Origin of the sequence: Prescottella subtropica (assembly GCF_005434945.1) — a bacterium.
GTDB lineage: Bacteria > Actinomycetota > Actinomycetes > Mycobacteriales > Mycobacteriaceae > Prescottella > Prescottella subtropica.
Map to the genome: position 1 here is coordinate 1 of NZ_SKCH01000018.1, position 57,000 is coordinate 57,000.

The 57,000-nt window shown below is 66.9% G+C and carries 59 protein-coding genes and 1 pseudogene (1 of these 60 only partly in view); 10 read left to right on the forward strand and 50 right to left on the reverse strand.

Going from position 1 to position 57,000, the window contains the following annotated elements; genetic code table 11:
* Positions 1–144: 144 nt before the first annotated feature.
* The 3 genes and pseudogenes from E0497_RS20865 to E0497_RS21010 all read right to left on the reverse strand — a co-directional run.
* Positions 145–273: pseudogene (locus tag E0497_RS20865) on the reverse strand (ISAs1-like element ISMul1 family transposase); the annotation flags it as partial.
* Positions 274–396: 123 nt separating this feature from the next.
* Entirely contained in the window at positions 397–1,950 is a 1,554-nt protein-coding gene (locus E0497_RS14975; RefSeq protein WP_137725596.1) for an IS1634 family transposase, read from the reverse strand.
* A 338-nt stretch (positions 1,951–2,288) separates the two neighbouring features.
* The gene (locus E0497_RS21010) at positions 2,289–2,420 is read right to left on the reverse strand and encodes a hypothetical protein (RefSeq protein WP_277751689.1); all 132 of its coding nucleotides are present in this window, start codon (positions 2,418–2,420) and stop codon (positions 2,289–2,291) included.
* Positions 2,421–3,699: 1,279 nt separating this feature from the next.
* Here E0497_RS21010 and E0497_RS14985 point away from each other — a divergent pair.
* Complete coding sequence (locus E0497_RS14985) at positions 3,700–4,221, forward strand: hypothetical protein (protein ID WP_137725598.1); 522 nt, start codon at positions 3,700–3,702, stop codon at positions 4,219–4,221.
* A 176-nt stretch (positions 4,222–4,397) separates the two neighbouring features.
* Positions 4,398–4,655: a hypothetical protein gene (locus E0497_RS14990; protein ID WP_137725599.1), complete on the forward strand. Its 258-nt coding sequence runs from the start codon at positions 4,398–4,400 to the stop codon at positions 4,653–4,655.
* Positions 4,656–4,787: 132 nt separating this feature from the next.
* Here the strand turns inward: E0497_RS14990 and E0497_RS14995 are convergent, their stop codons facing one another.
* From E0497_RS14995 to E0497_RS20875, 6 genes are all read right to left on the reverse strand, one after another.
* Positions 4,788–5,174: a type II toxin-antitoxin system HicB family antitoxin gene (locus E0497_RS14995; protein WP_137725660.1), complete on the reverse strand. Its 387-nt coding sequence runs from the start codon at positions 5,172–5,174 to the stop codon at positions 4,788–4,790.
* Positions 5,174–5,392, reverse strand: a complete 219-nt coding sequence (locus E0497_RS15000; protein ID WP_137725600.1) for a toxin HicA — start codon at positions 5,390–5,392, stop codon at positions 5,174–5,176. The genes E0497_RS14995 and E0497_RS15000 overlap by 1 nt, the downstream gene beginning before the upstream one ends.
* A gap of 365 nt (positions 5,393–5,757) precedes the next feature.
* On the reverse strand, positions 5,758–6,120 hold the full coding sequence (locus E0497_RS20870; RefSeq protein WP_241665903.1) for a hypothetical protein: 363 nt from the start codon (positions 6,118–6,120) through the stop codon (positions 5,758–5,760).
* A 1,090-nt stretch (positions 6,121–7,210) separates the two neighbouring features.
* Entirely contained in the window at positions 7,211–7,768 is a 558-nt protein-coding gene (locus E0497_RS20545) for a hypothetical protein (protein WP_137725601.1), read from the reverse strand.
* 15 nt (positions 7,769–7,783) lie between these two features.
* Complete coding sequence (locus tag E0497_RS15015) at positions 7,784–8,353, reverse strand: hypothetical protein (protein ID WP_137725602.1); 570 nt, start codon at positions 8,351–8,353, stop codon at positions 7,784–7,786.
* A gap of 345 nt (positions 8,354–8,698) precedes the next feature.
* Positions 8,699–8,968, reverse strand: coding sequence for a hypothetical protein (locus tag E0497_RS20875; RefSeq protein WP_241665904.1), 270 nt, complete (start codon positions 8,966–8,968; stop codon positions 8,699–8,701).
* Between E0497_RS20875 and E0497_RS15025 the strand changes: the two genes are divergently transcribed.
* Complete coding sequence (locus E0497_RS15025; RefSeq protein WP_137725603.1) at positions 8,961–9,176, forward strand: hypothetical protein; 216 nt, start codon at positions 8,961–8,963, stop codon at positions 9,174–9,176. The genes E0497_RS20875 and E0497_RS15025 overlap by 8 nt on opposite strands.
* 49 nt (positions 9,177–9,225) lie before the next feature.
* On the opposite strand, the gene msrA is transcribed toward E0497_RS15025, so the two are convergent.
* On the reverse strand, positions 9,226–9,738 hold the full coding sequence (gene msrA, locus E0497_RS15030; RefSeq protein ID WP_137725604.1) for a peptide-methionine (S)-S-oxide reductase MsrA: 513 nt from the start codon (positions 9,736–9,738) through the stop codon (positions 9,226–9,228).
* A 270-nt stretch (positions 9,739–10,008) separates the two neighbouring features.
* Between msrA and E0497_RS15035 the strand changes: the two genes are divergently transcribed.
* Positions 10,009–10,230 carry a hypothetical protein gene (locus tag E0497_RS15035; RefSeq protein ID WP_137725605.1) on the forward strand — a complete coding sequence of 74 codons (222 nt, stop codon included), beginning with the start codon at positions 10,009–10,011 and terminating at the stop codon, positions 10,228–10,230.
* Between the two features lie 410 nt (positions 10,231–10,640).
* On the opposite strand, the gene E0497_RS15040 is transcribed toward E0497_RS15035, so the two are convergent.
* The 29 genes from E0497_RS15040 to E0497_RS15170 form a co-directional block, all read right to left on the reverse strand.
* The gene (locus tag E0497_RS15040) at positions 10,641–11,141 is read right to left on the reverse strand and encodes a hypothetical protein (RefSeq protein WP_137725606.1); all 501 of its coding nucleotides are present in this window, start codon (positions 11,139–11,141) and stop codon (positions 10,641–10,643) included.
* A 115-nt stretch (positions 11,142–11,256) separates the two neighbouring features.
* A complete protein-coding gene (locus E0497_RS20445) occupies positions 11,257–11,403 on the reverse strand; it encodes a hypothetical protein (protein ID WP_161987423.1) in 147 nt (48 codons plus the stop codon).
* Between the two features lie 236 nt (positions 11,404–11,639).
* Positions 11,640–12,377: an HAD family hydrolase gene (locus tag E0497_RS15045; RefSeq protein ID WP_241665905.1), complete on the reverse strand. Its 738-nt coding sequence runs from the start codon at positions 12,375–12,377 to the stop codon at positions 11,640–11,642.
* A gap of 136 nt (positions 12,378–12,513) precedes the next feature.
* On the reverse strand, positions 12,514–12,678 hold the full coding sequence (locus tag E0497_RS20620) for a hypothetical protein (RefSeq protein WP_170312983.1): 165 nt from the start codon (positions 12,676–12,678) through the stop codon (positions 12,514–12,516).
* 437 nt (positions 12,679–13,115) lie between these two features.
* Positions 13,116–13,481 carry a hypothetical protein gene (locus tag E0497_RS15050; protein ID WP_137725607.1) on the reverse strand — a complete coding sequence of 122 codons (366 nt, stop codon included), beginning with the start codon at positions 13,479–13,481 and terminating at the stop codon, positions 13,116–13,118.
* A 674-nt stretch (positions 13,482–14,155) separates the two neighbouring features.
* Complete coding sequence (locus E0497_RS15055; protein ID WP_241665906.1) at positions 14,156–14,500, reverse strand: hypothetical protein; 345 nt, start codon at positions 14,498–14,500, stop codon at positions 14,156–14,158.
* Between the two features lie 70 nt (positions 14,501–14,570).
* Entirely contained in the window at positions 14,571–14,987 is a 417-nt protein-coding gene (locus E0497_RS15060) for a DUF6573 family protein (RefSeq protein ID WP_137725608.1), read from the reverse strand.
* A gap of 26 nt (positions 14,988–15,013) precedes the next feature.
* Complete coding sequence (locus E0497_RS15065) at positions 15,014–15,802, reverse strand: YaaA family protein (RefSeq protein WP_241665907.1); 789 nt, start codon at positions 15,800–15,802, stop codon at positions 15,014–15,016.
* 648 nt (positions 15,803–16,450) lie between these two features.
* Positions 16,451–17,059, reverse strand: a complete 609-nt coding sequence (locus E0497_RS15070; RefSeq protein WP_137725609.1) for a hypothetical protein — start codon at positions 17,057–17,059, stop codon at positions 16,451–16,453.
* Positions 17,060–17,181: 122 nt separating this feature from the next.
* Complete coding sequence (locus E0497_RS15075; protein WP_137725610.1) at positions 17,182–18,237, reverse strand: ADP-ribosylglycohydrolase family protein; 1,056 nt, start codon at positions 18,235–18,237, stop codon at positions 17,182–17,184.
* Entirely contained in the window at positions 18,234–18,419 is a 186-nt protein-coding gene (locus tag E0497_RS15080) for a helix-turn-helix domain-containing protein (RefSeq protein WP_137725611.1), read from the reverse strand. The genes E0497_RS15075 and E0497_RS15080 overlap by 4 nt, the downstream gene beginning before the upstream one ends.
* 58 nt (positions 18,420–18,477) lie before the next feature.
* Complete coding sequence (locus tag E0497_RS15085) at positions 18,478–20,619, reverse strand: ADP-ribosyltransferase (protein WP_338325474.1); 2,142 nt, start codon at positions 20,617–20,619, stop codon at positions 18,478–18,480.
* Between the two features lie 521 nt (positions 20,620–21,140).
* Positions 21,141–21,320, reverse strand: a complete 180-nt coding sequence (locus E0497_RS15090; protein ID WP_137725613.1) for a hypothetical protein — start codon at positions 21,318–21,320, stop codon at positions 21,141–21,143.
* A gap of 149 nt (positions 21,321–21,469) precedes the next feature.
* Entirely contained in the window at positions 21,470–21,973 is a 504-nt protein-coding gene (locus tag E0497_RS15095) for a hypothetical protein (RefSeq protein ID WP_161987424.1), read from the reverse strand.
* 64 nt (positions 21,974–22,037) lie between these two features.
* A complete protein-coding gene (locus E0497_RS15100) occupies positions 22,038–23,399 on the reverse strand; it encodes a glycosyltransferase 87 family protein (protein ID WP_241665908.1) in 1,362 nt (453 codons plus the stop codon).
* A 297-nt stretch (positions 23,400–23,696) separates the two neighbouring features.
* Positions 23,697–24,995 carry a DUF4185 domain-containing protein gene (locus tag E0497_RS15105; protein ID WP_161987425.1) on the reverse strand — a complete coding sequence of 433 codons (1,299 nt, stop codon included), beginning with the start codon at positions 24,993–24,995 and terminating at the stop codon, positions 23,697–23,699.
* A 109-nt stretch (positions 24,996–25,104) separates the two neighbouring features.
* Complete coding sequence (locus E0497_RS15110; RefSeq protein WP_137725616.1) at positions 25,105–25,428, reverse strand: hypothetical protein; 324 nt, start codon at positions 25,426–25,428, stop codon at positions 25,105–25,107.
* Positions 25,428–25,688, reverse strand: coding sequence for a hypothetical protein (locus E0497_RS15115; RefSeq protein WP_137725617.1), 261 nt, complete (start codon positions 25,686–25,688; stop codon positions 25,428–25,430). The genes E0497_RS15110 and E0497_RS15115 overlap by 1 nt, the downstream gene beginning before the upstream one ends.
* Complete coding sequence (locus E0497_RS15120; protein ID WP_137725618.1) at positions 25,685–27,673, reverse strand: cutinase family protein; 1,989 nt, start codon at positions 27,671–27,673, stop codon at positions 25,685–25,687. The genes E0497_RS15115 and E0497_RS15120 overlap by 4 nt, the downstream gene beginning before the upstream one ends.
* Positions 27,674–27,874: 201 nt before the next feature.
* Positions 27,875–28,669 (reverse strand): hypothetical protein, encoded by a 795-nt coding sequence (locus E0497_RS15125; RefSeq protein ID WP_137725619.1) that lies wholly within the window; start codon positions 28,667–28,669, stop codon positions 27,875–27,877.
* Positions 28,670–30,454 carry a hypothetical protein gene (locus E0497_RS15130; RefSeq protein ID WP_137725620.1) on the reverse strand — a complete coding sequence of 595 codons (1,785 nt, stop codon included), beginning with the start codon at positions 30,452–30,454 and terminating at the stop codon, positions 28,670–28,672. It lies immediately after the preceding gene.
* Positions 30,454–31,866 (reverse strand): DUF2637 domain-containing protein, encoded by a 1,413-nt coding sequence (locus E0497_RS20685; RefSeq protein ID WP_206663641.1) that lies wholly within the window; start codon positions 31,864–31,866, stop codon positions 30,454–30,456. Before E0497_RS20685 ends, E0497_RS15130 begins: the two co-directional genes overlap by 1 nt.
* A 180-nt stretch (positions 31,867–32,046) precedes the next feature.
* Positions 32,047–32,502, reverse strand: a complete 456-nt coding sequence (locus E0497_RS20655; protein ID WP_194150320.1) for a hypothetical protein — start codon at positions 32,500–32,502, stop codon at positions 32,047–32,049.
* Entirely contained in the window at positions 32,502–33,290 is a 789-nt protein-coding gene (locus E0497_RS15145; protein WP_137725621.1) for a ParA family protein, read from the reverse strand. Before E0497_RS15145 ends, E0497_RS20655 begins: the two co-directional genes overlap by 1 nt.
* A 592-nt stretch (positions 33,291–33,882) precedes the next feature.
* The gene (locus E0497_RS15150; protein ID WP_241665910.1) at positions 33,883–34,488 is read right to left on the reverse strand and encodes a hypothetical protein; all 606 of its coding nucleotides are present in this window, start codon (positions 34,486–34,488) and stop codon (positions 33,883–33,885) included.
* A gap of 382 nt (positions 34,489–34,870) precedes the next feature.
* Entirely contained in the window at positions 34,871–35,497 is a 627-nt protein-coding gene (locus tag E0497_RS15155; protein ID WP_137725622.1) for a hypothetical protein, read from the reverse strand.
* 163 nt (positions 35,498–35,660) lie between these two features.
* Positions 35,661–36,974, reverse strand: coding sequence for a hypothetical protein (locus E0497_RS15160; protein WP_137725623.1), 1,314 nt, complete (start codon positions 36,972–36,974; stop codon positions 35,661–35,663).
* 356 nt (positions 36,975–37,330) lie between these two features.
* Positions 37,331–37,753, reverse strand: a complete 423-nt coding sequence (locus tag E0497_RS20660) for a hypothetical protein (protein WP_194150321.1) — start codon at positions 37,751–37,753, stop codon at positions 37,331–37,333.
* Positions 37,754–37,829: 76 nt separating this feature from the next.
* Entirely contained in the window at positions 37,830–38,333 is a 504-nt protein-coding gene (locus E0497_RS15170; RefSeq protein ID WP_137725624.1) for a hypothetical protein, read from the reverse strand.
* A 595-nt stretch (positions 38,334–38,928) separates the two neighbouring features.
* Between E0497_RS15170 and E0497_RS15175 the strand changes: the two genes are divergently transcribed.
* Both E0497_RS15175 and E0497_RS15180 read left to right on the forward strand, forming a co-directional pair.
* On the forward strand, positions 38,929–39,360 hold the full coding sequence (locus tag E0497_RS15175) for a helix-turn-helix transcriptional regulator (protein ID WP_137725625.1): 432 nt from the start codon (positions 38,929–38,931) through the stop codon (positions 39,358–39,360).
* 191 nt (positions 39,361–39,551) lie between these two features.
* Positions 39,552–39,917: a helix-turn-helix domain-containing protein gene (locus E0497_RS15180; protein ID WP_137725626.1), complete on the forward strand. Its 366-nt coding sequence runs from the start codon at positions 39,552–39,554 to the stop codon at positions 39,915–39,917.
* Here the strand turns inward: E0497_RS15180 and E0497_RS15185 are convergent.
* Genes E0497_RS15185 through E0497_RS15195 form a run of 3 tightly spaced genes read right to left on the reverse strand, consistent with a single transcriptional unit; the run spans position 39,914 to position 42,083 of the window.
* Complete coding sequence (locus E0497_RS15185) at positions 39,914–40,519, reverse strand: phosphatase PAP2 family protein (protein WP_241665911.1); 606 nt, start codon at positions 40,517–40,519, stop codon at positions 39,914–39,916. The genes E0497_RS15180 and E0497_RS15185 overlap by 4 nt on opposite strands.
* Positions 40,516–41,595, reverse strand: coding sequence for a hypothetical protein (locus E0497_RS15190; protein ID WP_137725627.1), 1,080 nt, complete (start codon positions 41,593–41,595; stop codon positions 40,516–40,518). Before E0497_RS15190 ends, E0497_RS15185 begins: the two co-directional genes overlap by 4 nt.
* Entirely contained in the window at positions 41,592–42,083 is a 492-nt protein-coding gene (locus tag E0497_RS15195) for a M48 family metalloprotease (protein ID WP_241665912.1), read from the reverse strand. The genes E0497_RS15190 and E0497_RS15195 overlap by 4 nt, the downstream gene beginning before the upstream one ends.
* Positions 42,084–42,217: 134 nt before the next feature.
* On the opposite strand from E0497_RS15195, the gene pgfA reads away from it, so the two are divergent.
* Positions 42,218–43,255, forward strand: coding sequence for a cell envelope lipid trafficking protein PgfA (gene pgfA / locus E0497_RS15200; protein WP_137725628.1), 1,038 nt, complete (start codon positions 42,218–42,220; stop codon positions 43,253–43,255).
* 114 nt (positions 43,256–43,369) lie between these two features.
* Here pgfA and E0497_RS15205 read toward each other — a convergent pair whose 3' ends face one another.
* From E0497_RS15205 to E0497_RS15240, 8 genes are all read right to left on the reverse strand, one after another.
* On the reverse strand, positions 43,370–43,942 hold the full coding sequence (locus E0497_RS15205) for a hypothetical protein (RefSeq protein WP_137725629.1): 573 nt from the start codon (positions 43,940–43,942) through the stop codon (positions 43,370–43,372).
* Between the two features lie 37 nt (positions 43,943–43,979).
* Entirely contained in the window at positions 43,980–44,576 is a 597-nt protein-coding gene (locus E0497_RS15210) for a hypothetical protein (RefSeq protein WP_137725630.1), read from the reverse strand.
* A gap of 227 nt (positions 44,577–44,803) precedes the next feature.
* Positions 44,804–46,387 carry a peptidoglycan DD-metalloendopeptidase family protein gene (locus tag E0497_RS15215; RefSeq protein WP_137725631.1) on the reverse strand — a complete coding sequence of 528 codons (1,584 nt, stop codon included), beginning with the start codon at positions 46,385–46,387 and terminating at the stop codon, positions 44,804–44,806.
* Complete coding sequence (locus E0497_RS15220; protein WP_137725632.1) at positions 46,384–47,220, reverse strand: hypothetical protein; 837 nt, start codon at positions 47,218–47,220, stop codon at positions 46,384–46,386. Before E0497_RS15220 ends, E0497_RS15215 begins: the two co-directional genes overlap by 4 nt.
* Positions 47,217–49,364, reverse strand: coding sequence for a DUF1700 domain-containing protein (locus E0497_RS15225; protein WP_137725633.1), 2,148 nt, complete (start codon positions 49,362–49,364; stop codon positions 47,217–47,219). Before E0497_RS15225 ends, E0497_RS15220 begins: the two co-directional genes overlap by 4 nt.
* Positions 49,361–52,405 carry an ATP-binding protein gene (locus E0497_RS15230; RefSeq protein WP_137725634.1) on the reverse strand — a complete coding sequence of 1,015 codons (3,045 nt, stop codon included), beginning with the start codon at positions 52,403–52,405 and terminating at the stop codon, positions 49,361–49,363. Before E0497_RS15230 ends, E0497_RS15225 begins: the two co-directional genes overlap by 4 nt.
* Positions 52,402–52,800, reverse strand: coding sequence for a hypothetical protein (locus tag E0497_RS15235; RefSeq protein WP_137725635.1), 399 nt, complete (start codon positions 52,798–52,800; stop codon positions 52,402–52,404). The genes E0497_RS15230 and E0497_RS15235 overlap by 4 nt, the downstream gene beginning before the upstream one ends.
* A gap of 45 nt (positions 52,801–52,845) precedes the next feature.
* Positions 52,846–53,151 carry a hypothetical protein gene (locus E0497_RS15240; protein ID WP_137725636.1) on the reverse strand — a complete coding sequence of 102 codons (306 nt, stop codon included), beginning with the start codon at positions 53,149–53,151 and terminating at the stop codon, positions 52,846–52,848.
* A gap of 1,154 nt (positions 53,152–54,305) precedes the next feature.
* Between E0497_RS15240 and E0497_RS15245 the strand changes: the two genes are divergently transcribed.
* The 3 genes in view from E0497_RS15245 to E0497_RS15250 are tightly spaced (at most 43 nt apart) and all read left to right on the forward strand, a layout consistent with a single transcriptional unit that may run on beyond the window.
* Positions 54,306–56,474, forward strand: coding sequence for an FtsK/SpoIIIE domain-containing protein (locus E0497_RS15245; RefSeq protein ID WP_137725637.1), 2,169 nt, complete (start codon positions 54,306–54,308; stop codon positions 56,472–56,474).
* The gene (locus E0497_RS20450; protein ID WP_161987426.1) at positions 56,471–56,638 is read left to right on the forward strand and encodes a hypothetical protein; all 168 of its coding nucleotides are present in this window, start codon (positions 56,471–56,473) and stop codon (positions 56,636–56,638) included. The genes E0497_RS15245 and E0497_RS20450 overlap by 4 nt, the downstream gene beginning before the upstream one ends.
* A 43-nt stretch (positions 56,639–56,681) precedes the next feature.
* Positions 56,682–57,000, forward strand: partial view of a hypothetical protein gene (locus tag E0497_RS15250; protein WP_137725638.1) — the 5' portion only. Its footprint extends 23 nt past the window's final position; the window shows 319 of its 342 coding nt (coding positions 1–319); the start codon lies at positions 56,682–56,684; its stop codon lies off the right edge, out of view.

A 57,000-nucleotide genomic window follows, 5' to 3' on the forward strand; every position in this document is an offset into this window, starting at 1 on the left:
TGCGTGCGACGGCGATGACGTCGCGTCGGAACTCCTCGGGGAACGGCTTCGGCATGGGGACATCCTTCCATCGTGAGGACGGATCCTCACAGATTGGGTGTCAACCAAACCGGGGGCAGTCCCGTGTGGATCACGGCTGTGGTGTCGTAGCGCGCTGGCGATGTTGGTGTGGCCGGCTAAGCGGAGGATGCCGACGGCGGTGTTGCGGAGGGTGGCCATCACCTGGGGTGCGTTGCCGGTGCGGACGGTCGAGCGGTCTTCGTCGAACCTGACTTGCACAGTTTTAGTGCCCCGGTCAGCGGGCCGGTAGGTCCAGCGATGTGAGGATCGCGACGGCGTCTGGGGTGAGTGGGTCGGCGGCGGTGTGGCCTGACTTGCACAGTTTTAGTGCCCCGGTCAGCGGGCCGGTAGGTCCAGCGATGTGAGGATCGCGACGGCGTCTGGGGTGAGTGGGTCGGCGGCGGTGTGGGGTTGGCCGGCGATGGTCAGGCTGATTTCCTGCAGCGGCCGCAATGTCCTGACCAGGGAACGGATCGAGATCCCGGTCTCGGTCTGCAGGTAGTGGGCGACCGCGAGTGCGGTGAACACGACGGTGAGGTGCGCTTCGATCGCGTCGCGGGTGTGATGGAACATCGGCCTGGCCCGTAGGTCGGTTTTCGACATGCGGAACGACTGCTCGACGTGCCAGAGGTCGTGATATTTGCCGATCACCTCGCCCGGCCCCATGATCGTGGCGGGGATGTTCGTGACGTAGCCCTTCAACCCGACCAGCGACCGGGCGCGTTCGATGCCCGCGGCGTCGAGGCTGCGATCCTTGCCGGCGGTCTTGACGAATCTCGTGGATTTCGGGGCCTTCGCCCCGTCGACGACCTCGCGAGCCCGGGTTTCCTGGGCGTTCAATGTCTGGTTGTCGCGGATCGCTCGTTTGCTGCGGTACTGCCAGACCGCCCGCCACGATTTCGGGTGCCCGACCGGATCCCAGACGGGTTCGACCCGTTTCTTGACGTTGTTGACGGTGCTCTTCGCATGCCGCGGGGTGACCGTGTCGATGACCTGACCATCGACGAAAACGTCACCGTTCCAATGGAAATGGTTCGCCAGATCGGCCGGCGCCTTCGCGACCCGGGAGCCGACGATGAACTTGAGCCCGGCGTCGTCGAGGGACTTCAAGTTGGTCGCGGAGAGCATCCCGGCGTCGGCAGCGATCACCATCTCGACCCCGGCGATGTCGTGCCGGTCCTGGAACTGCCTGATGATCGGGACGATGGTGTGGGTTTCGGCCTGATTCCCCTCGAAACAGCCGATCTCCAACGGGAACCCGGTCCGGTCGACCAACAACCCGACCACGATCTGCGGATCGACCCGCCGTTCCTTCGAATACCCGACCTTGCGGAGCTCATCTTCCTTCTCTGCCTCGAAATACAGGGTCGTCACGTCGTAGAGCACCAAGCTCAGACCACCGGTCGCCGCGGCATACTCGAAGCACTTCGTGGCGATCCGGTCCCGGTAATCACGTGTGGCGCAACGCTTCAACGCGGTGGCGTAGGTGTTGCGATGCGCGGGGGTCAGACCGATCTCGCCGACGACCCGGGCCGTGTCGCTCATCGACGTCGGCTCCACGAGTCGGCCGAGGACCAACTGTAAGAACGCGTCGTCGTCGATCTCGTCGAACCCCAACCGGCACCAGCCGGTCTCGATCGCTTCGATCAGCCAACGGGACCGCTTCGCCGCGATCACCGACCCCCGCTCACCACCACCGAGACCGAGGTCGAGTTCCTGCTGGCCGGCCTGCAACTTCTCCCGCGCCGCCTGCAACAAGGCAGCCAACTCACCGTCGGTGTGCGCGGAGCCGAGGTGCTCGAGGATCTTGTGGCGGCCACCGTCCTTCGCCGCGATTTGCACGGCCGTCGCCCCCGACGCGGTCCGAACCTTACGGATATAGGCAGCCACAACCGACGATCCTACCGACCCGTTAGTGCCCCAAATCGCCGACTCGCGATCCCGCTACCAGCACAAACACCAGCCGGCAGCGGAAATGCCCGTCAACCTGTGCAAGTCAGGACCGATGTCACCGTCGTCGACGGTGCCCTGGTCTTCGGTAACGACGCCGGCCGCACCGACCTGATCATCCCCGCCGGACGATGGGCCGAATGCACCCGGCGGCCCGCCACCGACCTGCCCGCCTACGCCAACCCCGACCCGGTCCCGGTTCGGGGCCATCAGCTGGGAGAGCCCGAACCCGCCCCGATCGCCGCGCCGCACTGGTTCCGGTGGGGACAGCGCCGTGCTCAGCGTCCGGTGAACGCCTCGCCGGGCAGGTAGACGGGGTTGCGGCCGTGGCGGATCGCGCAGGGATACCGCCACGCGCCCATCGCCACGCCGCAGCCGGCGGACAGCATCGCCTCCGAGGAGGTGAGCACGCCCCGGTCACGCCACCACAGGTAGGTGCCGGCGGTGAACTCGCCATCCCGGATGGGCCTACCGCCTGCGTAGCAGCTCCCTGCCGGACGATGGATTGACTCAGGAAGGCGTGGCCAGGTGAACCACCGTCTCACTTGGCCAGGCCAATCACGCCTGAAGGGGTGGGATGAATGCGCCGCCCCCACTTACTGGCAAAGTATTTTACCTGTAAACCTTGAACTCCAGTACAATAATTGAAGTTTGCACTATTTACCAAAACTGCCCCATCCGCGACCTCCGGTGATCTACTGTGTCGATCACGGCCGCGTAACCGATCCTGACGAACCGGTTTCAGACCGTGACAGGACCGAGGCTCGATGGCATCACGAGGGGAGACGCCCACCAGAGCTCGCCGAAGCAATCGACCACCCAGTGCACTGACGTGTCCATTATTGGTTTCCCCGGGCGTGCACGGGCAGTCATTTTGACGCGCTCACCTCACGAGCCCGGCATACACAGATGCAGAACGAAACCATTCTGGGCGCATCCCACGAGCCCGGATAACTTTCACCTGCACAAACCATGAAAGGAGCAGAGTTGTCCATCGACTTTGCGACAGCATTCTCGGCGTTCGCGAAGCTTCTGATCACTCAGGGATTCAGCAGCTTGGGCGACCTCATGACCATGTCCGCGACCGACGCGGCCTGACACCGGAAGGAATCTCATGACCTCACTCGCACAGCTGATGCCGATGGCAGGCCAGATGTTCTACACCCTGCTCGTTTCGATGCCCATGAAGGCATCCCTCGGCATCACCGTCTGACCGGAAGGTAGCACCACAATGAGCAAGGACCTCACCCTGCTATTCGCAGGTTCGGGCATGAACGTCCTCGAGGGGCTCACCCAGTTCCTCCTCGCCCTCGTCAAGCCCATCTAGAAACGGAGACACGGATGCTTGAGAACGTTCTCGTGACCTTCATCAGCTCACTCGCAATGGCCGGAAACCTGCCGCTGCTGGGCAGCATGATGGGCGCCGAGCAAATGAGCTGACGGCCCATACGCCGTCGCACTGAAACTTTGAATGGGCACCTTCACGCGCGTCGCGCGTGAAGGTGCCCATTCATGTTTTCCGGCCTGGAAACAATCTCTCGGGAATGTTTTGTTTTACGCACGCAACATGAACGTTCATGCCAGTATCGGGGCGTCACGTTCGATCACGGACATGACTGCTTGCAAGCATTCGACGATCCTTCGACTGAACAGAGAAAAACTGTGAGAACTCTCGCGAAGGTAGCGACGGTGGGGGCCTCGGCCGCCGCCGTCGCCATGCTCGGCATGGGAACGGCCACCGCAGCGACCCCGGTCGTCGGCGCGGCGGGCTCCGCCGCACCGGCGACGGTCAGCGTCCCGCCCGACTACCAGATGTGCGGCACCGCGTTCGTCGGCGCCGGCACCGGATCGTCCAACAACGCACTCCCGTCCGGAGCTCGGGCGGTCGGCGGAGTCGACGTCAAGGGCGAGTTGTACTCCCTCGGCGCCTCGACCCCGAGCAAGACCCTGACCACGACCACCGCTGCCGACGGCACCTACTGCCTCACCGGTGACTCGTCGCTCGTCTCCACCATCACCGGCGGCGGCAAGGTCGTCCTGAGCGTCACGCCCACGTCCTTCGCCTGGGACAACGACGCCAACCCGAGCACCCCCGACGCCACCGTGACGTCGAAGCTGCCCTACAGCGGCACCGTCAAGCTCGGACAGTTCTTCTCACGACAGGTCGCCGGCACGAACTCCGCCACCGGCCTGAACGTCGCCTTCAACTAACGAGGCGCGCCTAGAAGGTGCTGTCCCGCCGGGAGCATGCCGGCGGGACAACACCTTCTTCATTCTAGAACTGCCTGCTCGGCACAGACTTTTGGGCGTAGCGACCCATCTACACGACCCGGGCAACCACAATGCGTCGCTGCTTTCGGTGGACAGGACGGCTGGACCATCATCCGATGACGGCAGCCGAACCCAGTGTCCGCGATCACACAGCCCGGCACCTGGCGTTCCCCCTCCGGAACCTCGAGCGCCGTCTCCGGAAGCATGCCTTCCGGCCCGGCCATGTCGTCGTGCTCAGCGACCAGCTGCCCGACCGCGGCCGCCACACCAGCGGACGAGGCGAATCCGAGACCTTCCACGGCGCTATCTTCGCCGACCTCGTCGCCTACGCCGACGTCCTCGCCCGCCGCACTCCCACCACCGAGCACCGGTAGAACCCGGACTGCCCTGGCCGGGACGTGTCATCAGGCCAGGTCACAGATGTGAGAGCGGCCCCGCACCACGATCGGTGCGGGGCCGCTGCTGTCGGTCTACACCCCGGTTCGCCGGCACGGGCGCCGCGGTGGTCAGGCCGGGGCGTGGTCGAGCTGAGAGACCCGCTGCGGGCTCACTCCGAGCACGACAGCGGTGTCCCGGACCGACAACTTCGTGCGGTGCCGCAGATGCGCGACAGCAGCACGTGACGCACGCGCCGCGTCCTCCTGCGCGCGCGCGGCAGCCTCGACCTGCGCGCGGGCCCGGCGGGCCTCCTCGAGGACCCCGGGATCACCGAGGTCGACGTCGAGGGTCACGTCGACGTCCGCGGCCGGAATGCCCTCGAGGAGCGCGACCGCGTCCGCGACCATCGCCGAAATCTGGTCGAGACGGCGGGCCTGGGTGAACGCCCCGTCCACTTCCGGAACCTCGACAACCCACCAGCTGCCGTCGCGGGTGGCGTGTGCGGTCACCTTCATCATGTCGTCCCCTTCTTCCCTGCCGGCGGTGCCGGTATCTCGAGCTGTTTGCGGATCTTCTTCACCAGCAGGTCCGGTATCTCCGTATGCCGGGCCACCACCGTCCGGCGCTCCCCGAGCACGATCTTGGTGTGGTTACCGCCTTCGGTCTCGCCGTACTCGAGCCCGTGAGCCCGCGCGTAGTCCCGTAACTCCTTGAGCAGGTCAACCCTCTTCACATCATAAGTCTAGCCCCCCTGGATAATTCAAGTCAAGGGGGGCTAGATGGATGGTCGGCTACCGCCCGAACGGCCGACGCCACCCGCCACCTTCCTCCGGATCTCTCGTCCGAAGGGGGCGTGCTATTTCCCATGACCAGAGCAGGTTTATGCGGTGCGGGCGACCTCGACCGTGAACCGGCTGTCGACGGTCGGGGCGACCCGGGAGTCGATGTGCAGGCCAGACTTCGCGACGTCGGCATCTTCCCGACCCGCAGGTCCCGGGCCGCGACGGACGCACTGTGTCGACGGCCGTGGCCATAGACCTTCCAGGTGACCCACTCCCCGGACTGCGTGACCGCCAGAGTGCAGACCTTCGCCGACGCCTACTCCCGCGAGGACGGTGTCCGGTCGGCGACCGACTGCGCACCGAACGCCTCGGCGAGCGTGCGCCGGTCCGGCTCCGCGGTCAGCTCCGCCAGAAGATCACCATGCCGGCGGCCATCGAGCTCCCCGAGGACGCCGGCAGTGACGATCGAGCGGGCGGCCTGCGCGTCGACCGGGGTCCAGTCGAGTTCACGGTCCCAGCAGAAGTCCTGACCCAGAGGCTTGTGGAACACGAAACGACCCAGGTTCGGCACGTACGCGTAGATCCGTGCCACCTCGGTGTCCTCGTAGGCCAACCACTGGTCCTGGCCCAGGTATCCGACGATGTAGAGGCTCATGGTGCGTCCCTTCTCTCCGTTCATCTTCGGTGGGGTGCGAATCTTCGGCGTGACCGGACATTGTCAAGCCCCGGGTTTGACCGGTCTCACGGGTTGTCGGTGCCGTGGTCCACAGTGACCGCACACGATCCCTTCGAACCGGCGGAGGTGGAACATGGTCTACGACACGATCCTCGGCGTCGCTTACGGCACGATGACTCTCCTCGACGGCCCGCTGCGGCGTGGCGGCGACACCGGCTGCCTGTACATGGTCGAGTTCGACTCCGGGTGGGTCAAGATCGGCCACACCACCGACTGGCCTGCCCGGCACCACCGGCTCGTCACCGATTTCGGCACACAGTACGGCTGGACGATCACCCGGCACTGGCAATCGGCGCAGGTGTCCGCGATCAAACAGCCCGGCACCCGGCGCCCCCCCCCCGCTCCGGGACCTCGAGCACCGACTCGAACAGCATGCCCATCGGTCCGCGCACGTCGTCGTGCTCAGCGACCTACTCCCCGACCGTGGCCGGGGCACCAGCGGCCGCGGGGAATCCGAGACCTTCCACGGCCCGGCGTTCGGGGACCTCGTCGCCTACGCCGACGACCTCGCCTGCTGCACCCTGGACACAGTCCCAGCGCCCCGGTAGACCTCCCTGCCGGGACGTGCCATCAGCGCAGGTCGCAAACGAGGAGAGTGGCCCCACGCCGGAATCTGCCGAATCGGTGCGGCGCCGCGCTCCTCGTTTCGCCCGAGCTTGTCTGCTCCGCTTCCTCGCCGGCGACGCGGTGCCTCACGGGCGCTCGCGGCACCATCACCGGCCCCCGCTGGCCGCGGTCGAAGCCGACGATGAATATTGCTCGTTTGCGTGTCCGAAACCGGAACGTGCGCAGGTCAGTGTCGCGATCGGCGGGTTGCGGGCTCGGTGATCGCGGGTAGCGTCGATGGTGGCCGTCAGTTGGGATCGACCATCTGAGGTGGTCGGGCGGCAAGTTCGGGGCAACGCCAAACGCTTCGGCGCGGTGGGGTCGTGAGCGATCTGGGCGGTATCCGGCGAGGGGGAACACTCACCCGGATACCGCCCTTCGACTGAGAGCCGAGGGGACGTGCTATTTCCCCTGACCACCACGTGTTTTATGCGGTGCGGGCGACCTCGACTGCGAACCGGCCGTCCGCGGTCGGGGTGACCCGGGAGTCGATGTGCAGGCCGGACTTCGCGACGGCGGCGATCTTCCCGACCCGCAGATCCCGGGCCGCGACCGCGGCGCTGTGCCGGCGGCCGTGGCCGTAGACCTTCCAAGTCACCCACTCCCCGGGTCGTGTGGCCGCCAATGTCCGGACCTTCGCCGCGGCCTGCTCCCGCGGGGACGGGGCGCGGTCGGTGACCGGTTGTGCGCCGAAGACATCCTCGATCGAACGCTGCCGGGTCTCGGCCTCGTACTTGGCGAGGAAGTCTTTGTGTCGGCGGCCGTCGACCTTGCCGAGGACACCGTCAGCGACGATGCCACGGGCCGTCGCCGCGTCGACGGGAGTCCAGGCCATCTCCCGGTCCCAGTAGAAGTCCTGCCCGAGCGGCCGGTGGAACACGAAGCGGCCGAAGTTGGGGATGTACGCGTAGACGCCGGACTGCTCGGTGTCGACGTAGGCCAACCACAGGTCCTGTCCGTCTTCGCTGACGATGTAGAGGCTCATGATGCGTCCCTTCTCTCAGTCCATCTTCGGTGGCGTGTAGATCTTCGGCGTGACCGGGCACCCACCGAGTTCGGTCAACTCGACCAGACCAGCCGGCGCGGGCAACTGCGCCCATCGATCGGTCATCTTCTCCACCAACGCGGCGCGCTCGGCGACCGGCACGTCGAGGTTGCAGACCGTCTCGTAGTCGACGTGGGTGGTGTCCTTGATCTTCTGCGATTCCTCGGTGTGGAACTGGAACTGGAACTCCGCGATCCGGCCGCCCGGGTGACGGGCGAGCATGTGCACGCCCTTGTACTGGTTCCCGTCGATGTAAGACTGCTCGACCTCGACGACCGTCCACCCGCGCTCGGTGAGCAGGCCGGTCATCGTGCGGGCAGTGTCGACGAGCCGGTCCGAGTCGGTGACCGCGGTGGACCGGACGACGTCGGTGATCTTCCCGGCGGTGGCGTCGATACTTCGATTCAGGTTCTCCTCGTAGCGGTCGTTGAGCTTGCGAGCGAGGGAGTCCGGACTCTTCATCCGAAACGCGAGACCGTGCATACGGACATCGTCGGGCAGGGCCGCGAGAACATCGGTGGTCATCTGCGCCTCCTGATGTTTCGCGGTGGCCATCAGATCGACAACGGTGCCGGCGACGAGGCGCGGGTAGTTCTCGTACAGCTATTCCGGGGTGTTGGCCGGGTCCCGGGCCCACTCGACATCGGGCCGATCCGGTGCGGAGTCGGGGCGCAGGTCGTCGATGGTCCGGGCGCGGTGGCGCCGTTGGTCGACGCAGCGGCGGCCGCCCTCGTCACCGGATCTACACACCCTCGATCAGTTCGGCCCGGGCGCGGGCGTACTTGACGGTCAGGCAGTCTCGGGTGGTGTCGTCGAGTCGTGCGAGGCGCTTCGAGTCGCTGTTGTCGGCGAGGTCGGCGAGGTCGACGGTCAGCGCGAGCGGGACCTGGCGTAGTAGTCGGCCGGGGTCTCGCCGTCGCGGCGGGTGAGAGCGTCGACGGCGGCAGTCACCTCCGGCAGGAACGACTGTTCGAGGTCTGCGAGCGTGGTCTCGGTGTCCTCGACGACGTCGTGCAGCCAGGCTACGGCGACCGCAAGGTCGTCACCGGCGACTCGGGCGGGGTGGGGGTGGGCGGAGAAACAGGGTTGGATCCACTGGCGCCGGATGGGCGGAGGAAACGGCGGGGCAGGATTGTTCAACGCCGCGCATGAACTGATCACCCCGTCCACCCGACATGCGGTCGAAGAACAGCATCGCCTGCAGACGATACGACTCACCCACAGCGCCGACGGGTCACCGTTCACCCTCGCCCCCGACCGCGGTGTCATCTACCTGCACCGCAGCAAGACCAACCCCGCGCACGACACCAATCCACGCCGCGAGCAAGCTAGGCGCAGCTGGCACTGATCGGGATCAGCGACGTCCAGCCCCGCGCATCTCGGTACCTGAGTCGCGGCTACACGCCGCCTCGGCCGTTCGGCAGCTTCCAGCTCGGTCTCGGAAAGTGGCAGGTGTAGCCGTCCGGGTAGTGCTGCAGATAGTTCTGGTGCTTGGCCTCCGCTTCCCAGAATGTGCCCGCCGGGGTCACCTCAGTCACCACCTTGCCGGGCCATCGACGTGAGTCGTCGACATCGACAATGGTGCCCAAAGCGACACGCTTCTGATCGTCGTCGAGATAGAAGATCGCCGAACGGTATGCGGTCCCGATGTCGTTGCCCTGACGGTTCTCCGTCGTCGGATCGTGGATCTGGAAGAAGAACTCGAGCAGGGCTCGGTAGTCCGTTCGAGCTGGGTCGTAGACGATCTCCACCGCCTCGGCGTGACCTGGATGATTGCGATACGTGGGACGGTCGTTACGCCCTCCGGTGTAGCCGACTCGCGTCGACACCACACCCGGCTGCCGACGGATCAAATCCTCCATGCCCCAGAAACATCCGCCAGCCAGAATCGCCTTCCGTGTGTCGGCCATTCCATCTCCTCCCCATGAAAGCCAGACAGATCCGACGCACCACGACTCCTGATCCTGGCTTGCTCGAGAGACTTCGCTGACGGCCTGGCTGATAGATACCCGCTCGCACAAACCTATCCGAGCCCTGCCCACGCGCCACGCAGACCATCGCCGACATACTGGCCGGAGCCCCTCCAAGCAGTCCTGCTTCAGGGTCCCTCACCACGCCACAACGAGCAATGATCTGAACCTGTGGATCCCGGGATGACGCGTCTTCCCGGGAGATAATCTGTGGAACCTGCGGTGGACAGGTGGGAGATCGGCCGCGAGTATCCGACATGGGACCAGACCGTGGCCCTGGCGCAGCTGCTCGGCGTTCGTGTCCGCGACCTGACCCACCTGGACGCCGACCCGAAACGCGAGACGCGGCCGCGGATGCGGCTGCCGGGGATGGCGATCCTGTCGTTCGATCCGGAGGCGGTCGCAGCGACCACCGGCACGTCGTCGGCATAGACGACCAACGGCCCCACACCACCGCGGGGCCGTTCTCTGTCCGTTGAGCCCATGAATCTATGCGTTTACCTGGATTGATGACACGTCCCCCGGTGTCGTATGTTGGCTGGCTCGTGGCGCGGGGGTCGACGTGGAATCGGCTGTCGAGGGTGCTTCCTGCCCCGATCTGCGGTCACCGTGCGCGGCTCAGCTGATGATGCCGGGGCGTTCCTCGGTGTCGTGGTTGCCGTTCTCGTGGTGCCGGCTGCTCCGGTCGGGTGCGCTTGTGGATGCGGTGGCCGGAGTGGTCATGAGTTGAAGGACGGCGCGCACCCGGCGATCTGCTGCGGGTGGAGTCACCTGAACGCGGTGACGCGCGTCGGCCCCGAGACTGCGGTGAAGTCTCGGGACCGACGCATGGGGAGGCGTGTTCAGCGGCGGGTCTGCATGGAGGAGTAGAGGGCGACCACGACAGCGAACATGACGAGGGCGCCGAAGCCCATCGACAGCCAGGCTGCGAGACGCTGGACGGCGTCGTAGAGGACGACGACGAGGCCGAGGGCTGTGGAGATCACGGTGCCGATCTGCCAGACCCGGCCCCGGCCCTTCGTGTCGTCGACGGAGTCGACGAACCACTTCTGGCAGATGCTGATGACGAACACCGCGAGAGCGACGGTGCCGAGGGTTGCCCAGATGCTCGGGAGATGGCGGACCATGTTGCCCAGCACGACGACGAAGCCGATGTACCCGACGAGGGCGGCCCCGGCCGCGATGAGCATCGGTGTCAGTTCCTCGGTGCGGGCGTCCAACCCGAGCACCGTCACCCCGGCAGAGAAGGCCACGAGGACGACAAATACTGCCAGGAGCAGGACCATTCCTGCCCAGTGCCAGTGGGTCCAGTCGGTCAGGTGGCCGATCGCGGTATCGGTCATGGGTTCTCCCTTGAGTGGGTCGTTGGCTTGCGTGTAGGCCGGTGTGGTGCGTCGAGGGGTGGGTGGGGTGTCCGCCAGGCGAGGCGGAGGGGCCCGTGTGGGCCCCTCCGGCGGCCTAGATGTAGTCGATCTGGTCGGCGGGGATCGTGGTGCCGGTGGCCTTCTTGATCAGGTCGCTCTTGGCGGCGATGAACTCGTCGCGGTCGCCCGCCTTGATTGCGGCGCGGTAGCGCTTGCGGGCCTGCTCGATCTCCTGGGACATGTTGTCCTCCTTTCGTTGGGAACACCTCAACTTTACAATATGACTTTGCATAGTTGCAACCCGCTGCATCCTGGCGCACACCGCCACACCCTCCACACGTCCTGACCAGCGGAAATGACACGTCCCGGATGAAGAACACCCTCGGGAGCCCCGCCTGGGATGGCCGCCGCGACACAACGAAGGCCCCTCCCGGATCTCCCGGGAGGGGCCTTACAGGTACCCGAGGGCGTCGACGATCAGGCCACGGTGCGTCCCTGCATACGCTTCTCGATCGCGCGCTGCCTCATCCGCTCGGCGTGCCGCGTGCGCCACTCACGCTGCCGGGCCTCGAACGGGGCCTGCGACGCGTCCCAGGCCGACCGCGCAGCTTCTGCACACAACGCGAGGGAGTCGGCGGGTTCGGGGCCGACGTCGATAGCGGGGACCAGATCCCCGGACTCGTACTGCTCGAGGAGGTCACTGGAAAGCCACGCCGGGCAGCCCTGCTCGCGCAGCGCGTCGACGGCGGCCCGCTCGTCGTCGATCCAGGCCACCAACGGGTTGTCCTGCTGGTACTTGTCCTGCCACCGCCACCACTGGCGCCGTTTGACGTCGAGGGCAGGACGGATCGAGCCGTCGATCCACAGGCTGCGGGACTCGATATGACCGGGCGGGAGCGAGTTCTTGCGAATCCACCGGTCAGTCCCCGGCATGAACTGGTCGAGGCGGGTGGTCGTGTACGCGATGGTGAAGCCGGCGTCGTGGAGTGCGCGGACGAGTTTCCCGACGGGCCGGATCAGGTCGGCGTGCTTGAAGTTCGCGTGGAACGACTTCCAGTCCCGGTCCTTGTAGGCCGGGGCGGCCAGCAGATGGGTGAACTTGTCCATGCTCGCGACGACGCCGTCGATGTCGACCAGGACGGTCGGGCCGGGCTTCGGCGGGTCGAACCAGGGCTTGGGGCGGTCCTTGAAGGACACTTCGCGGTCTTTCGACATGGGTGACTCTCCGATCGGTGATGATTCGTCGTGTGCGGCCGCGGTGGTGCGGCCGTCGGCGGACACCCTGACATTGGGGTTCTTCCCGGCTCGGGATCGTCGTGGTGTCCTATCGCGGCCACCACGGCCCGCGGGGTCAATCAGCGGGGACGAAGTCGGTCAGTTTCGCCGACCAGGGGTAGGCGCCGGGTGCGTCGCCGACGGCTTCGACGAGGGCGGTGCCGTCTTCGTCGTCGATGCTGACGACGGTGAAGACGGAGACGCCGCCGGGCCGGATGCGGACATGGTCGCCGGGTTGCATGGGTTTCCTCTCGGGCAGTACGGGTCACCGACAAGCGGGACGTGTCATTTTCCCTGTTCACGGCCAGATTTTCGAGTTCGGATGCTCGCGCGGCGGTGGCGCGGTTGCACCCGTGTGGCCGGCGTCGGCCACCGTCTCGCCCCGCCTACCGCGCCCCGCCCCCTCTCGCCGGCAGGGGCGCGCACTGTGTCCGACGGTCCGAGACGTGGAGACGGGCGGGCAGGGGACCTGCATCCGAGGGGCCGACTCAGCCGGTACGACCGGGCGCGACCTGTCACCGAAGTCAGTGCCTTTACCTGCATAGATGACACGTCCCCTGGTGGCCGAGTGGGCGTCGGACACCGTGCGACGGTCGGGGTGTCTGCGGCGCTCGACACGGCCGCCGCGACCAAAAGAGGGAGGAGCCCATCTGGGCTCCTCCCTCCAGGGATCGTCGGTCAGTGGCCGTGCTGCTGGTGGAGCGCGGCCAGGACGGTGGAAACGTCCATCGCGACGATGAGGGTCGCTGCCTGGGGTCCTGCGGGATGGGCGGCGACCGCGGTGGCCGGTGCGGGCGCGGCCGCGCCGACGAGGTCGACGTCGAGGGCGCGGACAGCGACGACGCGGTAGGCGTTGCGGTCGGCCAGTCGCGGGGTGACCTCGTCGGGGTGTTCGGCGTTCCACTCTTCGGCGCGGTCGACAGCGCGGCGGATACCCCGGCGCGCTGCGGAGTCGAAGCCTTCGGCGTCGACGTTGACGGTGAACGTCTGGTTCTTGAACTCGAAGCCGGTGCCGGGCTGAATGTCGACAGCGTATGCGCTCATGTGTCCTCCTGGACGTCGTTGACGGTTCGGGCTCGAATACGGCTGGCGGCCACTGTGATTCGCCGCCGAGTGGTTGCTCTTCCAGCCTGCCCGACATCACAAACATTACAATATGACTTTGCATAGTTGCAAGCTGATGCACCGACATCGACGACGAGACACCCTCGGGACGTGTCATTTCCGCTGGTCACAGCGGCAAAAGAGAACGCCCCTGCCGCACGGTGGGGGGTTGGCGGCAGGGGCGTGAATCGGTAGCCGGGGGGAGGGCTACAAGTCCAGGAGACCACGCGAACAGGCGTTTCACCAACCCGGTCTCGCGCCAGGATCAACGAGCGAGAACCTGCACACCATCGGCGGCGCGCCGGGCCGACGAGGCTGGCCGCATCGGAAGCTGCTCGGGTGTCGACGATCTCACGCCCTCCGCCGCGGCCGCGCCGGCACAGGAACATCGCTCCCGCTTCGCGCTGGAACGGCCGCGGTCGCGCAGCTGGGCGGCGTCGAGTGCGGCCGCGCCCCGGAGCGACGCTGGTCGGCGGGCGGTCGCGGGACAGGGTTCGGTGGCCGCGCGGACCCCCTCACCGGAGATGCGCCGGTGCGATACACGGGAGGGGGACGTGTCGTTCTTGCTGTTCAACGCAGGTTTCTGCGCCTTCGTTCCGGAGCGGGCGGTGCGGTCAGCGGGCGTCGGAGGTGCCGGCGGCCAGGGTGAGCAGGTCGTCGATGCGGGCGGTTTTGCGTCCGCGGCGGCGGTCGCGGACGAGGTGGCGGTAGATCCGGGCGCAGGCGCGAACTTCGGTGAGGATGCGGTGGATGCGCCATTCGGCGAGGTAGGTGGCGTCGAGGGCGTCTTGTTTCGCGGTGGTGACCTGGTGGTTGAGCAGGTCGATGATGCTGACGAGGTCGGCCTTGTCGCGCTCGAGCCAGTCCTCGCGGGTGAGGTGGCCGTTCCATTTCTCGACGCGGGGCCGGGTGTCCCAGTCGGGCGGGTAGTAGCTGGTCAGCGGGTCGGTGGCGGTCATCGCACTCCTGGAGTAGGTCCTCGTGGGGCCGCACCGGCACGGGTGCGGCCCCACGAGGGATGGGCGGTGGTCAGCGGTCGGCGATCGCGGTGATGGTGAGAACGGCCTCGCCGTGGTCTCCGGGTCCGACTTCGATGCCGAGGGTGACGTAGGTGTCGTCGAGGTCGTAGGTCTCGTCGAGGTCCGGGGCGGGAACGAACGTGAACTCCTGCATGCCTTCTCGGCCGAGGCGCTTGGCGCGGCGCAGTGCGTGGGCGGCGTGGAGGAGCACGGTCCACGTGCGGCTGGGTTCGTAGTCGGCGGCGGTGGCGGGGGTGTGCCATGCGACGGCAGCGGCCCATGCGTGGGCGGCGATCGCGGTGGGCAGCAAGATGCCGTGTTCGCGGGCGATGTCGGTGACGTCGTGGAGGACGCCGTCGGTGAGGGCGTCGGCGCGGGTGTAGGAGGCGATCACGGGGCCGTAGAGGCTGGTCAGGTCGTCGTTCATGGGGTTCTCCTTGACGGTGGGGCGGGTCAGTTCAGGTGGCCGGCGGCGATGGCGGCGAGTCGCTGCTGCTGTTCGCCGATGCCGCGGGTTCCGGCGAGCGGGGTGCGGGCGTGCGGCCAGATCCGGTGTGCGAGGTCGACGTAGTCGCGGCCGCCGAACAGCACGACGTCGGGGTGCTCGAGGAGGTTCTGCTCGGCGGCCTGGGCGCGGAGGGTGTCGGTGGTGATCGCGCCGGGCTGGCCGAGGCGCAGGTTGTAGGGCGTGACGGGTCGGTCCAGGGGCAGCAGTCCGTGGAGTGCGGACAGGATTCGGGTGGATGAGGGGTCGGTGAGTGCGGCGGCTGCGCGCAGGCCGAGGCGGTGGTAGGTGCCGGTGTAGAGCTGGCCGGCGGGGACGGGTTCGGGGGTGGAGAGCTTGGTGGCGCCGCAGGGGACGATGACCAGGGGCCGGGTGCGCTGGGGCTGGGCGGCGTCGTGTGCGAGGTGTTCGGCGACCGTCCACCGCAGCCAGTGCCATCCGGGCTGCTCGGCCAGCGTGAAGCAGCCGCGGGCGTGTGCGGCGACGTAGAAGGTGCTGGTGCACGGCTTGAGGTCGGTGTTGGGCAGCGTCATGTCGATGCCGTCGTAGGGGCGGTGCAGCCGGGTGTGCAGCGGTCCGATCGAGAGCGGGATTCCGAGGTAGTTGCCGCCGGTCTTCGGCCCGATACCGGGGAGCGATTCGACGAGGCCGATGGTCTCGATCAGCGCGCGGCCGGGGGGCGGGGCGGTCAGGGTGGGGTCGCCGTATCGGTAGGCCGGCTGGTGGATGGGCGCCATTCGGTGCGGGGCTTCTTTCGTCGGTGGTGCGTCAACACCCACAACATTACAATTTCATTTTGCATTGTTGCAACCGGGTGGACCGCGAGCACTGATCCCCCGCAACAGATCTCGCGCCGTCCGCCCAGACACCCTCACCGGAGTGATACCCCTTGCGCCGACCCTCTTCCCAGGCCGAACCAGCACGAGGGGACGTGTCATTTATGCAGGTCATGTGATGTTTATGTGAATACCGCTCCTACCGGGAGCTGCCCCGCAGCCGACGGCGGACGCGACCAAGACGACGGCGCCGAGTCTCGACTCTGTGACGCCGGCCGGTCACCCTCACTACCGGCCGGGGAAACACCCGATGAGGCGCCCCACAGCCGCCGGCTGAGGCCGGTGCAGCCGGCGGCGGCTCGGGTCGGTACACAAACCTGCGCGAACTGGTGCCCGTCGGCGGCCCGCAGCCAGGCGCGAAGGGTGGGCCCGGGGGTGGAGTGGCCCCACTCCCCTATGGGTACTGATACCCGCTAGTGGCTGTAGGGGCGGTGTGGGACATGTCGTTTCCGCTGGTAGTCGACCATTTCCCGACTTCGGCGAGAGCGTTCATGCGGCCGGTGCGACGTTGCTGATCCAGCGCAAGGCGCAACGGCGGACGCCCGCTGGTCAGGGGGCGACGACGTGCTGCCGATGCTCGCGGCGGATCTGCTGCCACCGCCAGAGTCCTGTGCCGGCGGAAATGGGCAGGAGTGCGAACAGGCAGGTGGTGATGGCGTACGCGGCGGGCTGCGAGATCCGGTCGACGTCGGCGACGGTCGCCGGTGCGATCAGCGCGCCGATGAGGGAGACGGCGCCGATCCCGACTGCGAAGACCAGGGCGACGCCGACACCGAACGTCCACATGGCGATCGCGCCGGGCTGCCAGAAGTAGCGGGTCGTGGGCGCACCCTCGTCCTGGAGCTGCTGCTGGTGCTCGCGGAACTGGGTGCGGCGGGCGCGGACCTGCGCGATGACGGATCGTGCGGTCAGGGTCACGCCTCCGGTGAGTACAACTGCGTACGTGAGGTCGAGAGCCCGGCCGGACAGGTTCAGGCTGTCGCCGATCGCGCCGATCAGTGGTAGCGCACCGAACCACACTGCTGTGGTCGCGACGGCGATCACGCGGTGCGTGTCGGCGGGGCCGCGGCATTCGGCGTTGCGGCGGGCCCAGATGATCCCGAGGACACCGCCGACTACCCAGGCGGCGGCGAACGCGGTCGTGATGGCGGGGTGCATCGGTTCCTCTTCCGTGTTGCGGTGTGGCCGTCCGGCGGTCTCCCCCTTGCCTGTGCAGGAAAGGGGGACGTGTCATTTTCGCAGTTCACACCCTATTTCTCCTACGGGGTGGCCTGCGGTTTCTACGTGGCGGCGGGGAGTTGGTCGGCGGCCGCGGTGATCGCGGCGGCGTAGCGGGGCTCGAACCGCGGCGTCAGGCCCGACAGGCTCCAGTAGTTGGCGGTGGTGTGCGCGGCGCCGATGATCGCGCCGGCGATGCAGGCGATGGAGTCGGAGTCACCGTTGCTGGTGGCCGCCCACGCCAGCGCTTCGGGTCCGGTCAGCGAGGCGGTGGCTGCGCCGACGGGAGCGGTGGCGAGGTCTGCGGCGAGCAGGCCGAGGGCGATGGCGCTGGCGGATTCCCAGCCCTCACCGATGCCGGCGCAGGGGTCGCCGTAGTGGGCCGGGTCGGTCCCGGCGAGCCGGTCCCGGGTCTCGGCGGCCGCGAGGAGGAGGTCCACCACCTCATCATTTAGGCCGTCTACCAGCACAGATGACACATCCCCTCGGTAGGGGGCGAGGACGTCGGCGAGGTAGGGGTCGGTCAGCCAGTCGCTGGTGCCGTCGTAGATCCGGCCGGCCTCTGCGAGGGCGTGCTCGAGGAGCCGGCCACCACGGTCGGGGGCGTGGCGGATCGCGTCGGCCAGGAGCAGCGCCGGGACGATCGCACGGGGGTGCTTGTGGGTGACGACGGCCTGGAGGGCGGTCAGGCCCAGCCAGTAGGGCTCGGGGGCGAACGCGGCGGGGACCAGGCGCATCACGGCGCCGCAGCCGGCGGATTCGCGGGCGCCGTCGGGGTCGTACCAGCGGGCGCCGGCGCGCAGGCGGTGTAGCGAGCCCATGCAGGCGCGGCCGGGTGCGCGGTTGTTGTCGGGGTCGACCTGCCACAGGACGAAGTGCCGGACGATGGCGTCGATGTCGGCGAGGTCGGTCGGCTCGGCGAGGGCGTCGTGCAGCGCGAGGGTCATCTGGGTGTCGTCGCTGATGATCCACTCCCCCGCCGGGGCGGGCACGGGGTAGGCTGGCATGGTGGCGTAGCTGCGGAACTCGACCTGGTAGCCCCAGGCGTCGCCGGCTGCCAGGCCGGTGAGGGCGTTGCCGTAGCGGGCGCGGGTGGTGGCGGTGGCGGGTGCGGTCACGTCTGATCCTTCTGCTGCTGTTCTTGTTGGATCTCGTAGGCGGCGGTGCGGACGCGGGCGATCTCGATGAGGTCGAGGTCGGCGATGCGGCCGTAGAAGTCGGCGATGTCGTCGGGGTCCATGCCATCGGCGAGGCGGCGGCGGATGTCGTCGAGTTGGTCGTCGGTCAGGTGGCTGTTCATGGTGTTCTCTCTCGATAGGGGGACGTGTCGTTTTACCAGCTCAATGCGTGTTTTCAGGTTATGCGACGGCCTTGAGTGGGGTGGGGCTTCCATCGGCTTCGGCGACGAGGTCTTCGGCGACGAGCCACACCGTCGGGACGCCGTTGATGCCCTTGTGGTCGACCTTGACGCAGCGCAGGTCGGTGCCGGTCGGAACGATGACCTCGTCTTCGCCCTTGAAGTGCGAGATCGACTTGACCGGGATGCCGCTGCGGGTGCGGATGACCATCATGTACGGCGGGTGCCCGGTGAAGTTCTTCGCGGTCTGGGCGCTGGTCGTCGTCGAGGTGATCTTGCCGATCTGCACCTTGGAGCCGACCGTGAACGCCTGGTCGATGTACTCGGCCGGAGTGCCCTTCCATCCGCTGGGGACCCGGGTGCCGCGCATGACGGTCATCGGCGCGGTGTTCGGGTTGTGCTCGTTGAACTTGTCGAACGCCGACTCGATGCCGGCGACGACGGTCTTCGTCGACGCCGCGGGGTTCGGGTCGCGGCCGGTCACCGCGGCGTTGATGGTCCGGTAGCTGCCGCCGGTGTAGGTGGTCAGGGCGCCGCGTTCGTGCTGGGTGAGGGTCTTGGACACGAACGCGGCGTTGTGCGCGGTCAGCGCCGACAGATCCGAGGTCTGGACGGTGTTCCCGTTGGTGGAGAACCCCCACGCTGACAGGTTGCCCGCGTTCTGGTGGATGACCGCGTAGTCGTCGGCGGTCTCCTTGCCGTACGCGCGGATACCGCTGCGCCACAGGCTCTGGTGCTTCTCGGCCCCGAGGCTGTCCGGCGGGATCTTGTGCTCGAAGTGCGGGATCACGCCGCCGCCGCGGGTCGGGGTGCCGAGCGCGCGCCGGTGCGCGCGTTCGTAGGCGTCGTCGGCCTGCGCCTTCGTCTTACCGGCAGCGAGGGCGGCGGCGCGGGCCTTCTCCCCCGCCTGGACGGCCGCCAGCTCCCGCATCCGCTTCTGGTGACGCTTGGTGCCGTCGAAGATGTCCGCGCGGGCGGTGCCGGCGCCGACGGCGTCGGTCATCTTCTCGTGCGCGCCGGCGAGGCCGTCGTTGATGATCTTGCTCTGCGACTCGGCGGTCGATGCCTTGCCCAGCGCGGCCTTGCCGGCGACATCGAGGAGCAGGTCACCCTTGACCGAGTGGGCCTGGCGCTGCATCTCGGTGGCACCGGCGGGCAGTGGGTCCGGCTCGACGAGGATCGGGATGCGGTTGGCCTTGGCGAGGGCGTCAGACTTGCTGGTTGCGGTCGCCACCGGATGGTAGGCGTCGCCCTTGCGTTGCAGGACGACGAAGTCGGAGTAGCCGCGGCGCACGATCGCGGTGCCGCCGTCGAGGAACCGGCCCTCGACCTGCTCGACACCCGAACCGGTTTCCATCGGCACCGTGCCGGAGGTGTAGATGCTGGTGTCGCGGGCGATCCCGGCCGGTGCGAGGACGGGCCCCTCGGCGAGGGCTGCGGTGGCTTCGGCGGCGTGCTTGCGGTTCATCGACCGGCTGATCGCGGCGACGTCGTCGTCGGACAGCGACGCGTAGTAGGCGTCGCGGTCCTCGTCGTTCATGTCGTCGCGGAGCCCGAACTTCGCGGCCGCGAGGTCGTCACGGACCTCGGCTTGCCGGCGCTTCGCGTCGGCATAGGCGGCCTTGGCGTCGTCGACGGCCTGCTGGTGCTCGGCGACCGCGGCGGCGCTGCCGATGCCCGCCTCGAGGTCCTTCTTCGCCTTCCGCATCCGGGTCTGGTGCCGGTTGACGGCCTTGCGGGCCTCGTCGGCGTCGGCGTCCGTCTGCGCGACCGCCCCTTCAGCTGCCTCGACAGCCGCCTGCGCGGGGGTGATCTTCGGGGCGGACAGCTTCTCCTTCTCCGCTTTCGCCTGCGCGATCAGCAGTTTCGCGCTCGGCGGGTTCGCGTGAGTGCTCGGCATCGGAGTCTTGCCCAGGACCTCGGGGTCGATCCCGAGTCCTTCCATGAACTCCTGGAGCACGCTCGGCGGCGCCTTCTGGATCGCGGCCGCGGTCTCGATCAGCCCCTGTTCCTTGAGGTGGTCGACGACCTTCTTGCGGGCTTCACGTCCGAGGCGGCGATTCCCGTTGGCCTTCGCGGCGGCGGCGTAGCTACCGCAGCCGGGGCAACGACGGCCGGTTCCATGCACTTTCGAGCGACACACACGGGCATTGTACTGGGGAAACGACACGTCCCCTACCCCACGGCAGACGGGTGAGTACCGGGGTCGGCGCGCGGCGTCGAGCGGGGGAACGCGAGGAGATCTTCCGTGCGGGACGTGTCGTTCACGCAGCTCTCCCCTCGTTGTCTGTGCACGGTCTCGTCGACACCAAACTTTACAATATGCTTTTGTTTTGTGGAAACGGGGTGCTGTTGCAGCACAGCACATCCAGAAACAGCAAAGAGGCCGGAAGCCCCCTCGGCATCCGACCTCTTCGTTGCGCACCTGCCCGATGTTCGGGTCAGGGCGCCGCTTCTCGCCCGCAGTGCGAGCACATCACCGGCCGGTGATACCCCGTGATCCGACCGTCCTCGATACACACCGTGGCCTGCCACCACGCACTCCCGCAGTCACACAACAGGTGTGGAGAAACCTGTGGACGATGGGGGAACTCGACGACGTTGCCTGCCGGGCTGTCCCCCTCACCGACGTCCGTGCCCAGCGCCCACATCACGACAGCCACCTCACCGCGCGCCCGCGCACGCGGTACGTGCCGCAGCGACGTCGCCTCGGGTGACCGCGAGGTCGTAGACGCCGGCAACCATCCGGTACTTGCGGGCGCAGTCGACACTGCAGCCCTCCGCGACGCCCTCGAGGTGGCGCAGGGTGAGAACTTGAAGCTGAGAAGACAGCTCGCACAACACCAGTAAGCGCTGCGCGATGGCCGAGTCGAAGAGACGCTCCTCGCCTCACATCGATGCACGCCCTCGTCGCGGAGACTGCTACCTCACGATCGACAGCGGCCGTCCCGGCTGGATGCCGGCACGGCCGCTGTCGGTAGCAGTGTGCGTAACTATCGGGGGATCGCGATGGCGCCCGCGATCGGTCCCGGCACGCCAGCGATCCCGACCGGGCCGATCTGACCGACCAGCGCCGGCAGGTAGTCCCAGACCGTGCCCTGACCGTACGAGCTCGGGCGCGGGTTGACCGACGGGATCGGGAAGGTTGCGCCGGAGAAGTTCTGTGGCAGCCAGAACTCGTTCGGCAGCGCCGCCCCACCGATGGCGTACTTGACCGTCCCGGGCTGGCCGGCCTGCGCGTTTGGGACACGCACGAAGTGCAGGTACTGGCCGTCGGAGTAGCCGACGCTGCTCGGCGGACGGGAGTTGACGCCGTGATGTTCGACGCCCACGACTTCGTAGACCGGGACGTGCGCGTCGAACAGCGCCTGATATCCCGCAGCCCCGATATCGGAGATCGGGTCCGCGGACGCGGTCGCGGCACCGCTCATTCCGATACCTGCGGTCAGCGCGACCGCGCTGACCCCGAGAGCAATCTTCCGGATCGTCTTCCCCATGACTTCGAGCTCCGTCCCCCGCCCGCAACATGCGTAGCGGCTGCTGGTTGTTGCTTCGTCTCGATTATTGATCGTCACCATGTCCGGTTCCGTTATCCGACGGCGTACGCGTGTCGCCGACGTCACGACCGGAAGGGAAACAAATCGCGGATCCGATCCGCCCACTCGACGGAGCTGCTGCCGGAGTCGAGGATCCTGATGTCGATCGGTGAACTGGTCCTGGCCGTGGCAGGGGCTCGGGGACGCTGGGCTGCGGGCATCGGACCGCGACGAGAGCGGCTCCCGCCAGGACCAGCAGGTAGACGACGACGTACAGGTTCACCAGCACATTCCCGCTGATCCAACTGGGCGGCGGAAACAGATACAGTCCGACGAGCACGCCGGTCTCGGGCGATCGGTAGGACCACGATCCCGTGATCCCGAGGATCGCGATCACGGCGAGCCACCACCATGCGCGCACGAGCGCGCGATCGATCAGCCACACCAGCAGCGGCACGAACCACACCCAATGGTGGCTCCACGAGAACGGCGAGACCACCGCGGCGCTGAGGCCGGCAATCGTGATCGCGAGCAGGCGTTCGCCGCCGCGGTGAAGACGGACCACCACCCACATGCTGGCCGCGACGACCGCGGCGGCGCACAGCAGCCACAACCATGTCGGAGCAGGGTGGTCGAGCAACCGAGTCAGCGCACCCTTCAACGATTGGTTCGCGGGGTGTCCGTCGTCGGCGATGCGGGTCGAGTCGAAGAACGTCCTGGTCCAGTACTGCCACGAATCCTGCGGCAGCACTGCCCAACTGACCGCGATCGTGGCGGCGATCGTGCCGACGGCGACCGCCGCGGAACGCCATTGCCGCAATGCGAGGTAGTAGAGCACGAAGTAGGCCGGTGTCAGCTTCACGCCGGCCGCGATGCCCACCCCGATGCCCTTGATCCTGCTCTGCTCGCCGCGCGAGGTATCCCACAGCACCAGCGCCATCAGCACCAGGTTGATCTGCCCGAAGAACAACGTGGTCCGTACCGGTTCGAGGAACACGAACCCGCCGGCCAGCAGTACGGACACGGCGGCCACCGTCCCGGTCAGTCGGTAACCGAGTATCCGCCAGCACAACGCCACGATCGCCGCGAGCAGCACGACGCTGCATCCCATCCAGATGTACTGGTCGATCTCGCCGGGCAGCAGCCCGAACGGAACGAACAACAACGTCGAGAAGGGCGTGTAGGTGTAGAGCAGTCCGTGGATGACCGGTGCCGTGTACAACGGCAGACCGGCTACCGCGTGCCGGGCACCGTCACGATAGACGTCGAGGTCCGAGCCACCCATGAACAGCCCGACGAACGGCATCCACGGATCGACCGTGACGAACAGCAGGATCACGGCCGCCACCGACACCGCCACGATCGCTGCAAACGCCGGCGCACGCACAGTGAGTCGCCGTTCGCCTGCTGGAGGTTCACTTCCCCGGTCAGGTGGATGTAGCTCTCGAACACTTTCCGCCACGACTACGCGCCCCTCCAGATTGCCGCCCAGCCCAACGCAAAGACGATGCAATCACAAAGTAACGAACAGGCGTGGAGCCTGCCTGCTGCGTTCCTTCTGACCGGGCCGGACCGCTGAACCGCAGATCGGCACATCTCGACGGCGCGTGACGTGAGAGACGACAATGCGAGGGCCGCCCGGCCCTGCGGCCGAACGACCCTCGCATCGATCTACGAGAAGTGACTACTCGGCGGCTTCCGCCAGGCGAGTCAGCAGCTCCCCGCGGTTCACGCGGGTGTCCTCGATTTCGCCGTGAACAGCGCCCTTGATGTCGTCCCTGCTCACGTCCGAGTCAGCGTTGTCGGCCAGGACTGCCACCAGATCGTCCTTCGACAGGTTCTGCAACTGCGGGGCGAGGTGCCCTCGGTAGCCCTCCCTGCCCGTGACCACGCCGTCGACCACGCCGCCCGTGCGCTCGAGCGTCGCCCCGGAGGTGAGAGCGATCGAGTTCAGGTCAACCTCCCACTGCTTGACGCCGTAGAAGGTGGTCACCGCCGAGTTGAGCGGGTCACGCGTCCACTGGGACAGCAGCATCTGCGCGCGCCCCAGATGGCTGTAGGGGTGAATCGACGGCGCGTACAGTGCGGGTGCCGTGAGGTGGGTCACCTGGGGCTTCGGCAGCGTCCACAGACCTTCCGGCCGAGGGGATGTCCGGGTGACGGCACCGATCGCGCCATCGCAGTAGGACAGCACGACTCGCCCGTCGATGACCTGAGCCGCCAGCTCACCGATCGCGTTCCCAGGAAGGGTCGGCATCAGGATCGGCGTGGTGTGGCCGCCCTGGCGCCACGCCCACACCCCGGCCGCATCGGCTCCCCAGAACTCGTAGGTCGACCGCGCCCACATCGTGGTCCAGTGCACGCGCATCAGATGGATGCCGCCACCGGCCCAGCGGCCCTCGTTGGTTCCGTAGATGTACACCCACGGCTCGCCCGGGAACATGATCATCGTGTTGTTCTGGAAGTGGCTCCACTCCCAGCCGTTCGGGAAGTCGAAGTTCACGTGGTTGCCCTCGATGTCCCACGTGCGATCCCAGTTCTCGGCATGCGGTTCGACCGACGTCCACATGCGAGAGTTCCACGTGGTCCACGATCCGCCGGGTGACGTCGGCTCCCAGTTCCGCACCCCGAAGCACGTCATCATGTAGCGGCCGTCCGGCAGATGGATGATGTCGTTGGGGATCTGCGTGACGCCGTCGTCGCCGCCGAAATGCACGTAGGGGATCATCTGCTTCGCGCGGGCTCCGCCGATGCAGTTGTCCCAGACGATGCCGTTCTCGATGTCGGCGTTGTGCTGCCGCAGTCCGACCGGCGACCGCCAGTCCTGATCACCGTGCCCCTCATCGGGGGTGTCGTTGAAGGTGTCGCCGAAGATCGTGATGGTGTAGCCGTGGTTGGTCTGGCCGATGAAGCCGAGGTCCGTCGCACGGAATCCGAACCGGGCCGTCTCGTCGTAGGTCAAGATCTTCTTGAAGGTTGCCAACGTCGTTCCTCCTTGCAGTTCACAGATCTGGGACAGATACGAACTCACCCGCAGGACAGGATGGTGACGGAAACGAATCACTACCGACCCTGGTGGTGATCAACACCGACTATGCCAGACAGAAGCGACATCTGTTGGGAATCAAACCTTTCGGCGATTCTTCGCGAGTGGCAGCCGCAACGCGCACCTTCCCCTTGCCGTAGTCACGTTCATAGCCACAGACTTTCGGCAAAACATCGACCACGGTCAGGCCCGAGATCAGCTCCTCGACGCCTGGTACCGATACGGAGAAGTCATCGAGGATCGCCGACGGCGCTGTAGGTGCTGTAGGTGCCCCGCTCTCACTCGAGGCGGTCTCGTTGGCCACGACGACACCGAGAGGGACCAGCGCCGCGACGGCGGCGACCAGGGTTCCTCGTTTGAACATGTTCATTACCACTGCCCGACTGCGGTCGTGTGAGTGGCCTGGAGTCGCATCAGCTGTCGGTCGATGTCGCCGCTGCTCAATGCTTCTGGGCGGTGGCCGACGTGGAACAGCCCGTCGGTGTGGGGGCAGGCGTACACGGCCAGTCCCTTCTCGCCGTGGTGCCGTTTGCGGACGGTTTTCGCGTCGGAGCGGGCGTGGTAGCCGCGGTGTCCGCACTTCTCACACCAGGTCCAGCGGGCGCTGGGGTTGTGGGCTCGGGGACTCATGCGGCACGTCCGATCTGGAGGTTGAGCCAGTCCGAGAGCCAGGTGATGGCGTCGCGGCCGGCGTTGTCGACGACGAGGTCGTTGTAGTTGGTGTGGGCCCCGGAGGTGAAGAAGGTGGCCGCGCCCAATCCTTCGCCGACCAGGGCGGTCAGGTCGTCGATGCCGTCGGACTCGGAGAGCTTGGTCAGCGACGTCGACAGCTTCGGCAGGTCGAGGGTTTCGGCTTGTGCGGTGATGCTGGTCGAGACGGACTTGACCTGGTTGCCCAGCAGGGTGGGGGATGTTTTGGTGGCCTTGCCGGTGAGCATGTTCACCGCCACCGAGGCGAGGTCGATACCGACGGGGATCAGCCGGCCGGTCTCGGCGGCGGCGCCGATCGGGTCGGGCAGCTGCCCGGGCGGGGGAACCAGTTTCTCGGCTGCGGCCCAGGCGATCTCCTGGATCTCGCCGACGATGTTCGCGAGTCGGATGACGTCGACGTTCGCGAGGATCGACGCGACGAGCGCGGCGATCTGGGTGCCGCCGGTGGGGTCGGGGATGATCGCGAGGACCTGCGAGACCCACTTCAGGTCGACCTCAGCGGCCATCTTCACCAGGGGGCTGAACTGGTTGTTCAGCTCGCCGGCGACCGCGTGCGCGGCGCGGACGTCACCGGCGGCGATCTTCTGCGGCAGCAGGTTCAGGTTGTTCAGGATGCCGGGCATGTCGAGCGAGGTCACGCCGGTGGCGACGTTGAGGACCTGGTTGACGATCACGGTCGGTTTGAGGACCGACAGCACGCTGGTTGCCGAGGTGAACACGTCCGGCGAGGTCACGGTGAGCGGCGCAATCTGGCCGCTGACGGTGTCGGCAGCGCGGGTGAGGGTCTGCACTTCCGGTGACGTCGCCGGCAACCGGAGCGGGTCGCCTCCGGACAGCTTGGTGGCGGTGTTCGCGAGCTTGGTGACCGTATCCAGTGCGCTGGTGAGGTCGGACTCTTGTGCGGTGGTGAGGATGTCGGAGGCGTTGCGTTCGGCGGTGCCGGCCGGGGCGGCGGCGAGGCGTCCGTTCGCGGCCGGGTTCGCGGCACCGGAGTCGAGCAGGTCCGTCAGGGGGGCGATCGACTTCGCGATCGATGTCGCGGTCGTCGCGACCTTCCGGATGTCGACGGTCGGCTCGGCGAGCTGCTGCCCGAGTGCAGCAACGTCCGTCCCGAGTCCTGGCAGGTCCGCGCCGGTGAAGTCGGAGGTCAGTGCCGTCGCGAGTTGGGTGTTGCCGCCTGCTGTTTCACCGGAGGCGAGTTCGCTGGGGCTCTTGGAGAGGATCGAGCCGAGTGAGCCGAGCAGCGAGCTCGATCCCTTCTCGATCGAGCAGTAGAGGTCGCCGGGCGAGCAGATCGAGGCGACACGGCCCGACAACGTGCCCATCCCCTGCGGCCGCGGATCGGCGATACCGGTGCCCGAGGTGCGTGGGCCGACGGTCGCGGCGCCCTTCGTGCCGGCGCCCGGGTCGGCGAGCAGCCCGACCGCGAGGACCCGGGAGGCGTCGACCGGACCTTTGCCGTTGCCGATCATCGCGGCGAGATCTCCTGCGGCGTCGGCGCCTTGGGAGTAGCCGGTGATCGTGAACTTCGTGTTCGCGCACGACGATGCGACTTTCGATAGGACCTTCTCGGACTTCTCGATCGCGTCGGCCTTGCTGTCGGCGTAGGTGTGTCCGTTGTCGAAGGCTCGGGCCATGTACGGCAGCGTGTAGATCCCCGCGGTGCGGCCGTGTTCGGCCGTCAGTGCGTCGGCGACCGGTTTGAGCATGCCCACCGGCTGGTTCGGGTCGGCGTCCTCGCTGGTCTCCCAGGTGCCGGGGATGAACAGGTTGAACGTCGCTGTGCAGCTGGTCGGTGCGGCAGCAGCAATCGCGGGGGCGGTCAGGGCGACGGACCCACCGGCGACCGTCGCGCTCGCCAGGAGCGCGACTACGCGGCGGGATCTCGGACGTCTGGCTGGCATGGGCACCTCGATTACCGATGGGGACACGAGTTCCTACGCTGGCCCATATCCCCGTTTTTCCTCAACAAGGTCCCCCCTTGTTTTCGACACTCGACAGGCGCGTGAACTGCGGAAACGTTGGTGGAACGGATTTTCCGTGCCGACGCGGAGAGGCCCCGCTCATCGCGGTGGCGATGGCGGGGCCTCTCTTCTGGTGCTGGGTCAGATCCAGTTGATGTCGATGCTGTCGATGGTGTCGAAGTGGAATCCGAACTGGTCGTTGTAGTGGTCGAAGCCCTTGTTTTCGGGGTAGTCGAGGGTGGCGTGGCGTTCGAGGATCGCGACGACGCGGGCCTGGTCGTCGTTGGCGAGGGCTGCGGCGAGTTCCTGCGACTCGGCGGCGGTGAACGGGGTGTCGGAGTTCGCGAAGTCGAGTGTGCGGGTGCGGTAGTCGTAGCCTTCGGTGTCGCCGGCGCGGACGTGGACGAGACCTTTGACTTGGATGACGGCCTTTTTGGGGGTGCCGTCGGTGTTGAGGACGCCGGCGGTCTTCATGGTGTCTTTCGCCTTCGCGGCCTTGAGTTTCGACTTCGCGTCGTTGCGGAGTTCGTTGGTTTTCCCGGACATGTACTTGCGCACCGACGACGGGTCCCGGCCGATCTGTTTCGCGACGGCCTTCACCCCACCGAGGCGTTCGATCGCGGCCCGGCGCTGGGCGAGTTCGGCGATCTTCGCGTTCGGGATGCGGTCCTGCTGCGCCCACCGGCGCAGGGTGCGGTCCGAGGGCTCCTTGGCGCCGGCGTCGATCGCGGCCTGCCGCAGGCCGTCGTTGCCGATCGACTCGCGGGCCTTCTTGACCGACACGGTCGCGGTCAGCCCGGCCAGCCCGGTCGAGGTCTGCTGCGCTTTCGCGACCCCGGCGACGGCGGCGCCGGCGACGTTGACCTTCGTGCCGGCGATACCGACCACCTTCTGCGGCACCGACGTCGAGCGTTTCTTCGGCAGATGCAGCGCCATCTACTCCCCCACCTCCTCGTCGTCCTCGGTGCTGGTGCTGTGCGCCTGCGTGATCGCGGCCCGCAGCTCGTGCGTGGTCTCCGCGGCGGCGAACTCGCAGATCATCTCGTCGGTCAGCTCGGTGTGCTTCTCGACGGTCATCTTGCCCAACGCGTCGCTGTCGTCGGCGATCTGCTGGCCGGCGGCGAGCAGGTACACCCACGAGTCGGTGATCGTGGTCAGCGGCCACCGCCCGGTCTCGCGGGCGATACGCATCGCAACGCGGCGGCCCCGCCAACGGCAGTGCGCGATGATCGCGGCCCGCCACAGCGGCTGGTGGTGGTGCTGCATGCGGGTCGCGGTCCACATGTCGGGGTTGACCATCCGGCCGATGTAGCCCTTGTAGCAGGCGCCGAGGAACCGTTTCATCGCCGCATCGTCGGACTCGACGGCGACAGCGCGGGCTTCGCGCAGGACCTTGGCCCACTTGTCCAGGACGCGGCCCTGCTGCGGGTACACCCAGGCTTCGGTGACGTCGAGGTCGTCGACGTCCAGGCCCATGCCGCCGTCGGCGACCGGTGCGCACAGCCCGTCGAGGCTGACGGTGGTGATCCAGGTCTGTACCGGCTGGTCGTCGCGCATCGCCGGGTGCGGCAGCGGCAACTTCTCCGGGAGCGCGTACTGCCCGGCGGCGGGCAGGGTGACCCGCCAGATCCCGAACGCCGGCTTGTCGGTGGCGGCCGCGGCGGCCGCGTCCGCCCCGGTCAGGTACTGCGGGGTGCCGTAGCCGAGGGACAGCATCCCGGCCGAGGCGAGATAGGCGGCGCGCTGGTCGATCGTGACCAGCTCGGCGATGTCGTCGAGGTCGTCGGAGTCCGGGACCCGCGCCCAGCCTGCGGCGGGCTCGAAATCACCGCGGGGGGCACCGTCGATCACCGGCATCGGGCCGGCGGTGTCGACGACGAGGCCCTTGCCCGCACGGGTGCGTTCGCGGCGGATCTTGTCCAGGACCACAGCCCCGGTGCGGGCCGGGGTCGGGCCGGGCAGCACCCCGAGATGCTGCGCGCACCACGCCAGGCGGCGGCCCAGCTCCCGGGCGGCGGGGGCATCGTCGTCGGGCAGGTAGGTGCCGGCCGTCGGGCTGCCGAGCACACCCATGTCCCCGATCCGGTTGCCCCACCCGAAGTCCTTGTTCCAGAACGTCCACACGTACGGCTCGAGGATCACGTCGACCATCTGGGTCGCTTTCCCGATCCGGCGGGACAGGTGGATCACGTGCCCGGGGTCGCCGCGCAGCTCCCACCCGGCCGCGATCAGCGGCGGCAGCGTCACCGAGATCGCGTCGTGCAGTTCGGCGACCGCACGCACCCGCAGCTGCTCGAGGTCGTCGACGTCGTCCTCGCTGCCCGGGTCGATCTCCCACCCGAGGTCGGCGCACGCGTCGACACCGACGAGCCACACCTGCGCGGGGCTGCCGAGCGGCTGGAGTGCCGCCCAGCCGATCAGCTTGTCGAGCTTGTCGATCGAGTCGACCGGGCTCGGCCAGAACTTCCCCGACGGGGTGGAGAACCCGGCCGCGGTCACGATCAGGGCGTGCCCGTCCGCGGCGGTGCCGGCCGGGAGCGTTTCCCACGGCCGCGGGGCGGCGGCCGTCTCATCGATCGTCTCGTCTGCCTTGAGCGGGGCGGGATCGGTCGTCGTGTCGGCGGCCTCGACCGTGGGGTCGGCGGCCGGTTCGGCAGGGGCGGGGTGGTCGTCGAGGTCGAACAGGGAGATCTGGTCGGGGGTGGTTGCGGGTTCGGTCATCACTGCATCACCAGCTCTCGGGTGGAGACGGCGGTGTCCTCGTCGGCTGTCAGTGCGAGGTCCGGCAGCGGGGGGACAGAGAACCCGGCGTCGCGGGCGGCGGTCTCGGCCTTCTGGTAGCGGCGCATCGCGGTGCTGGCGGCCACATGGCCGGTTTCCGCGGCGATCGCTGCGAACGACATCTCGGGGCTGATGATCTTCAGTCGCGCGGTCTCCCGCACGTTCTCGGGAAGCTCGGCGCACTCGTCGATGAACGCCAGGAGGTCTTCGAGGGTGTGTTCGGGTTCGTCGGCGGCCTGCTCGGTCTCCGGGTCGACGGTTTCCGGTTCGGTGTTGCGCAACGCGTCCGATACCGCTGTCTCGTCTCGCGCAACGGTCGGCGCAACGTCCGCAACGTCCGGCGCAACGTCTTCGGTGTTGCGCAACGCGACCGACTCGACTGCCTCGTCGTGCGCAACGGTCGGCGCAACGTCCGCAACGGTCGACGCAACAGGCTCGGGCATCGACGCAACGCCGGCATCGGACGGCAGCGGCAGCGGCTTTCCGTCGATCAGGAACTCGTACTCCTGCGGGGCTTCGTTCTCCGTGGACGCAATGCCCGTGTCCGAGGAGGCAACGTCTGCGGTGTCGTGCGCAACGAGGTCCGCAACGTCGACAGAGTCCGCAATCGCGCTGGTCACGAACTCGTCAGCCTCTCCCTGCACCGGCCGAGTGACCGACTCAACAGAGCGCTCCCACTCGGTCGGCAGGATCTCCGTCGCCGCGGACGCAACGTCAGTGGCAGCGAAATCGTGGCCATGCGCAATGGTCTCGACGTCGTGCGCAACGCCTGCGGTGTCGTACGCAACGACCTCATCGACCGACGCAACGGTGTCGTCTCCGGCGGCTACGGCCCGCACGAGGGTGTTGTATTCGGTGTAGGCGGTGCCGATGGCCTTGATGAGGATGCCGATGCCGTGGCTGAACGCGAGGACCAGCAGTGGCGGGATCACGGCGATGAGCGCGGCGGCGGCCGGGGTGAGCGGGACGAACCCGATGTCGATGCCGGCGGCGACCTTGCGCGCGGCTTCTTCTGCCGCTTTGTAGGCGTGGTAGGCGTTGCCGATCACGCTGATGCACACCACGGCGACGAGCAGGCGGACGAAGAACTTCTTGCCCTCGTCGCTGCCGTTGATCTTACTCAGAACGACCACGGCGATCGTTGCGCCGAGGATGGCGCCGTCGACGACGGCGGGGAGAATCCAGGCCCATTGCGCGGGCATGAGGGCCTGCGTTGCGAGGTCACGCAGCACCGAGAACGAGAGCGTGAACGCGCCGCCGGTGAGTCCGATCGCGACGAGGATCGCGAAGACCAGAGCGGCGATCAGCCCGTAGAGCTGGACTCGTGCTGCTCGGAGGTTAAGGTCGGTCATTGAGCGGGTGTTCCTTTCAGGGTTGGCCCGGTCACGAGGCCCTGCCGGGTACCAGCCGGTGGGGCCTCATTGCGTTGCGGCGTCCGGCGCATCTCTGGTGCGCAATGACGCAACGGTGCTGGTCGGCGCGTTGCGCAACGCTCCCATATTTCTACTTACTTCCCCTAGTGCCCATATGGGTTAGAGGGTGATGCCGTCCGCTGGGGGCGGGAACTCCTGGCCGCCGTTGTAGTCGGTCTCGAGGCGTGCGCACAGTTGCTCGATCGCCACCCGGATGAACATCTGCTGCGAGGTGATGCCGGTGCGCGGGCGGGTGTGCGCGAGGGCTGCGACCATCCGTTCCTTCAGGTCCACGTCGAGCGAGAGCAGGATGTCGGTCGTTGCGGCCTTGCGCTTCTTCTCCCGCGGCGCGGGGTCCGCTACCGGCTGCTGTTGCGCAACACTTTCGGGCGTTGCGTCACCGCGTTGCGCAACGGGTGCCGGCGTTGCGTCGCCGCGTTGCGTCGTTGCGTCGGAGTGTTGCGCAACGGGTGTCGGCGTTGCGTTCTTCTCGTCGTTCTTCATCGACTCGGCGGCCTGCTCGAAGGTGTTGCGGCGCCGGGGTGCGGGCCGTTCGGGTTCGGGAATGACACTCATCAGTGGGACACCTTCTCCAGGATCTCGATGAACATGGTGTGCAGATTGCGGGCCCAGGCCGGCGGCTTGGGGTGCTGGTCGAGGCCCATGCCGACGGTGGTCAGCTTCGAGATGTCGGCGCGGTCCGGGATCGGGTGGCCGAGCAACGCGATGCCGTCGGCGGCCGCGTACTCCTTGAGGTAGTCGAGAGTCTTCGCGTGGTCGCTGCGGCGGCTGTCGAGCTGGTTGACGACCACTCCAGCGATCGGCAGGACCTTGTCCATGTACTTCGCGATGTCCTCGATGGCTTCGCGGATCGCGTCGAGCCCGTCGAGGGCGTCCTGTTCGGGCTGCACCACGATCAGGACGTTGTCGGCCGCGTAGAGCGCGCTGCGGGAGACGAGGTCGATCGCGGGCCGGCAGTCGATCAGGATGTGGTCGTAGACGCCGGAGACGTCCTTGAGGGCCCGCGCGAACGACATTTCGCCGCCCGGCTTGGTGCCGAGGCGGTCACTGACCGCCTGCAACTCGCCGAAGCCGCTGGGCAGGACGTGGATCTGCTCCCGCTTCGCGGCGACGATCGCGTCGCGCACCGGCATTTCGGTGTCGCGGTCGAGGACGTCGGCCAGGGAACCCGGGGCCGGGTCGCCGGCCGAGTATCCGGTCAGGTGCTTCGTCGAGTTGCCCTGCATGTCGGCGTCGACTATCAGGCAGGACCGCCCGGTCGAGGCGGCTGCGTGCGCCAGCCCGTTCGCGACGGTCGTCTTGCCGACACCGCCCTTCAGGTTGGCGATCGCGGTGATCGTCATTTCTCCTCCTCGCTCCCCATATAACCCATATGGGAAATTATATAATACTATATCAGATCAGTGCATGTTCCGTTTGCATAGTTGATCTTCCGGTATGTCACCTCATGTTGTCTACCGTGCACTGATCTTCACCTCGGTTACGTGAGGACAGATTAGATGCAGTTTGCACACATCACCTGCACTTATGCGCCATAAGCCGATCTAGGGCAATGGATGGCGAGGGCACATAGCCTGGGGCAATACCTCGACACCACGCAGGGGAGGAACCCCTAAGCAGTCGACGTGCGCGGCGTCGCGCAATGACGCAGGGCGGAGCGCGCAACACACCCACACACTTGCACTCCCCTATTGCCCATATGGGCAATAGGGGTCATAGGGGAGCGTTCTGGGTTCGGCCCCTCGGCGGTGTTGCTGCGGCTATTGCCGTAACGGCCGCGATCGTTGCATCGGCCGCGGGCGACGTTGCGCAACGGGCCTGAGTACCTGCGGCGGACCGTTGCGCAACAGGGCGGGGCGTTGCGTCGGTCTGCCGATCGCTCCGTGCTGGCCTATCTGCGGACAGCCAGGCTGGCTCGCGCCGACCCGTCCACGGTCACTCTGGTCGGGTCTTGACTACGACGGGGACGCGGTTGATTCCGGTCAGCCACTTCTCGGCTGACGGGTTGATCGAGGCCACGAGCTGAAAGATGTCGCGGGTTCTCTCACGCGTATCGGTCGCCAGCAGGTTCTCCATGTGGGATACGCGGTTCCGTAGGTGGTGCAGTCGGTAGACGCGCCAGAACGTCGTCTCGCCGTCGGAGTCCGCGGCGTGTGGAAACGCCTTTACCAGTGCCTCGTTCCACATGCGCTCGCGGTTGCTGTTGGTCGTGTTGTCGCCAGCGCCGGGATCGTGGTTGGGGAGGAGGTCTTTCCACAGGCCGAAGGTGATCTGAGCGAGAACATCGTCGTGGGTGACAGGGTGTCCGTGTCGACGGTGTTTCGAGTCCCGCTTGCTGGCGACCTTCGCGGCGAGGCCCAGTGCTTGGGTCCGCTTGCCTGCGCTCAGGCTTCGCAGTGGTGCGGCAGGATCGCTGAGGAGCCAACTCTGGGATGTTGCCAGTTGCTGCGTGTTCCATGTTTGCAGTTCTCGGTCCATCGCGTTCCGCAGCACGACCTCGGTCACGCTGAGCAGTTCTTGGAACGCGGCTGCCAGCTGCACGTTCCATCGGTAGAGCGCTAGTGCCCGCTTCTCGTTCTGGCCAGTCTCTTCGAGGTACGGGTCGAGTCGCGAGCGGTGGAGGCAGTCCACGATCTGTGCGCGATCCGAGAGTGCCCTGTGCATGCCAATACATTGACAAACCGAGCGGAACGTCTAGCATTTGGGGCGAGAAGGTGAGGACAGGGTCCCTCATCAACGAGACTGAGAGAGTCCGTAGGACGATATGCGCCTACGGGCTCTTTCTCATTTCTAGCGCATCAGACTGCTTCGATCACCGCGTTCACGGCATCCCGCAGACAGCTTCGGCACTGCGCTACTTCTGCGGGCATTCCGAGGAAGTAGCCCTGCCCAACCCTGTAGCGGCTAGAGGCTCTCTGCTGTTTCAGCGGCTACGGACAGTCAAGTTCGACCGGGACGGCCCGGTCACCCGCACACCTCGCTGCACAGCAGCACTTGCATCCTCGTCCAGGTGCACAGCCGTCGCGTCACCGGCGGAGACCCGTGCACGACCACTGGCCCGCACACCGGCGCTGTCGTAGGCGGTGACCACCGTGTCGTCGCCGGCGACGACGGTCGAGGTGTCACAGACGCTGACGACGGCAAAGTTCCAGGCGTGCACGACGCATTCGTCGAACGCGTGGACCGTCGCGTTGGTGTAGGCGTGAATCGTCACGCGCCCGGTGACCTCTACGAACGCGCTGTCGGTGGCGACGATCTGCACCCGGTCCGGTAGGGGAGCGGAGCAGTGGATACGGGCGGTCGAGTTGCCGGCGATCCGCAGTGTCCAGTGCTGGCCGGAGGCCCGCAGGTCTGCGTCATTCAGCTCGATGACGTCGTCTCCGGTGTCGACGACGATGAGCTTCGCGCCGGCAGCGAGCCGGCGGCGGACCGATTCGACGTCCCGGCTCACCTTCGGGGCTCGACGGTCGTCGATGCGGCTCACCCGGACGCGGGGATGCTGTGCGTCGGCTTGGGTCGGAGTCTTGCGCTTGCGGGTGGTGGTGCTCACGACATACCCGTCCTCTCATTGCTCAGCGGCCTGCACGGGATCACGAGCAGCGTATGCGCTGATCGCCCGCGGAGGTGGGACCTGACGGACGTCGACAGCTCGACGCCATTCGGCAGAAAACCTATCGCTACCTGGATAAACGACACGTCCCCTCCGGTGTGGATCATGCTGTGACCGCCTTGCGAGCAGCCAACTCGGCTGCGAACCGCTCTCGCACGGCCCGACGGTGCTCAGCGGACGCCGGGGGTCCCTGCACCGCCGCGTCTGTCGCCATGACCACGCGGCGGACGGCAGCCAGGCGGTGCGCGGTCGTAGACGGGGTCTCGCAGGCGGCTAGACGACCCGTGAGGGCGCGTTCGGTGGGTGAGGGGCTCGTCCAGTCGATCTGCCCTAGCCGCCACGCCACGAGGCGCAGAGGCGAGGTCATCGAATCCAGGGTGGGCCAGGACCAGCCCCGGGCCCGGCCGTCGAGATTCAGTGCGGTCGCGATGTCGGCACCGGTCCAGCGGGTGGTGTCGATACAAGCCTCGACCAGCAGGTCACAGACGGCCCCGATATGTGTGCGCTGCTCACCGACGACTCCGTTGTATCCGGTCACGACGTCGAGAGCGGGGATGCGATGGACCAGGTCCGCGGCAGCTCGCTGACGGTCGAGATCTCGGCCGTGTGTGGTGTGAAGATCCTTGCCCGCGGGCGCGTGCGCACGCGCTTGGTGATCTTTCCTAACGGAAAGAACACCCGAAAAAGAACCACTAGAGGATTGGGGTGCGGAACCGCGTGAACTGCGAGGACGTGAGCCAGCAGGTCGGCTGCTCGTCGGCGCCGCCTTGCGGCGGCGGGTCGGGACCGGCCGGGTGGTGCGCTCCGGAGCCGGCATCTCCTCGACCGCCCACCGCGGCGCCGACAGCGCCCACACGCTCGCGGCACCACGCTGAAGCCGGGCCGGGGCGTGACCGTGGACCTGCTCGTAGAGACGGGCCGCAGCCTCCCGCTCGACGGCGTTGAGGAGCTTGCCGCGGGCCTGCTCCACCCCGAGATCGAGAGCCAGGAGCACACGCCGGGTGCGCTTGAGCTGGTCGACGGACAACCCGGACCGAGTGATCAGGGTATCCAGGCATGCAGTCACGCGCCGGCCGGTCGACGATTCCGCGGCCGCGGCGTGCGCCGCGCAGCCACGGAGGAACGTCGCGGCAGCGATTCCGCACCGCTTGAGAGCGGCCTTGCCACGGTCGGTCGTCGTGACGACCCACTCGCACAGCGACAGCCAGTAGGCGCGGTTGTGCCAGGTCAGAATGTGGTTGGAGGCTCCGGGCTCGAGTGGGAGCGAGAAGGTGCGGCTGCCGGCGGGCTGGGCCTCGAGCATGCCGGTGATCGCAGCTTCGGCCAGCGCGGCGGCGTCGGCGGTAGCGGCCAGCGCGGCCGCCTCCTCAGCCTCGATCCGAGCGACATTCGCGACCGCGTCCGCGACAATGGCCACCCACTCGGCGTCATCGAACGGCCGGGGGAGAACAGGGTCGAATGCACTGACCTCGGACGACACGCCGAGAGCAGTCAGATTTTGGGTTGTTGAGCAAGATTCAGGGTGTGCAGTACCCTGAGACGTACCTTGCACAGGTAAGTCCCTTCGGGGAAACGCAGTAACCGAGTCCGAAGCTCTAACTTCGAGCTCACCCAGAGAGAGATCGTTCGGCTAAAACGACCTCTTTCGAGAGGGGAGGACCTGCTAAGTCCTCCACCGGATCTTCTGATGAAAACCCACCCCCACCTGGGGGTTTTTCTCGTTTATGGGCTGTTACTGCACTGTGAAATTAGCTATCTAGGCCGATCGATCAGTCACTCGGTCACACGCGTTCCTCCTCTCTCAGAGTCCACTCCAGCACCCCACATCTCACCACGTCCGGCCTGCCCGATCTGGGAGGCTCGCGTGTGACCAGCTCGAGATGCGACGTACATCGCGGAGTGAGTGCGCCCGCACGGCCCAGCAATGACCGATCGGGCGAATCCGGCGACAACCTCGATGTGCTGGATTGAGGCCGTCTCGGGGTCGGTAGCGACAAGGTCGACCGTGTCGATGAACGCCTCGTCGGCCGGCCGTGCCGGAGGAAGCACCAGCGGTCCGTGAGCGTCGACGAGGTCGTCCAGATCCATGTCATTGGGCATGCACTGCCCACTGACCAGACGCGCACGCAGCACGCCCTCGACACTCAGAAGCTCCCAGCGGCGGCCGTCACGATCGACGGCAATGATCTGGCTCATACGGCCCTCCACGCAGGAGGAGCGACGAGCCCGTACACCAGAGCGGTCGCGGTGTCGCCGAGTGGGGGAGCGGGCGTCATGCTGGCATCAGCTCGAAAAGGTGCAGCTGACGCGGCGACGTCGAGATCTGGATGGGCCGCGGCTCCGGCGTGGGGGTCGGGGCCGGGGTCTTGGGCGACGCCGGCTTCGAGTAGCCGCGCGCGGCGGCAAACCGCTCGATCCGGTCCGGGGGGATCTGTTTGCCCGTTCCACTGAAGAGCCTGCCGGCGATCACCTGCTCGAGGGGCCTCTCTCGGGCGGACCGGCGGTCCAGGAGGGCGGTGCACTGCGCCAGGATCGGGCAGACCTCACACGCCGCCATCGCGCGCCGCCACGGCTCCGGATCGCATCCGGTCACGGTCCAGCCCCGGCCCTTGCCTGCGCACAGCCCTCGTCCGGCGAGGGCGAGCGTGACGGGAGCCCTGCCGCGGGACTCGAGCTCAGCGGCGATCCGCCGGGCAGTGGGACATGAGCGGACCTGCGCGGTGCAGAGAAACCCGCAGCGGCCGCAGCGGCCCGCGCCGCGATGCTCGCGAGCCATCCGACGGAGAGCACTGGTCGAGTAGCCGCTCATCGAGGAGGACATACGCGTACCGGGGCCGCAGATCGACAACTCGCGAAGCGCCTCCGCCACCGCAGGACACAAGGGTGTGGTGCCGGTGTACACGGCGCCACACGCCACGCACGCGGTGCCGTCTGCGTTCTCCGTGTGTGTGGCCAGAATCGAGTGCTGAGCGGTACTGGCAGCGGAGTCGAGAGAGTCGACTGCTGCCCTACGTCCTGACCGGTCGGTTACTAGGCGCTGACCGCGAGCGCCATCTAACGTGTTCATCGCAGGTCTCCATCTGCTGCATCGAGGTCGGCGGGCTCCAACCCGCTGGTCTCCGGCTTGTCGGCTGCTCCAACAGCTGACTCGCTACTCACACGGTCCCCTGGCTGCTCCAACAGCCGGGGGACCGTTCACATCTGGCGGACATTCCCCGACCCTCCCTTCTACGCACTTCCGATCTATACATAGATGATCTATGAACTAACGTTCCATTGGAGCCGGTATGTGCGCATCGTAACGAGGGGATTGCACAGTGTCTAGCGATGAGGACTTTCCTGGTAGGGCTCACTCTGTGAGTCGACGAGTCATGCGCGGTTTTCAGCCCGAAAAGCTGGAGAAGGCTCGACGTGCTGCCGGTATCTCGCAGGCGGAGCTGGGTCGGATCGTTCGGATCAAGGGCGAGACGGTTCGACGCTGGGAGCAGGGCGGTTCGTCTCCCCAGGTGGACCTGCTCGCGCGAGCGGTCGAGGCGATCGGCGTCGCCATCGCCGACGTCGTTCACGTTCCTGAAGATGAGCGGTTCCCCGGAGACTGGCGTGTACTCAGAGGCTTGACTCAGCCGTTGCTCGGCGCTGCGGCCGGTGTCACCACGCAACTCGTGGGAAGTGTGGAGCGCGGCGAGATCACGTTGTCCGACAACCTCGCCAAGAAGTTGGCTGCTGCGCTCGATATTTCGGAGAGTGAACTTCGGGCCAGTCATGAGCGTGCGCGTAACCGGCCGGCTGGCACATCGGCGTGACACGCCCCCGACGTACCCACGCATCGTTTCTCTCCCTGAACGGAACGTCCTGTTTTGACGCCGCTGAGCCTAAAACCAAAAATTTACTATCGCAAGTTGCGTACGATACGCGCGATTGTCAACATGAAACGGCCAGTATGGGCCAACTCTGCCTTGGCGCAGGGCTACAGGACTGAAAGGTTGGACGTGCGATGAACACCAGCTTCGCTGACCGGCTTCGTCACCTCTTCGAGAACGTCCACCCGAAGAATCGCGGCCCCTACACCCAGACCGAGATTGTCGACATGCTCCGCTTCAGCGGCAGCAAGATGACCACCGGCTACATGTCGCTGCTACTCAACGGCAAGCGCACGACGCCCGGCATCGACACTGTCCGAGACATCTGTCGGGTGTTCCGAGTCCCTCTCGACTACTTCGGGGACGAAGAGACGTACGAAGAGGTCAAGCAGCAGATCGCCTGGATTCAGAACCTGCGCGATTCACAGGATCAGCGGGTCGCCGCGCGCACCTACGATCCCTTCCGTCGGCTTGCCAGCCGCGACGACGAGTCGTCTTAAACAATCACTGCGTAAGTCACTCCTGCCGCGATAGCCCCTGTAATCGCACCGACGATCACCTGGCTCTTCGTATGGTCTCCCAGTTGCACTCGCGACCAGCTGACCGCAACCGTCAACACGAGACCCAGCAGCCACCACGGTGACACCGCCAACGCTAGAACCACGCTCACACCCGCCAGTGCGCCCGCATGACCACTGACCTTCCAACGGAAGGCGCTCGTGATGACCGCGGCCACCGCGAGCGCCACCAGGCCCGCAGACATGAACGCAATCATCTCGATCGGTGCGTGGGCGAAGGCCATGATCAGCAGCCCGCCCATCGTGGACACCAGCAGACCTGCCATCAACAGGTGCCTCTCGCTGATCTTGGTGACGTGATGATCACCGATCTTCGACCGACGCATTCCCGCCAAGATCACGGCCATCGGAATGACGCCGGCGACCACCGCGACGAACGCGCCCCATCCAGGTGCACCGACAGCAAAACCGATCACCATCGAGGCGAAGATGTTGATGACCCACGGCGCGAACACTTCGGTCAGAACACGGGCAGCTACATCTACCGGCCGACGACTTTTCCGCACCTCAAGGTCGATCGTCACTTCAAGACTGCCTTTCGTTCGGTGCCCTTGATGGCGTTGTATGCGGCGCCCACCATGCAGGCCCACTCGGTATCGGTTGTCTCGGGATCGTGGAAGAAGCTGCTGTAGCCCAGACCATCAGCGACTCGGCCGGCGACGATCCATTCGGCGATCGCCGAAGCCGCGGCCTCTTGGGGCAGCGTGCCCTCGGTCGGTAAGTCGCTGAAGTCGACCTCGATACTGAGCGCGTCCAGCACCTCAGCGGCGCGATCATCAACACATTCGCTCGTGCTGGCGCCGGGCATCGACTCCCTGACGGCACCAGGCCACAGCTTCATCAGCTCGTCGCGTAGCGGCAGAATCTGCTGGAGCGCGGTCCTGGCGGCGAGCCAGTTCATTGTCAGGGCTACCAGGACTCCCACGGCGACGAGCAGCGCTCCGGTGGCCGCCAGTACGCGAGAGATCTCGAGTGGCGTCGGGGTCGGTTCCATCACCCCGTAGCGCGCGGCGGAGAGGTAGCCGATCCGTAGCGCGGCGTACACGGTGAGGATGGCCGCGCCCGGAACGATGAACATCAGTCCACGGCCGGTGACGGTCCGTCGATCTGCCTGCTTGACGGACACGATCGTCACCAACAGAGCCAGCAAGAACGGGTAGGCCATTCCCACAATTAGCCCCTCGGCGTACCCAGGCAGATGCGCGTACTTGTTGTCGAACTCGCGGTCGGTCACGCCCGCCGGCCACGGGGTCGCAGCGAAGAAGACGAAGGCCAGAGCCCCCGTCGTCACCGACATCGTGATGTGGAGACGGAGGAGCTTCTTCTGCTGGCCGTCCTTGCTCGTCACGGCCGTAAACCCAATGGCCGTACCTACGCAGATCCCGCAGACCATCACCATCTTCACAGCGTTTGGCATGCCCGGTCCGAAGGAGTCTCGAACGAAGGTCTCGACAACTTGGACGTTGAGCGCCTGGTGCGCGGACATACAGGCAAGAATGATGAAAGCTGCTGCAAGAGCCAGGGATCGAACAGACCACCACCGATAGATTCGGGTCGCCGCAGCGATCGCCAACACGATCGCAGTCAGTGCATTGATCAACCCAGTGCCTCATCGAGTCGGGACCTCACCGCGGGACTGCCATTCGCTCCGTTGGTTCCCCTCAGCCGCCTCAGCAGCAGACTGCCGAATGCTTCGGCGTCGGCTTCCTCGTCAGACCGCCGCTCATCGCTGCAATCGCGTTGAAGCATCAGGGTCGCGAGATCATGGCGGTCCGCTGGCAAGGCTTGCTTTGCAACGTCGAGCGCGGGGCGGCCCACATGCCCAAGGATAATGTGGCCGAGTTCGTGAGCGATCGTCCGATCCCGCGCATGGACCCATGTGGCGAAGCGAACCTCGTCATAGTCGGGGTGCCGCGTCCATTGACCGAACACACCAGACGGCAAAACATCCTCGTGGATCACCAAGCGCCTGCCTCGATCCCGGGCGAGAGCATCAGCAAGGCCCGACAGCGATCGAGCTTCCTCTCCCTGCGCGATGCGAAACAAGCGATTGACAGCGCGTGCGATCGCCGCTTTATCTGCTGCCACTTACTGAGCCTCCTGAACACTGGATTCCCCGGAAATCCGAGGAATACCGTAGTCGCTTCCGCCTGCCCGACGTTGAGGAGGTTGGCTGTGGGTGACCCTCAGCGGCACCCAGCTCGGCCGCTAGGCTCGAGCAAATGCCGACCAGACTCCATCCATCTCGCCGCGGTGTTGCCTGTGCAGCAATCGCAACCGGCGTCTTCCTTCTCACAGTGAGCGCGCTGGCGCCTACCTATGCCGCGGATCAGCTCGTGAAGATTCCGCTGAGCATCGAGGCTGAAACCGTCTCCACCGGTACGGCAGAACTTCTCGACGCAGCTGCTCTGGTGAAGGGCAAGCTACTCATCGAGCAAGGTGTTCCGATCACCGTCAACCAGCGCGTGACCGTCGAGGAACCTGCGGATGCGCAGATCGCGACCCTCCAATCTGGTGTCCAGATGACTCGGGATGACCGCAAGGGCTCGGCAGCGATCGTCAACGCCAGTGTCGGCCTATCTACCGTCGATCGGCGCACCGGCCTCGCGGTCGAAGACCCCATCGGATCCATCCAGTCCGAGCTCGGCAAGGCCGCCGATCCCGTCGCCTACAGCGGCCTTCAGTTCAAGTTCCCCTTCGACACCCAGAAGCATTCCTACCCCTACTTCGACACCACGCTGCGCGCGAGCCACGACGTCGACTATGTCGGCGAGGACGAGCTCGAGGGCCTGCCGGTCTACAAGTTCCACCAAGAGATCGAGCCCACGGAAATCAGCGGTCAGGTCACCATGCCCGCATCGAGCTGGGGGAGAGAAGGCTCGGAGCAGGTGACGATGAGGCGTTTCTACGGAATCACCCGCGACCTGTGGGTCGAGCCGGTCTCCGGCGCAGTCGTCCAGGTGCATCAGCACTACCGCCAGTACCTCGGCACGGCCGTCGACGACCCGAAGCCGACCACCATCATCGACGTCGCACCGAAGCTCGACGCACAAACCCAGAGCGAGCAGATCGCCTTCGCCAGCAAGTCCAAGCGAACCGTCCAGTGGGCCACCTTTTACGGACCCGCGATCGGCGCCGCTGCCGGCGTCGTCCTCCTCGTAGGGGGCATCTACCTCGGAGCGACCGCTGCCAGGCGCCGTCCGCCGACCGGGAGCCAGCCGGAGCCCTTGGCCGAGACGGAACTCGTTCTCGCACGCTGACCCATCCTCGTCACGGAAGAACGCCCGCACCAATTCATCTGGTGCGGGCGTTCTTTTCATAACTGAGCCCCAGGAAACGCTGATCTACCTGGCCAGACAACACGTCCCCTTTGGCTACTGTGCGCCCCGAAGCTCCTCGTACGCGGCCCGAGCGTCGGGGAGCGCCGCTGCGTACTCTCCGGCCGCCGTCGCGCCCTTCTTGTACCTGAAGTGTTCCTTCTCGTCGTATCCGCGCGGATCTGCACGCTGAACTGCTAGTGCGTAGGCGACCGGGTCGTTGTCGTCGACGGTCACTGTCGCCGCGACATCCATGAAGTTGTTGGTGGCGGCTGGGGTGGCCTCCGCGGAATCCGAAGCGCCGTACCGAAGTCGGTGCTCCCATCCGTAGATGTCGAGCTTGTTCCCGTTTCCTGCGATCCAGTTGGACTCGGCTTTGGCGGCCACCAGTGCTGCGAGAACCTGATCGGGGGTGCCGCCGCGTTGCTCGACGGTGTCGATGATCTGCTGAACGTAGAACCGCTGTCTCTTGCTGATGAAGTCATCCGAGTCGTACGGGGATGCCGGCGCGGTGGTCGTCGGAACTGTGACGGTGGGGGAGGCCGCGGGGGCGTCGTCGCTGCCGCAGGCGGTCAGCCCGATGGCGAGCGTGGCAGCGATCACGGTGGCGGCGAGGGTCTTGCGGTTCATCGGTGGTGCTCCGTTCGGTGGAGGGAAACGGTCGGGGTCAGTGTCGGATCTCGTCGACGAGCCAGCGGTCGCCGTCGCGGACGGCGGTGACCCATACCGTCGTATCCGGTGTGACCGGCTGGGTTCGGCTTCCGGTGACTGCGGTCTGCTTGATGGTCACCACCCGCTGGACGACGGTGTCGGTGTCGGCAGGGCATCCGGAGCACTCGACGGTGACGTCGGCGATGACCTTGGCCTGTTGCTGGGCCCACTGCCCCCACTGCACGCTCTGCCCGCGTTCGGTGCGTGCGTCGATGATCATGCGAGCAGCGAGCTGGTCGGTCAGCCAGTCGCGGGCCCGGCCGTAGGCGTCGTTCTGGGTGGCGTCGGCGGACGGGTACCAGGTGTAGATGACGGTCAGGGCCTGCCGGATGGATTCCTCGGCATCCCGCGAGGACGCGGACGGCTCGGTGACATCGACATCGACGTCGACATCGGTCGACGGCGCCGCGGGGACCGGCGGGACGGTGGAGCTGGTGGTCGATGTGGAGGCAGCCGCGCCGTCGGTGCTCGTGTCCGTGCGGAGGAACGAGTAGGCCAGTACGGCGACGACAGCGGCGACGAGTGCCACGATGACCAGCTTGCGTGCCTTCATTTCCACTCCTCCCGAACACCCGAAATCGGGCTATTGACCAGGGTAAACGACACGTCCCCCCGGAGCCGAATGGGTGGTCGCCGGCGGTGGGCGTCGGGGAGGCGCCGGCCATGCGCAGCCGACACGGGACGCCAGCCGAAGGCCACCGCGGAGAAGGAACAGGCGGTGAGCGCGAGACCACCGCTCACCGCCTGAAATGCCCGTTTACCTGGTGTGATGACACGTCCCTACATGACGCGACGAGCCTTCATCTCGTCCTGCAAAGCCGATTCCTTCACGACGTCACCGGTGGTCGGAGCATGGACCATCTGCCCACCGCCGGAGTAGATGCCCACGTGCCCGGGCCCGTTCGGGCCCCAGCCGCCGAAGACGAGGTCCCCGGGGCGCGCTTGGTCGAGGGGAATCTCGGTGCCGACACCCCACTGCTGCTCGGAGGTACGGGGGAGCGAGACCTTCCCGGCACTGGCCGCATGCACCGCATACGAGGTGAGTCCGGAGCAGTCGAACCCGCCGCTGGTCGGGCCGCCGATCCCGCCGCCGCCCCACACGTACGGGGTGCCGAGGTATTCGCGTGCGGCGGTGACGACTTGGCCGCTGTCACCGGACGCCGTGGGGACGAACTGTCCACGCGAGTTCGGGTTGGTGAAGGCCGCGCGAGCCGCGGTGATCTTCTTGACGTAGTTCTGCGTCTCTCCGTAGGGCGGGATGCCGCGGTGCATCTGGACGGCGCCCGGGCCCGCGTTGTAGGCGGCCAGCGTCAGCTCGATCGGGTCCCCTGAGATCGACGAAACATCCTGGTAGAGCGCGCACATGAAGTGTGCCTGGGACATCACCGCGTCGGCGATCGAGTTCGGGTCGGCCTTGCCGTCGTCGTCGTAGTCCTTGCCCCAGGTCGCCCAGGTGCCGGGCATGAACTGCGCCGGGCCCAGCGCGCCGGACGGGGAGACCGGGGCGTCCTTGCCGTAGCGGAAGTTGTTCTCCTGTTGAAGCTGCGCCGCGAGAAGTGGCGAATCGATCTCGGGGCACACCCCGCCGGCGCGGCGCAGCCACGGCTCGAACTCGGCCGGGACGGTCCCGAACGCCAGTTCGCCGCCGCCGGCCATGCCGAAGCCGGAGCAGTCGGCCGTGGACCGGGTGGCCGCGACCAGCTGCACGTTGCTTCCGCTGGCGGGGGAGGGGTCGAGGAATCCGCCGCCGGTGCCGTTCTGTGTGGCGATGTCCGGCAGCAGCGAGACAGGGTCGATCGCGGTCCCGCCCTGGAGGCGGCCGCCCTGCCAATACTCGAAATGCAGGTGCGGACCGGTCGATCCGCCGGCGTTGCCGATGTCGGCGATGTGGTCGCCGGCCTTGACCTGCTGCCCGGGCGTGACGTGGATGCCGTTGGCGAACATGTGGCCGTAGACGGTGCTCACGGGCTTGCCGTCGACGTTCGAGTCGATGACCACCCAGTTCTCGAACCCCACGCCGGGGCCTTCACCCGACGATCCGGCCTTGACGACGTTGCCGTCGAGGGCCGCGAGGATCTTCGTGCCGACCGAACCGGCGAGGTCCGCGCCTTGATGCTGGGCCCCGCCACGAGGGCCGAACCCAGAGGTGTAGGTCGTGGTGCCGGTCTCGACCGGCATCCGGATCGGCCCGGACGCCACCAGCTCGAGATCGTCGGCGATCGAACTCGACCGCTCCTTGTCGCCGGGAACCGTGCGGCACGGGTCATTCGGAAAGACCGGCGCCCCAGAGCACGCGGAGGTGCCGATAGCGATCGCGGCGGCGCCGGCCAGCAGCAGCGCCCGACGAGCGCCGCCGCTGGTCACCGTTCCCCCGGGATCGGGGTGTCGAGATCCGGGATCGGGATCGGGCCGGTCACCGGGACAGGGCTGGAGTCACGGCTCGGCAGATCGTCGTCCTCATCGAGGTCGACGGTCGGTTCCGGAGTGGTCGACGTTGCAGAATCCGTCCCCGAGCGAGACGGTTTCGCGGCCGTCGACGTGGGTGCCGCCGTCGTGGTTTCCGGCGTCGATGTCCGCGGAGCCTCCGTGGACGCCGGCGGGGCGATCGCCGCGACCTTGGACAGATCCAACGTCGGCAACGGCGTACCGACCACCCACCGCTTGCCCCCAGCCTTCTCCTCGACCGTCAGGGACAGCTTCATGTCCCCGGCCTGCGTGGGGACCACTACCTGCACACCCTGGGCGCCTGCCGGCCCGTCGACGAGAGTGCTGACCGTCGGTCCGGTGATGACGACCGGAGTACGCGGACGGGCCGCGATGATCGTCTCGCCCGGCCGGTCGACGGTGTAGCGGCCGAGAGTGCTCGCCCACTTGCTGTCCGAGGCCGTGGTGTCGACGAACGCATGCGCGTACGACATCGCGGTGGCCGGCGCGCTCGACGCCACCCACGCCGCGGATTTCGCTACGGCCAGCGATTCGGAGACCTCGTCGAGGTCGTAGCTGATCGTGTCGGTGGTGGCCACAGGCTCGGCCGTGCTGTCCGCGCCGTCCGCGGCCGTTGCCGGGGCAGGAGTTTCCCCGAAGGCGGCGCCGACCGCGAACAGCACCACCATGACCCCGACCACCGTGATCGCCAGGTTGGTGCGCGAGTAGAGCACCCACCGGCGGATCGGTGTCAGAACAGGATTCGTCGTCATCGGCTGTACCGGTCCCCTTCACGCGTACGCGGCGCCGCGGCCATCCACACACGGGCGTTCTGATCAGGTCTGATCGGCGACCGGCGCGGCGAGGAAGTCGTCGTGTCCGCACTGTTCTGGCCACGTGAAGGGGAGAAGACCTTCATCGGTGCGATAGCCGAGCGGTCACCGCCGTCCCACTGTTTCCCGACGCTGGCGCTGAGCAGTTCCTTGCGGGCCCGGCGTTCCTGGACCTTGGCGTCGGCCTCGTCCTTGTCGAACCGCTTCCACGCAGTCGCACCGGATTTGGCTGCCTGATCGGCATCCTTGGCATCGATGCCGCCCTTGCCTTGGGCCATGTCCCGGCTGGCCACGGCCGCGATGCCGGCGATACGCGCGTCGCGTTCGGCGACCTGCCCGAGTCGGTCGGCGCGCCCACCCAGCTGCGCCTTTCGAGCAGCGGCCCGGGACTGCGTGAGTGCCTGCTGTCGCTGGTTGTTCAGCGCACGGCCTTCCGGTCGCGTCGCGGTCATTCCGTTGCCTTGGTCCTCGGCGACGCCGTCGTACGGGCGCCGGCGGTTGAAACGATCGCCGGCCTTGTCGGCAACCTTCCCTGCGGCAGCTCCGGCCGGTCCTCCGACTGCGGCGGCGGCCGCGGTGAACGCCTTGCGTTTGATCGCCTGTTTCGCGCCGCGGGCCTTGCGGTTGACCATGCTCGCGGAGTTCTGGCTGAACGTCTGGGACATCCTCTTGAACGGCCGCATGATCGCCCAGCACACGACGGTCAGCAGGATCATGAACCAGAGCCGCCAGGTGCCGTCGACGTTGCCGTCGTCGTTGACGTACAGCTGCACCAGCGCCATCAGATAGAGCGCGACGATCACGGAGGCGGCGACGCCCCACATGTAGGCGGTGCCGAGCATGCGCATGATCCGGGACAGCCAGCCGCCGGAGGCGATCGCGATCGGCACCCAGATCGGGGCGAACAGGATCGCGAATCGGATCGCCAGCAGCGCCACGAGCTTCAGGATCGACGCGCCGATCCACAGGATCGACGGCATCGAGAGCTTGATCATGGCCAGGAACCCGGTACCGATGCGCCCGGATTCCTTGCCCTGGAACTGGTGATACGAGAGCTGGTAGTCCTTATCGAGGTCCTCGACGATGTCGCGGAACTTGTCGGCCTTCTCCTCGGCCAACTCGGCCTGAGCCTTCGGGTCGTCCTTGACCCGGGCCTGCTCCTCGTAGGTGAACGCCAACGCATCCCGCAGTTTCGGTCCGAGCCCAGCAGGGTCCAAGGTCGGGTAGTTCTGGCCGAACCAGCCCTTACGCCAATCGTCGAGGAAGATCTTGTCGATCAGCACGTTGCGGGGATCGGTGGAGCCACCGGCCAAGGTGCCGCCGTCATCGCCGAACGAGATCGAGAAGATCTCGCCCTGGGTGTCCTTGATCAGCCACCCGAACGTCTCGTCGGCCACCTGGACCGCCTTCTGCGGCGCCCCGACCATCAATGCCCCGAGAGCCATCCCCGCCATCGCGACCGCGGAGGCTTTCGTGACACCGGCCGTATCCGCCTTGAGCGACTTCCACAGGATGATCGAGGCCACTACGACCAGGCCGATACCGAGCCACTGCCCGTAGATGCCGCGCATTCCGTCGCTGATCGAGTAGACGATCCGATCGAAATGCCCGAGCGCCGAATCGATGCCTTCCGCGGCAGCCTGCTGCCCGGTCTTGGTCTGGTCATCGAGCCAGAACGCCGCGGCCGCCAGCGACTTGCCGATCGTCATGAACGTGTTGCCGAGTGTGGTGTCCCCGACCGCGTCCGGAGCCCGCACCAGGTCCGCGCCGCACCCGAGGTCGTAGGTGTGCCACTTCAGGCCCGCCCACCCGTACGTCTCGTACCCGGTCCCACCCGCGCGGGCCGGCCGGTCCGCGGAGTTCGAGTCGAACGTCGTCTCGATGACCTCGTTCGGGAACTGCGGTGTCGGGACGTCCTTGCAGTCGAACCCGGCCGACGCGACACCGCTACCGAGCCCGACAACCGACATCGCGGTGAACATCAGCACCGCCAGAACACGCCCCAGAAGGCTCGCACGCCGCCCGAAACGGTGTGCCGTAGACGATCGTGTGGATTGTGCGGCTTCTCGCCGCAGAAGCCTCATGCCGCACCGCCGCGGGTCGCGCGGGAATCCAGTGCCTCGAACACGTGCGCCAGGTGCACGAAGTGCGTCCAGTCCGAACGGATCAGCTCGATGTCGTCGGCCATCTTCACGATGAACCGGCGCGCCTGATCGAGGTGCTCGGTGTCGGTGTCCTCGTCGAGCGTGTCCTCACCGCCGCCACCGAGACCGGCGAGCAGCGACTCGTAGCCCTCACCGGCGGGCAGGTTCAGCAGCTTCAGGGCGCCCTCGATCGCGTGGGCGTTGCCGCCGAGATCACCGATGATCACCTCGTACGTCAGTGCCGACTTGTCGTCGCTGCCGTCGACACCGAGGTAGTCGTCCGGCAGCTGCGAGCACACCAGCGCACGCACCTTGAACTTGCGGCTGTCACGCGCGATCCGCAGGTTCAGGGTGCGGCCGGCACCGGTCTGCTCGAGGTACTTGTTCTCGTCGAGGAACAGCACCTTGCGCTCCCAGCGCGGCAGCTCGTAGATCAGCCGGTTCGCCATCCACGCGGCCATGTGCATCAGCGGGCCGGCCATCCGCTGCTGCGGCGTCCACTGAGACGGGTCGGTGCCCTCGGGCGGAAGCTGAAGGCCCGGCATCGTCAGCACCGTCAACCGGATGCCGTCGTTGACGACGTCGTCGGCGTTGCCGGTGCTGCCGCGCTCGGGGAACAGGACACGGGCCTCGGCCAGATCGGACATCATCGTCAGGTCCTGGTGGACAGACCGTGCGCAGGACCGCAGATCGACGTTCTCGTCCTGGGTACCGATCTTCTCGATCGCGTCGAGAACTTCCCGCAAGTTGTGGTGCCTCTCGCCGCCGACCATGTTCGCCGCCGTCTGAAGGACCGTCTCGGTCCATTCGTGCTCGAGACGGGCGGGCGTGAGCATCATCTTCAGCACCGACACCGCCACCGAGATCCGCTCCGCCTCGGCCGCACGCAGATCCGCCTCGTACTGCGCCTGCGCGGCCGCGACCGGATCGGTGTCCTCGGCGTAGTCGGCGCCGGTCGGGTCGTACTCCGGATCGGTGCGACGCGGATCGACGATCACCCGGTACGGATTCAGCGAGCCCGGACGGGACGTGCGACCGGTCAGCGCCTTCACTTCGGCGATGCCACGGAACTCCGGGAGCTGCGCGAGCTTCTTCAGCGGTCCCGACGGGTCGAGCACCACGCCGTAGGCGCCGGCGCGCACCGCTTGGTAGACGAGCACGCCGGCGAGGAACGTCTTGCCCGAGCCCGGGACAGCGACGATCGGTGTGAGGCCGGACTTGTGCTTGGACTCGTGCGCGGCAAACAGGTTCCACACCGCGGGCCGCGGTGCGATCGACGCGGTCTGACCGATCACGACACCACGACCATCACCGATCCGGTCGCCGACGGTGCCCATGCCGGCCGCGAGCGCTTCGACGTTCATCCGCCGGCAGTGCGCGATGTTCGCCAGCGGCTCGCCGGGGATGAACTCGCGCAGCAGCTGGTACTGGCCGTGCTCGTGTTCGAGGCGGATGCGCGGCGCGTACATCTCCTGCAACAGCGAGACCTTTTCCTTCGCCTCCTCCGGCGTCGAGCCGACCACGAGAACCCGGTAGAAGCCCTCGGTGCGCACCGACAGGCCCGAGTGGTCCTCCTCGATGTCGGAGATGACGCGCTGAGCGATCGCGTGCTGCTCGGCCAACTCCTGCGGCGGCACCTGGTCGTGCTCGACGGTGTAGTGGTCGAACTGTGCCTCGATCTCCGCGGTGCGGCGACGCAGGTTCCGCAGCGTCTGGGCCTTGGTCTTGAGCTGAATGCGCTCGGACCATTCAAGTGGTTCGCCGGACGGGTCACCGACCACCTGCCAGGGGAGCATCTTCTCCGGGATCGGCAGCGGCGCCATACGCCCGACCGTCAGCACGATCGCGTAACCGGTGTAGTCCCGGCCACCGACCTGACCGTGCACGGTCGTGTAACCGTCGCCGGGGGTCAACTCCAGGTTCGCCAGGTCTTCGAGCGCGGCGACGTCGGACTCTTCCCAATCGCCTGCACCAGAGATCACGCCGTCCGCATCCAACGGCAGCCCGAGCGTGGCCGAACGCAGCAACAAGTAGTCCATCTGCGCCGGGGTCGCGGGCCTGGCATTCACGCCCTGACCGGACAGGTGACGCTCGATCGTCGCAAGGTGATCGGCGATCGCCTTCTGCTCGTTCAAGTGCGCATCCCGCGCCCACTGCTGCACCAGCTTCGCGAACCGACCGAGCAACGGTGCATCGACGACCGGCACCAGCCACTGACCGACCCAGTCGAGGCCCTTCGCCATCATCGAGCGCGGCGGCAGCTCCACGCCCCAGTAGCGGCCCTTCATCGTCGGGTTGCCCCACAGCATCGCGTGCTGCTGACCACGCAGATAATCCGCCCACGACAGAGCGCCGGGAACGTCCGCGATCGGCTCGGCCCACTCGTCATGCTTCTGCGCCCACTGGCGCACCGGCCACGGCGTGCGCACCAGCCGGCGATGCAGGCCCGTCACGCCGGACTCGGCGAGGTTCGCCAGAACCAATCCTTCGTTCTGGATGTAGCGGCGCTGCTTGCCGACCGGGCGCATGTTCCACGGGCCCGGCTTCTGCACGAACCACGCGGTCGACTGCTGGCGCGTGCGGGTGACGTTGCCCTCCACCCCGACCAGCGCAAGGCTCACGGCCTTGCGTTCACGCTCGCTGCGCTTCTTCGCCGCTTTCGCCTGCCGCGTGAACTCGGCATCCGAGCCGGAGCGATGACCACGCTTCTTCTTCCGCCGGCCACCCTTCCCGGCCGGTTCCAGCCCCACGTCCGGGCTGGGCGCGGCCGGCGGCACAGCGACAGGTTCGGGAGCCTGCGACCACGCCAGTTCCTGCGGGGCGACCGGCGCGGGTGCAACCGGTGCCGGCGCGCCGCGGTTTGCTGCCATCGCCGCTGCCCACGACGGCGGCAGCGCACCCGGCGGAACGACAGCCGGTTCGGGCTCGTCGAAGTTCGGATCGAACAGCGCAGCGATGTCGTTCTCGGACTGCATGGTCATCGGGGAAACTCACCTTCGATCGGAGCGGTAGCGGGCGCGCTGCGCTGGGCGCGGACAGTGGCAGGAATACGAAGCACGACGGTCTGACCGGGCTTCGGTGGCCGCGGGGCGTTCAGGTCGTTCCACGCGGCTCTGAACACCGACCGGATCGGGCGATCAGCGTTGACGACCTTCGTCACGCGCGCGGTCAGCACCACGGTGATCAGAACCATCACAAGCAACGATCGGAATCCGAGCGGGACGTGCACGATGGCGCGGGCGATGACGAACACCGTCACGAAGATGGCGACACCGAGACCGACTGCCGCGTACCGCAGCCGGAACGGGAACGTGAAACCGGTCGGCCCGAGGTAGTGCCGGTCCACCCGGTGGAGCAAGTCGTCATTGTCGATCACAGTCGGCTTCCTTCGATCGTGAGTCGGTGATCAGGTGCAGCGGGGTCAGACTTGGATGCCGATGAGGCCGAGCATCCAGTTGCCGATTCCGGTGGCCGCGTTCTCGTTGCTGGCGATGGCGAAGAACGCGATACCGACGAGCGAGAGGCCGCCGACGGTGAAGACCTTCGACAGGTTGCCGCGCAGACCGCCGACGAGAACCGCGCACGCGACGAGCGCAAGGATCGTGAAGACGATGTTGTCGCCGATCCAGTCGCGCACACCCCGGGTGTTGACGTCGGTCGACTGGGCCAGAACGTCGACACTCGGATGCGTGAGTGCAAGATCGACGACGGTTGACGTGAGGGACATGAGGTTTCTCCATCGCTGAGAGTCGGGGAGGGCACCTGAGAAGTGGTGCAAGCGACCGTAAGTCGAGTCCGCGATTTTTCTCAACGAGGTACCCCCTCGCATGCACCTGTCGCGCGTGTGCTGTGCGCAGCTGGGACCATCCGGCGTCGATGCACGCAGAGGCAGGTTTGGTGGACGTGTGTGCTGAGCCGATGCGCACGCGGAAGTCGGCGGTCCAGTGACGTTGCCTACGAACCCCGTTCGAGATACCCGGTACAGACGTGGTTGCGCGGCGCCGGGACCACGCGGCCGGATCGCGGTGCGCACACGCGGATTCGATGCGGCTCGCTCACCGCCGGGACGCGCACGCTCTTCACGCAGTCGGATACGGCCCCGGAGGCGGCCTCCGCGGCAGGTGCGGGAGGCGGTGCCGGTGCAGCCTGTAGGACCTGGGTGCATCGGGGTGCTGAGATCACGCGGTCGGCAGCGGTGGAAAAGGGCGCCGGATTCGGCGCCAGAATCAGGCGGCAGAATCGAGCGCTCGAATCGACCGGCCCGCGCCCACCCCCCTTACGGGGGGCACTCCGCCCCCTGGGACTTCGTCCCAGGGGGCGGAGTGTACATCCAGAAAACGCTCCGCGCCAACGCTATTCACAACCGCCCAGTTCGCGCGCTATCTGAAGCGCTCCGCGACCGCTGAGTATCCGCCGTGGCGGACGGTTGCTCGTGGCGGTGCTCCGACCGCTCGTCCGGGCGGTCCGCGGGCGCTGTCCGAACCGCTACGCCGACCGCTCGAACGAGCGGTGGACACAGTGCCAGGCAGAGCGGTGGATCGACCGCGCATCAGTGCGCTGCAACGAACGCTCAATCGAGCGCTGAACGAACCGCTCTCACGCGAGATCCGGGCAGCTGATCGAGCGCTCGTAGTCAGCGGCACGGCAGCGATCCGAGGGGCGTGTGGACCGCGCGCTGTTCCCGCGTGCTGTCCAGCGGTCCCCGCTGCCGAGTTCGACGCACAGCGGGAGGCGTTGCGCGAGACTGCCGTTCGGTCGCGGCAACTGAAACCGCTGCGTAGGGGACCTGCTTGAGGAAAAACGCGGTTCTCTGCCAGTGTTCTTGTAGGCGCCTCTCCGACGGTGTCCGGAGAACATCGACACCAACGAAAGGCGTAGGCGGTGAGTGGAAATCACGACCCGATGAAGGACTGGATCGTCGCGGCATGGCGCGACATCTTCGGTGATTCCGGCGACGGTCGCAGCAAGCAACTCGGCGAAGACGGCCGGCCGACGCAGATCCGCCGCTTCACGCCGCTGTCCCCGTTCGCTGCTGTCGTCGCGGGTGTCTCCGTGTACGCGCCGCGCATCGCGGACGCCGCGGCCGGCAACGAGGCGGTCGTCGACGCCCTGACGACCCTGCACGGCTACCGGGTGCTGCTGATCGTCGTGACGGTCGTTCTGGTCGTCGGTGACGTCGTGCGGCACCGCATGCACAGGTGGTCGCAGATGCTCGAGTCGATGGTGCGCCAGTCCACCGGACACCTGCCGAAGAAGATCACCGTCGCCGCGCCGACCACACGGCTGGCGTTGCGCCGCGCCACGATCAAGATGCACCGCGGAACCGTGATCCGGCCCAAGCAGTTCGAGGAACTGGCCCGCGCCGTCGAGGATGCGTTCCCCGCGGCCGGTGAGCAGGAGGTCAAGGTCCGCCACGAGGCGCACCACGACCGCATCCTCGTCACCCGCGAGACACCGGCACCCGATACCCGCTCGGATCGTCAGAAGGTGCTCCAGGAGGCGATCGACGACACCTCGATCTTCAAGGACCCGAAGGTCACCGTCGAGAGCGTCGACGAGGACGGCGTCGAGACCGGCTACCGGATCACGTTCACGATGTCGATGAACGCCGGCGCAAGTGGTTTCCAGATGAAGGTCGAGGAATCACTCGCATCGCTGGCCGGCGAACACGAGTCGGGCCGCAGCTGGACCACCGACTGGTACCCGGACAAGGGCTACCTGATCATGCGTCTCGTCGCCCCGATGCCGACCCGCGTGGACCACCCGCTGGAGCTGGTCGACGAGAACCTGCGTCACCTCCCGTACGCGACCGCGGCCGCCGACCGGATCATGTTCTGGGACGTGTCCACCAGCTCGAACAAACCGCACTGCCTGATCGTCGGTCCGACCGGTGGCGGTAAGACGTCGGTGATCCGCACCCTGCTTACCGAGGCCGCGCGCCGCGGCATCCCGTTCGTCGGTGTCGATCCGAAGATGATCGAACTCGACGGCCTCGAGGGCTACCCGGGGTGCGGGGCGATCATCTACGACGCGCTCCGCGCAGCGATGTTCGTGCGTGCCCTGCACTCGGAAATGACTGCCCGCAACACCTACATCCACGAGATGAAGATCGAGGGCTCGCAGCTGCCGCTGATGATCGCCGTCCTCGACGAGTTCTTCATCCTCTCCGGCAAGTGGCAGCGCCTGATGAAGACCGGCGACGACGAGACCAAGGAACAGCTCAAGGAACTCGACCCACTCGGCGCGTGGGCCGACCTTGCGGTGCTCGCCCGTTCGGCCGGCATCCGACTGCTCCTCGGCGTGCAGCGTCCGGACGCGTCGCTGTTCGGTTCCTCGTCCGGCAACGCCCGCGACAACTTCGGCACCCGCATCAGCCTCGGCAACCTCTCACAGGACGGTGCGCTGATGCTCTGGGGCGACTCCACTGTCGGCCGCACCGTCGACACCTCCGTCAAGGGCCGCGGCGTCGCGCTCGGCGACGACGGCAACCCCGTCGACGCGCAGATGTGGTGGACCCCGAACGTCGACCGCCACCCGAACAAGTGGAACCAGCTCTCCGAGGGCGAGAAGGCCATCATCGACGGCCTGCATCCGACAGAAGCGCCGGCGTTCACCTGCTACTCGACCGAGCTGGCCAACTTTATCGAATCCGAACGCGCTCTGGCCAAGCGGGCCCGCACCCACGGCCGCGCTCTCGAACCGGTCGTCATCGGCGCCGACACCAGCGACGACGACACCACCCCGAGCGCCCCCGCACAGGCCCCGGACGCGTTCGTCAAGCCCGAACCCGCACCGGTCATCGACGACGACCTCCCGGACGTCATCCCCGCCTCCGCCGTCGAGGCCGGCATGACCGTGCTGATCGATAACGAAGACGGCGAACTGGTCCCCGTCACCGTCGACGCCGTCGATGTCTCCCGCAGTGCGGACGGCACCGTGACCGAGACCGTCCTGACCGTCGGCTCGGGCCGCGTGAAGACCCGCATCACCTTCGATGCCACCGGCGTCGTCATCCTCCCCGAACCCGACCTCGCAGGAGCGTCCGCATGACCACACCGAGTCACCCTGCTCCAGCCTTCGCAGCGTTGACCGAGGCAGCCATCGCCCAGCACTGGGCATCGATTCCCGAAGCCGAGCGCGAGGAAATGTGTGCCAGCGCGCGCCTCCGGATGGGCGACTACCAGGCGCCCGCGCCGACCTTCTTCCGATCCTGACAACCGAAAACCCGAGCAGTACCCACCACCGAAAGGACTCACCATGAGCCGCCGTATTTCCCAGTCGATCACCCCCACCGCCGACGACGTCGCCGCGCTGCGCGGACCGTTCGTCGCGAAGGGTGCGAACGACCCCGTCATCAAGGAGCTGCGTGACTTCCTCAAGGACGCCGCGCCGGCGTGGCTGGCCAAGCTGTCCGAGGAGCAGGAGCTGACCCGGGAACGTCTCGCGGAGATCCGTGAGGCATCGGCGAAGCGGCGTGTGGTCATCGAGGCACTGCCCGAGGGTGCTGCACGTGACAAGGCGCTCGCTGATCTCGACAAGACCATCGAGGTCGTCGACGAGATGGACACCGCACTCG

Coding starts and splice junctions, on each gene's coding strand:
- E0497_RS14990 (WP_137725599.1), top strand. CDS start 4,398: ATGACGGCAGCCGAACCCAGTGTCCGCGATCACACAGCCCGGCACCTG.
- E0497_RS14995 (WP_137725660.1), bottom strand. CDS start 5,174: ATGAAGGTGACCGCACACGCCACCCGCGACGGCAGCTGGTGGGTTGTC.
- E0497_RS20870 (WP_241665903.1), bottom strand. CDS start 6,120: ATGAACGGAGAGAAGGGACGCACCATGAGCCTCTACATCGTCGGATAC.
- E0497_RS20545 (WP_137725601.1), bottom strand. CDS start 7,768: ATGAGCCTCTACATCGTCAGCGAAGACGGACAGGACCTGTGGTTGGCC.
- E0497_RS15015 (WP_137725602.1), bottom strand. CDS start 8,353: ATGACCACCGATGTTCTCGCGGCCCTGCCCGACGATGTCCGTATGCAC.
- msrA (WP_137725604.1), bottom strand. CDS start 9,738: ATGGCCGACACACGGAAGGCGATTCTGGCTGGCGGATGTTTCTGGGGC.
- E0497_RS15040 (WP_137725606.1), bottom strand. CDS start 11,141: ATGACCGATACCGCGATCGGCCACCTGACCGACTGGACCCACTGGCAC.
- E0497_RS20445 (WP_161987423.1), bottom strand. CDS start 11,403: ATGTCCCAGGAGATCGAGCAGGCCCGCAAGCGCTACCGCGCCGCAATC.
- E0497_RS15045 (WP_241665905.1), bottom strand. CDS start 12,377: ATGTCGAAAGACCGCGAAGTGTCCTTCAAGGACCGCCCCAAGCCCTGG.
- E0497_RS20620 (WP_170312983.1), bottom strand. CDS start 12,678: ATGCAACCCGGCGACCATGTCCGCATCCGGCCCGGCGGCGTCTCCGTC.
- E0497_RS15050 (WP_137725607.1), bottom strand. CDS start 13,481: ATGAGCGCATACGCTGTCGACATTCAGCCCGGCACCGGCTTCGAGTTC.
- E0497_RS15055 (WP_241665906.1), bottom strand. CDS start 14,500: ATGACCGCCACCGACCCGCTGACCAGCTACTACCCGCCCGACTGGGAC.
- E0497_RS15060 (WP_137725608.1), bottom strand. CDS start 14,987: ATGAACGACGACCTGACCAGCCTCTACGGCCCCGTGATCGCCTCCTAC.
- E0497_RS15065 (WP_241665907.1), bottom strand. CDS start 15,802: ATGGCGCCCATCCACCAGCCGGCCTACCGATACGGCGACCCCACCCTG.
- E0497_RS15070 (WP_137725609.1), bottom strand. CDS start 17,059: ATGCACCCCGCCATCACGACCGCGTTCGCCGCCGCCTGGGTAGTCGGC.
- E0497_RS15080 (WP_137725611.1), bottom strand. CDS start 18,419: ATGAACAGCCACCTGACCGACGACCAACTCGACGACATCCGCCGCCGC.
- E0497_RS15095 (WP_161987424.1), bottom strand. CDS start 21,973: ATGGGGAAGACGATCCGGAAGATTGCTCTCGGGGTCAGCGCGGTCGCG.
- E0497_RS15110 (WP_137725616.1), bottom strand. CDS start 25,428: ATGAACATGTTCAAACGAGGAACCCTGGTCGCCGCCGTCGCGGCGCTG.
- E0497_RS15115 (WP_137725617.1), bottom strand. CDS start 25,688: ATGAGTCCCCGAGCCCACAACCCCAGCGCCCGCTGGACCTGGTGTGAG.
- E0497_RS15120 (WP_137725618.1), bottom strand. CDS start 27,673: ATGCCAGCCAGACGTCCGAGATCCCGCCGCGTAGTCGCGCTCCTGGCG.
- E0497_RS15125 (WP_137725619.1), bottom strand. CDS start 28,669: ATGGCGCTGCATCTGCCGAAGAAACGCTCGACGTCGGTGCCGCAGAAG.
- E0497_RS15130 (WP_137725620.1), bottom strand. CDS start 30,454: ATGACCGAACCCGCAACCACCCCCGACCAGATCTCCCTGTTCGACCTC.
- E0497_RS20685 (WP_206663641.1), bottom strand. CDS start 31,866: ATGACCGACCTTAACCTCCGAGCAGCACGAGTCCAGCTCTACGGGCTG.
- E0497_RS20655 (WP_194150320.1), bottom strand. CDS start 32,502: ATGAGTGTCATTCCCGAACCCGAACGGCCCGCACCCCGGCGCCGCAAC.
- E0497_RS15145 (WP_137725621.1), bottom strand. CDS start 33,290: ATGACGATCACCGCGATCGCCAACCTGAAGGGCGGTGTCGGCAAGACG.
- E0497_RS20660 (WP_194150321.1), bottom strand. CDS start 37,753: ATGAGCCAGATCATTGCCGTCGATCGTGACGGCCGCCGCTGGGAGCTT.
- E0497_RS15170 (WP_137725624.1), bottom strand. CDS start 38,333: ATGGCTCGCGAGCATCGCGGCGCGGGCCGCTGCGGCCGCTGCGGGTTT.
- E0497_RS15175 (WP_137725625.1), top strand. CDS start 38,929: ATGCGCGGTTTTCAGCCCGAAAAGCTGGAGAAGGCTCGACGTGCTGCC.
- E0497_RS15180 (WP_137725626.1), top strand. CDS start 39,552: ATGAACACCAGCTTCGCTGACCGGCTTCGTCACCTCTTCGAGAACGTC.
- pgfA (WP_137725628.1), top strand. CDS start 42,218: ATGCCGACCAGACTCCATCCATCTCGCCGCGGTGTTGCCTGTGCAGCA.
- E0497_RS15205 (WP_137725629.1), bottom strand. CDS start 43,942: ATGAACCGCAAGACCCTCGCCGCCACCGTGATCGCTGCCACGCTCGCC.
- E0497_RS15210 (WP_137725630.1), bottom strand. CDS start 44,576: ATGAAGGCACGCAAGCTGGTCATCGTGGCACTCGTCGCCGCTGTCGTC.
- E0497_RS15220 (WP_137725632.1), bottom strand. CDS start 47,220: ATGACGACGAATCCTGTTCTGACACCGATCCGCCGGTGGGTGCTCTAC.
- E0497_RS15225 (WP_137725633.1), bottom strand. CDS start 49,364: ATGAGGCTTCTGCGGCGAGAAGCCGCACAATCCACACGATCGTCTACG.
- E0497_RS15230 (WP_137725634.1), bottom strand. CDS start 52,405: ATGACCATGCAGTCCGAGAACGACATCGCTGCGCTGTTCGATCCGAAC.
- E0497_RS15240 (WP_137725636.1), bottom strand. CDS start 53,151: ATGTCCCTCACGTCAACCGTCGTCGATCTTGCACTCACGCATCCGAGT.
- E0497_RS20450 (WP_161987426.1), top strand. CDS start 56,471: ATGACCACACCGAGTCACCCTGCTCCAGCCTTCGCAGCGTTGACCGAG.